At 62.2% G+C, this 54516-nt stretch carries 66 protein-coding genes and 2 pseudogenes (1 of these 68 only partly in view); 23 read left to right on the forward strand and 45 right to left on the reverse strand.

Annotated elements, in window-relative coordinates; translation table 11 throughout:
- Nucleotides 1–17 precede the first annotated feature (17 nt).
- The 12 genes from P1U75_RS09390 to P1U75_RS09445 all read right to left on the reverse strand — a co-directional run bounded on the left by P1U75_RS09390 (nt 18) and on the right by P1U75_RS09445 (nt 8335).
- On the reverse strand, nt 18–260 hold the full coding sequence (locus tag P1U75_RS09390; RefSeq protein WP_300242462.1) for a transposase: 243 nt from the start codon (nt 258–260) through the stop codon (nt 18–20).
- Nucleotides 261–777: 517 nt separating this feature from the next.
- Entirely contained in the window at nt 778–1701 is a 924-nt protein-coding gene (locus P1U75_RS09395) for a transglutaminase family protein (protein ID WP_300242465.1), read from the reverse strand.
- Nucleotides 1702–1962: 261 nt separating this feature from the next.
- Nucleotides 1963–2496 carry a hypothetical protein gene (locus P1U75_RS09400; RefSeq protein ID WP_300242467.1) on the reverse strand — a complete coding sequence of 178 codons (534 nt, stop codon included), beginning with the start codon at nt 2494–2496 and terminating at the stop codon, nt 1963–1965.
- A 75-nt stretch (nt 2497–2571) separates the two neighbouring features.
- The gene (locus P1U75_RS09405) at nt 2572–2700 is read right to left on the reverse strand and encodes a hypothetical protein (protein WP_300242469.1); all 129 of its coding nucleotides are present in this window, start codon (nt 2698–2700) and stop codon (nt 2572–2574) included.
- 132 nt (nt 2701–2832) lie between these two features.
- Entirely contained in the window at nt 2833–3666 is an 834-nt protein-coding gene (locus P1U75_RS09410) for a transglutaminase family protein (protein WP_366915010.1), read from the reverse strand.
- Nucleotides 3667–3743: 77 nt separating this feature from the next.
- Nucleotides 3744–4025, reverse strand: a complete 282-nt coding sequence (locus P1U75_RS09415; protein WP_300242471.1) for a hypothetical protein — start codon at nt 4023–4025, stop codon at nt 3744–3746.
- A 127-nt stretch (nt 4026–4152) separates the two neighbouring features.
- Nucleotides 4153–4389 carry a hypothetical protein gene (locus P1U75_RS09420; RefSeq protein WP_300242473.1) on the reverse strand — a complete coding sequence of 79 codons (237 nt, stop codon included), beginning with the start codon at nt 4387–4389 and terminating at the stop codon, nt 4153–4155.
- A 49-nt stretch (nt 4390–4438) separates the two neighbouring features.
- Nucleotides 4439–5560 carry an alanine/ornithine racemase family PLP-dependent enzyme gene (locus P1U75_RS09425; protein WP_300242475.1) on the reverse strand — a complete coding sequence of 374 codons (1122 nt, stop codon included), beginning with the start codon at nt 5558–5560 and terminating at the stop codon, nt 4439–4441.
- On the reverse strand, nt 5557–6756 hold the full coding sequence (locus tag P1U75_RS09430) for a DUF1611 domain-containing protein (RefSeq protein WP_300242477.1): 1200 nt from the start codon (nt 6754–6756) through the stop codon (nt 5557–5559). Before P1U75_RS09430 ends, P1U75_RS09425 begins: the two co-directional genes overlap by 4 nt.
- Nucleotides 6757–6841: 85 nt before the next feature.
- Nucleotides 6842–7681 (reverse strand): hypothetical protein, encoded by an 840-nt coding sequence (locus tag P1U75_RS09435; protein ID WP_300242479.1) that lies wholly within the window; start codon nt 7679–7681, stop codon nt 6842–6844.
- Entirely contained in the window at nt 7671–8024 is a 354-nt protein-coding gene (locus P1U75_RS09440; protein ID WP_300242481.1) for a hypothetical protein, read from the reverse strand. Before P1U75_RS09440 ends, P1U75_RS09435 begins: the two co-directional genes overlap by 11 nt.
- Nucleotides 8021–8335, reverse strand: a complete 315-nt coding sequence (locus P1U75_RS09445; RefSeq protein WP_300242483.1) for a hypothetical protein — start codon at nt 8333–8335, stop codon at nt 8021–8023. The genes P1U75_RS09440 and P1U75_RS09445 overlap by 4 nt, the downstream gene beginning before the upstream one ends.
- Before the next feature lie 271 nt (nt 8336–8606).
- Between P1U75_RS09445 and P1U75_RS09450 the strand changes: the two genes are divergently transcribed.
- The 3 genes from P1U75_RS09450 to P1U75_RS09460 all read left to right on the forward strand — a co-directional run bounded on the left by P1U75_RS09450 (nt 8607) and on the right by P1U75_RS09460 (nt 9845).
- Entirely contained in the window at nt 8607–9032 is a 426-nt protein-coding gene (locus tag P1U75_RS09450; protein WP_300242485.1) for a hypothetical protein, read from the forward strand.
- Nucleotides 9029–9442, forward strand: coding sequence for a hypothetical protein (locus tag P1U75_RS09455; protein ID WP_300072581.1), 414 nt, complete (start codon nt 9029–9031; stop codon nt 9440–9442). The genes P1U75_RS09450 and P1U75_RS09455 overlap by 4 nt, the downstream gene beginning before the upstream one ends.
- Before the next feature lie 214 nt (nt 9443–9656).
- Entirely contained in the window at nt 9657–9845 is a 189-nt protein-coding gene (locus P1U75_RS09460; protein ID WP_024809152.1) for a hypothetical protein, read from the forward strand.
- A gap of 58 nt (nt 9846–9903) precedes the next feature.
- On the opposite strand, the gene P1U75_RS09465 is transcribed toward P1U75_RS09460, so the two are convergent.
- The gene (locus tag P1U75_RS09465; RefSeq protein ID WP_300242489.1) at nt 9904–10638 is read right to left on the reverse strand and encodes a Crp/Fnr family transcriptional regulator; all 735 of its coding nucleotides are present in this window, start codon (nt 10636–10638) and stop codon (nt 9904–9906) included.
- A gap of 149 nt (nt 10639–10787) precedes the next feature.
- Between P1U75_RS09465 and P1U75_RS09470 the strand changes: the two genes are divergently transcribed.
- The 4 genes from P1U75_RS09470 (at nt 10788) to P1U75_RS09485 (ending at nt 13424) form a co-directional block, all read left to right on the forward strand.
- Nucleotides 10788–11024, forward strand: a complete 237-nt coding sequence (locus P1U75_RS09470; RefSeq protein WP_300242683.1) for a hypothetical protein — start codon at nt 10788–10790, stop codon at nt 11022–11024.
- 194 nt (nt 11025–11218) lie between these two features.
- Nucleotides 11219–11506 (forward strand): co-chaperone GroES, encoded by a 288-nt coding sequence (locus P1U75_RS09475; RefSeq protein WP_300242491.1) that lies wholly within the window; start codon nt 11219–11221, stop codon nt 11504–11506.
- Between the two features lie 44 nt (nt 11507–11550).
- Nucleotides 11551–13179, forward strand: a complete 1629-nt coding sequence (groL, locus tag P1U75_RS09480; RefSeq protein ID WP_300242493.1) for a chaperonin GroEL — start codon at nt 11551–11553, stop codon at nt 13177–13179.
- 110 nt (nt 13180–13289) lie between these two features.
- Nucleotides 13290–13424 (forward strand): hypothetical protein, encoded by a 135-nt coding sequence (locus P1U75_RS09485; RefSeq protein WP_300242495.1) that lies wholly within the window; start codon nt 13290–13292, stop codon nt 13422–13424.
- 162 nt (nt 13425–13586) lie between these two features.
- Here P1U75_RS09485 and P1U75_RS09490 read toward each other — a convergent pair whose 3' ends face one another.
- From P1U75_RS09490 to P1U75_RS09560, 14 genes are all read right to left on the reverse strand, one after another.
- Nucleotides 13587–13841: a hypothetical protein gene (locus tag P1U75_RS09490; RefSeq protein ID WP_300242498.1), complete on the reverse strand. Its 255-nt coding sequence runs from the start codon at nt 13839–13841 to the stop codon at nt 13587–13589.
- A gap of 162 nt (nt 13842–14003) precedes the next feature.
- Nucleotides 14004–14678, reverse strand: coding sequence for a D-Ala-D-Ala carboxypeptidase family metallohydrolase (locus P1U75_RS09500; protein WP_300242502.1), 675 nt, complete (start codon nt 14676–14678; stop codon nt 14004–14006).
- A gap of 73 nt (nt 14679–14751) precedes the next feature.
- Nucleotides 14752–15006 carry a DUF6127 family protein gene (locus P1U75_RS09505; RefSeq protein ID WP_300242504.1) on the reverse strand — a complete coding sequence of 85 codons (255 nt, stop codon included), beginning with the start codon at nt 15004–15006 and terminating at the stop codon, nt 14752–14754.
- Nucleotides 15007–15038: 32 nt separating this feature from the next.
- Complete coding sequence (locus P1U75_RS09510) at nt 15039–16034, reverse strand: FscB (protein ID WP_300242506.1); 996 nt, start codon at nt 16032–16034, stop codon at nt 15039–15041.
- A complete protein-coding gene (locus P1U75_RS09515; RefSeq protein WP_300242508.1) occupies nt 16031–19372 on the reverse strand; it encodes a phage tail protein in 3342 nt (1113 codons plus the stop codon). The genes P1U75_RS09510 and P1U75_RS09515 overlap by 4 nt, the downstream gene beginning before the upstream one ends.
- Before the next feature lie 3 nt (nt 19373–19375).
- On the reverse strand, nt 19376–19594 hold the full coding sequence (locus P1U75_RS09520; RefSeq protein WP_300242510.1) for a hypothetical protein: 219 nt from the start codon (nt 19592–19594) through the stop codon (nt 19376–19378).
- Nucleotides 19591–19839 carry a hypothetical protein gene (locus P1U75_RS09525; protein WP_300242513.1) on the reverse strand — a complete coding sequence of 83 codons (249 nt, stop codon included), beginning with the start codon at nt 19837–19839 and terminating at the stop codon, nt 19591–19593. The genes P1U75_RS09520 and P1U75_RS09525 overlap by 4 nt, the downstream gene beginning before the upstream one ends.
- Nucleotides 19840–19859: 20 nt before the next feature.
- Entirely contained in the window at nt 19860–20708 is an 849-nt protein-coding gene (locus tag P1U75_RS09530; RefSeq protein ID WP_300242515.1) for a DUF2163 domain-containing protein, read from the reverse strand.
- Nucleotides 20705–21790, reverse strand: a complete 1086-nt coding sequence (locus P1U75_RS09535) for a hypothetical protein (protein ID WP_300242517.1) — start codon at nt 21788–21790, stop codon at nt 20705–20707. The genes P1U75_RS09530 and P1U75_RS09535 overlap by 4 nt, the downstream gene beginning before the upstream one ends.
- Nucleotides 21791–21818: 28 nt before the next feature.
- The gene (locus tag P1U75_RS09540) at nt 21819–24302 is read right to left on the reverse strand and encodes a phage tail tape measure protein (RefSeq protein WP_300242519.1); all 2484 of its coding nucleotides are present in this window, start codon (nt 24300–24302) and stop codon (nt 21819–21821) included.
- Nucleotides 24295–24423, reverse strand: a complete 129-nt coding sequence (locus P1U75_RS09545) for a hypothetical protein (RefSeq protein ID WP_300242521.1) — start codon at nt 24421–24423, stop codon at nt 24295–24297. Before P1U75_RS09545 ends, P1U75_RS09540 begins: the two co-directional genes overlap by 8 nt.
- Nucleotides 24424–24521: 98 nt before the next feature.
- Nucleotides 24522–24959 carry a hypothetical protein gene (locus P1U75_RS09550; RefSeq protein WP_300242523.1) on the reverse strand — a complete coding sequence of 146 codons (438 nt, stop codon included), beginning with the start codon at nt 24957–24959 and terminating at the stop codon, nt 24522–24524.
- A complete protein-coding gene (locus tag P1U75_RS09555; RefSeq protein WP_300242525.1) occupies nt 24959–25897 on the reverse strand; it encodes a phage tail tube protein in 939 nt (312 codons plus the stop codon). Before P1U75_RS09555 ends, P1U75_RS09550 begins: the two co-directional genes overlap by 1 nt.
- A 24-nt stretch (nt 25898–25921) precedes the next feature.
- Nucleotides 25922–26341 (reverse strand): acyl-CoA transferase, encoded by a 420-nt coding sequence (locus tag P1U75_RS09560; RefSeq protein ID WP_300242527.1) that lies wholly within the window; start codon nt 26339–26341, stop codon nt 25922–25924.
- A 106-nt stretch (nt 26342–26447) separates the two neighbouring features.
- On the opposite strand from P1U75_RS09560, the gene P1U75_RS09565 reads away from it, so the two are divergent.
- Nucleotides 26448–27098: a DUF2971 domain-containing protein gene (locus tag P1U75_RS09565; protein ID WP_300242529.1), complete on the forward strand. Its 651-nt coding sequence runs from the start codon at nt 26448–26450 to the stop codon at nt 27096–27098.
- A gap of 13 nt (nt 27099–27111) precedes the next feature.
- Here the strand turns inward: P1U75_RS09565 and P1U75_RS09570 are convergent, their stop codons facing one another.
- Genes P1U75_RS09570 through P1U75_RS09600 form a run of 7 tightly spaced genes read right to left on the reverse strand, consistent with a single transcriptional unit; the run spans nt 27112 to nt 32304 of the window.
- A complete protein-coding gene (locus P1U75_RS09570; protein WP_300242531.1) occupies nt 27112–27747 on the reverse strand; it encodes a DUF6441 family protein in 636 nt (211 codons plus the stop codon).
- Nucleotides 27744–28055, reverse strand: a complete 312-nt coding sequence (locus tag P1U75_RS09575; protein ID WP_300242534.1) for a hypothetical protein — start codon at nt 28053–28055, stop codon at nt 27744–27746. The genes P1U75_RS09570 and P1U75_RS09575 overlap by 4 nt, the downstream gene beginning before the upstream one ends.
- A complete protein-coding gene (locus P1U75_RS09580) occupies nt 28055–29068 on the reverse strand; it encodes a major capsid protein (protein WP_300242536.1) in 1014 nt (337 codons plus the stop codon). Before P1U75_RS09580 ends, P1U75_RS09575 begins: the two co-directional genes overlap by 1 nt.
- Nucleotides 29069–29093: 25 nt before the next feature.
- Nucleotides 29094–29459 carry a head decoration protein gene (locus tag P1U75_RS09585; protein ID WP_300242538.1) on the reverse strand — a complete coding sequence of 122 codons (366 nt, stop codon included), beginning with the start codon at nt 29457–29459 and terminating at the stop codon, nt 29094–29096.
- 3 nt (nt 29460–29462) lie between these two features.
- On the reverse strand, nt 29463–30512 hold the full coding sequence (locus P1U75_RS09590; RefSeq protein ID WP_300242541.1) for a head maturation protease, ClpP-related: 1050 nt from the start codon (nt 30510–30512) through the stop codon (nt 29463–29465).
- 49 nt (nt 30513–30561) lie between these two features.
- Nucleotides 30562–32085 (reverse strand): phage portal protein, encoded by a 1524-nt coding sequence (locus tag P1U75_RS09595; protein WP_300242543.1) that lies wholly within the window; start codon nt 32083–32085, stop codon nt 30562–30564.
- A gap of 3 nt (nt 32086–32088) precedes the next feature.
- Nucleotides 32089–32304 carry a hypothetical protein gene (locus P1U75_RS09600; protein ID WP_300242546.1) on the reverse strand — a complete coding sequence of 72 codons (216 nt, stop codon included), beginning with the start codon at nt 32302–32304 and terminating at the stop codon, nt 32089–32091.
- 65 nt (nt 32305–32369) lie between these two features.
- Between P1U75_RS09600 and P1U75_RS09605 the strand changes: the two genes are divergently transcribed.
- The gene (locus P1U75_RS09605; protein ID WP_366915012.1) at nt 32370–33263 is read left to right on the forward strand and encodes a DUF1186 domain-containing protein; all 894 of its coding nucleotides are present in this window, start codon (nt 32370–32372) and stop codon (nt 33261–33263) included.
- A 38-nt stretch (nt 33264–33301) separates the two neighbouring features.
- On the opposite strand, the gene P1U75_RS09615 is transcribed toward P1U75_RS09605, so the two are convergent.
- Both P1U75_RS09615 and P1U75_RS09620 read right to left on the reverse strand, forming a co-directional pair.
- Nucleotides 33302–35302: a phage terminase large subunit family protein gene (locus P1U75_RS09615; protein ID WP_300242548.1), complete on the reverse strand. Its 2001-nt coding sequence runs from the start codon at nt 35300–35302 to the stop codon at nt 33302–33304.
- A complete protein-coding gene (locus tag P1U75_RS09620) occupies nt 35250–35810 on the reverse strand; it encodes a hypothetical protein (protein WP_300242551.1) in 561 nt (186 codons plus the stop codon). Before P1U75_RS09620 ends, P1U75_RS09615 begins: the two co-directional genes overlap by 53 nt.
- A gap of 111 nt (nt 35811–35921) precedes the next feature.
- On the opposite strand from P1U75_RS09620, the gene P1U75_RS09625 reads away from it, so the two are divergent.
- From P1U75_RS09625 to P1U75_RS09635, 3 genes are all read left to right on the forward strand, one after another.
- Complete coding sequence (locus tag P1U75_RS09625; RefSeq protein ID WP_300242554.1) at nt 35922–36191, forward strand: hypothetical protein; 270 nt, start codon at nt 35922–35924, stop codon at nt 36189–36191.
- A gap of 5 nt (nt 36192–36196) precedes the next feature.
- Nucleotides 36197–36415 carry a hypothetical protein gene (locus P1U75_RS09630; RefSeq protein WP_300242556.1) on the forward strand — a complete coding sequence of 73 codons (219 nt, stop codon included), beginning with the start codon at nt 36197–36199 and terminating at the stop codon, nt 36413–36415.
- 90 nt (nt 36416–36505) lie between these two features.
- Entirely contained in the window at nt 36506–36748 is a 243-nt protein-coding gene (locus tag P1U75_RS09635) for a DUF3489 domain-containing protein (protein WP_366915013.1), read from the forward strand.
- Nucleotides 36749–36819: 71 nt separating this feature from the next.
- On the opposite strand, the pseudogene P1U75_RS09640 reads toward P1U75_RS09635, so the two are convergent.
- From P1U75_RS09640 to P1U75_RS09680, 9 genes and pseudogenes are all read right to left on the reverse strand, one after another.
- Nucleotides 36820–37032: pseudogene (locus P1U75_RS09640) on the reverse strand (hypothetical protein); the annotation flags it as partial.
- Nucleotides 37029–37511 carry a hypothetical protein gene (locus tag P1U75_RS09645; protein WP_300242697.1) on the reverse strand — a complete coding sequence of 161 codons (483 nt, stop codon included), beginning with the start codon at nt 37509–37511 and terminating at the stop codon, nt 37029–37031. The gene P1U75_RS09645 and the pseudogene P1U75_RS09640, both read right to left, overlap by 4 nt.
- A gap of 202 nt (nt 37512–37713) precedes the next feature.
- A pseudogene (locus P1U75_RS20615) lies at nt 37714–38325 on the reverse strand (DNA cytosine methyltransferase); the annotation flags it as partial.
- Nucleotides 38222–39475 (reverse strand): site-specific DNA-methyltransferase, encoded by a 1254-nt coding sequence (locus P1U75_RS09655; RefSeq protein ID WP_300242685.1) that lies wholly within the window; start codon nt 39473–39475, stop codon nt 38222–38224. The gene P1U75_RS09655 and the pseudogene P1U75_RS20615, both read right to left, overlap by 104 nt.
- Before the next feature lie 345 nt (nt 39476–39820).
- The gene (locus P1U75_RS09660; protein WP_299627642.1) at nt 39821–40285 is read right to left on the reverse strand and encodes a DUF6362 family protein; all 465 of its coding nucleotides are present in this window, start codon (nt 40283–40285) and stop codon (nt 39821–39823) included.
- Nucleotides 40282–40752: a hypothetical protein gene (locus P1U75_RS09665; RefSeq protein ID WP_300242687.1), complete on the reverse strand. Its 471-nt coding sequence runs from the start codon at nt 40750–40752 to the stop codon at nt 40282–40284. Before P1U75_RS09665 ends, P1U75_RS09660 begins: the two co-directional genes overlap by 4 nt.
- 156 nt (nt 40753–40908) lie before the next feature.
- Complete coding sequence (locus tag P1U75_RS09670; protein ID WP_300242558.1) at nt 40909–43266, reverse strand: phage/plasmid primase, P4 family; 2358 nt, start codon at nt 43264–43266, stop codon at nt 40909–40911.
- Nucleotides 43263–44009, reverse strand: coding sequence for a PD-(D/E)XK nuclease family protein (locus P1U75_RS09675; protein WP_300242560.1), 747 nt, complete (start codon nt 44007–44009; stop codon nt 43263–43265). Before P1U75_RS09675 ends, P1U75_RS09670 begins: the two co-directional genes overlap by 4 nt.
- On the reverse strand, nt 44009–44215 hold the full coding sequence (locus P1U75_RS09680; protein WP_300242563.1) for a DUF6511 domain-containing protein: 207 nt from the start codon (nt 44213–44215) through the stop codon (nt 44009–44011). The genes P1U75_RS09675 and P1U75_RS09680 overlap by 1 nt, the downstream gene beginning before the upstream one ends.
- Before the next feature lie 231 nt (nt 44216–44446).
- Between P1U75_RS09680 and P1U75_RS09685 the strand changes: the two genes are divergently transcribed.
- From P1U75_RS09685 to P1U75_RS09735, 11 genes are all read left to right on the forward strand, one after another.
- Complete coding sequence (locus P1U75_RS09685) at nt 44447–45643, forward strand: hypothetical protein (RefSeq protein WP_300242565.1); 1197 nt, start codon at nt 44447–44449, stop codon at nt 45641–45643.
- Complete coding sequence (locus P1U75_RS09690; RefSeq protein ID WP_300242568.1) at nt 45606–46772, forward strand: hypothetical protein; 1167 nt, start codon at nt 45606–45608, stop codon at nt 46770–46772. Before P1U75_RS09685 ends, P1U75_RS09690 begins: the two co-directional genes overlap by 38 nt.
- A 159-nt stretch (nt 46773–46931) precedes the next feature.
- Nucleotides 46932–47537, forward strand: coding sequence for a sigma-70 family RNA polymerase sigma factor (locus tag P1U75_RS09695; RefSeq protein ID WP_300242571.1), 606 nt, complete (start codon nt 46932–46934; stop codon nt 47535–47537).
- Nucleotides 47538–47690: 153 nt separating this feature from the next.
- A complete protein-coding gene (locus P1U75_RS09700; protein WP_300242574.1) occupies nt 47691–47981 on the forward strand; it encodes a hypothetical protein in 291 nt (96 codons plus the stop codon).
- Nucleotides 47978–48874, forward strand: coding sequence for an ATP-binding protein (locus tag P1U75_RS09705; protein WP_300242576.1), 897 nt, complete (start codon nt 47978–47980; stop codon nt 48872–48874). Before P1U75_RS09700 ends, P1U75_RS09705 begins: the two co-directional genes overlap by 4 nt.
- Nucleotides 48875–48878: 4 nt before the next feature.
- Nucleotides 48879–49505 carry a hypothetical protein gene (locus P1U75_RS09710; protein WP_300242578.1) on the forward strand — a complete coding sequence of 209 codons (627 nt, stop codon included), beginning with the start codon at nt 48879–48881 and terminating at the stop codon, nt 49503–49505.
- Nucleotides 49506–49516: 11 nt separating this feature from the next.
- Complete coding sequence (locus P1U75_RS09715; protein WP_300242580.1) at nt 49517–51199, forward strand: DEAD/DEAH box helicase; 1683 nt, start codon at nt 49517–49519, stop codon at nt 51197–51199.
- Nucleotides 51200–51395: 196 nt separating this feature from the next.
- Complete coding sequence (locus P1U75_RS09720; protein WP_300242582.1) at nt 51396–51848, forward strand: DUF2924 domain-containing protein; 453 nt, start codon at nt 51396–51398, stop codon at nt 51846–51848.
- A complete protein-coding gene (locus P1U75_RS09725) occupies nt 51845–53155 on the forward strand; it encodes a recombinase family protein (protein WP_300242585.1) in 1311 nt (436 codons plus the stop codon). The genes P1U75_RS09720 and P1U75_RS09725 overlap by 4 nt, the downstream gene beginning before the upstream one ends.
- Nucleotides 53152–53550, forward strand: coding sequence for a hypothetical protein (locus P1U75_RS09730; protein ID WP_300242587.1), 399 nt, complete (start codon nt 53152–53154; stop codon nt 53548–53550). The genes P1U75_RS09725 and P1U75_RS09730 overlap by 4 nt, the downstream gene beginning before the upstream one ends.
- A 117-nt stretch (nt 53551–53667) precedes the next feature.
- Nucleotides 53668–54516 carry the 5' portion of a WYL domain-containing protein gene (locus P1U75_RS09735; RefSeq protein ID WP_299627616.1) on the forward strand. It continues 9 nt past the right edge of the window, so the window shows 849 of its 858 coding nt (coding positions 1–849); the start codon lies at nt 53668–53670; its stop codon lies off the right edge, out of view.

Consider the following 54516-nt stretch of genomic DNA (forward strand, 5'->3'; position numbering starts at 1 on the left):
GTCGGCCCTGGCGGGGCCTACGACGGGCCAATCATAGCAGAGACGAGACGCATAAGGTGTTCAGCCTTCTTTACCCAAAGAGCCACCAGGGACTTGTTCGCTCCGATCTCTTCCGCCGTTTCACGGATACCGGCCCCGTTATTGATCTTCTCGACGACCTGGTCCCTGCGTGCCTCCGGCCATTTGCGCCTGCCAGCCGACGAGACGGGGACAGTGAAACCCCACACCTTCGTCTCTTCCGGCATCATTCCATCCAACATCACCACCTCCTTTCAGTGTTGACAACAGTATCTCAAACCCCTTATTTTATTGAAACATCAGGTCTCCGCACCGCTTACGAAAGACCTGTTTCGCCAAGTCAACGCCGATGATCGAGACTTCCTTCATAGCCTATTCCTCCTGATCCTGCAGGGATCAATCTGACACAAGTGCCGTCAGGTGGGGCTACCCAACCATCATGAATGCCCATCCCGGTCGAGGAACTGGCCCAGAGCGTCTCGCCACCCAAGACCGCCTAGTCCCCTTAGTAACATTAGCGCCCTTCGATGTTAATCCGCAGTGCCGAACTGCGGACCATCTCAACTCAGGATTACCGTCCGGTAACGACGCGACTCCCTAAATGAGCGCCATCTCAGTTGCGTCATTTTGGAAATTCATTATATTTCAGGGGTTTATGGCGGAGGGGATGGGACCCCCGTCGAACCTTCTCCATAAGCTAAGCTATTGATATTAATTGGCTTAGTCTAGACTCTGCAAGCCAACCCCTGCTTAACGTCTTCAGGCAAGGGCGATGTCCGCCCTGCCGCTTTGGGCTAGAAACGAGTCGTTTGGGGACGAAGCATTCTCCACCCTCACCACTACTTCCATCGAAAGAAGATCGGAATTCGAACCGAGGAACGTGCCTGCCACCGGGGTGACCAGCGCGATGTTCCGGGCAACGGCAAGCGGCACCAGGTTTCCGGACCCGACGTTCCGGTTCGTTGGATCGAAGGCAATCCAACCGGCGCCGGGGATGAATATCTCGACCCAGGCATGTGTAGATCCTGAACCCGCCGACCCAACGAGGCTTGTTTCGGGGTCGGAGAGATAGCCCGAGACGATGCGGGCCCCCAGGCCAAGACGGCGGGCTGCCTCTGCAAGCAGGACGGCGAAATCGCGGCACGAGCCCCATCCCCTCTTGAGAGTCTCGTTGGGCGACTGGGTACCTTCGTCATCTCGGCTCTGATAGGAAATCTGCGTGAACACGCCATTGCTGATGTCCTTCAGCAAAGACAGCGTGTCGGTCGGGCGCGCCATGACAAAGCCGTCGATCCATCTGGCAAGGCGGCCATCGACATCGCCGTATTGCGGCACCGTCAACGCACCAAGGTCCGTCCATTCGTCGGCTGCGTAGACAAAGGGGTACTGGATGGCCGAGGTCGCGATGGCAAAGATCGGCCAGGCTGGCGCGGTCAGTTCCACGCTGGCGCGGCTCTCGATCACCAGATGATCTGTCGGACCATCAAAGACGGCGGTGGCGATAGCGTTGCCAGCCACATCATGCGCCCAGGTAACGGCTGCCGTCGGCGTAATGGACAGATCGTGCGAGAAAAGACGCAACTCACGCGTTTCGCGTGGACGCAGCATTAGCCTGTGCGGTCCGAGATAGACCGCCTGACGGTATCGGTAGGTCGTAGTGTGAAGGATGTCGAGGCAGGCCAAAATTTGGGGGTCCAGTATGGTTCGAGCAAGACGGCACGCAAGTCGATCCGGATCAGCGGCGGCGCGATGATCCGGAGCTATCGGGCACGGCGTTTCGCCAGGCGTTCAATCCCTTGCAGCGCCGACAGATCCGCTCTCCGAACCCTTCGCTCCAGAAATGGCTTTCGCACCGCAGGCATTGACGTTCCTGCGGAACATCGCGCCGGGCCCGAACGGTCGTAATGTATAGCCGTTCGCCTTCGGCCATGGCCTCGTCCGACATCAAGTCTGTCCCGCGACTTGGCGGCCTAGCGATCGCGGCAGTGTTTCCGATCTTGAAGGCATTCCTTCGTTTTCGGCGGCCTGGATTGACGCATCGCCCCGCGTTTTTTTGGTGGTCGTCGCCGACGTCGGCATATTCTGATCGGGATCAGGCGTCCCACGCTCAGAATAGAGATGTCGCAGATGCGCCTCGGAGACTCCGTCAGCCTTCATCACGAGGCGCACCGTTGGATCTGCCAGCATTTCCTCGACGAAAAAATCGGACAACGCCTTACCCGTCAGCTTGTCCCTCGCACGTGCGTGGTCCAGGTCGGCAAGGGAAACGGTCAGGGTCCGCGCAAGTCCAGGATGCGATGTCCGGGGATGAAGGTTCACCAGGACGGAGGCCTTCCAGGCTGCGGGATCCTCTTGATCCGGTGGCGAAACCAACTCCGTTTCGATCTCGTACTCTCCTGCCGGGAGCGTCTCGGCAAAGCCTGGAACGGTGAACGGCCGGACGAAAACCGCAACGGTCCTGCTTGTCAGATCTTCCATCGGCGTAATCCTCTCCCTTACTGTTTCTGTTGTTGGCGCGCTCCATGAGAATGGGGCGCGCATCCTGCGCAGGCCTCAAGATGTCTCTTGTTTCGCTGGCGCTTCCTTGCCGGCGGGCTTGGTCTCGTTCTCTTCGGAAGGGGTCTTTGCAGGCTTCAGCTTCAATGCGGCCGCAACCCTAGCGGTCAGGTCCTTGAAGGACATGTCATCAATCCTTTGATTGGCCGGAGCCAACTCCTCATCCATGATGGACCGGGATGTTTGACATCGGTACTTTACATATGGGGATTGGCGACGTGATTTACGATGGTGTATCGAAAAGGAGGCCAAGATCAATCAGGCCAATTCATCTGTCCAGACCTTGAATTCCGTTAACGTATTTTCACCGAATGTCTGGGTCAGCGGCACATCGGCGGCATCGCGCCCGCGCGCAATCAGAATTCTCGCAAACCTCGGCTTATTGTTCCGCGGGTCGAACATATGCCACTCACCAGAGAGAAATACCTCCATCCACGCGGCGAAGTCCCCCGGCGGATGCGGGAGAGGTTCACCGATGTCGCTCAGATATCCGGTGCAGTAGCGTGCCGGAATGTTCATGCAGCGACACAAAGCGATGGCGAGATGGGCAAAGTCGCGGCAGACTCCCTGTTGCTCGGCCATTGCCTGCGATGCGGTGCGCGTCGCTTTCGCCTGCATGTAGTCGAAGCGGACATGTCCGTGCACGAAATCGCAGATCGCCTGGACGCGGGACCAACCGGGTTCCGTGTTCTCGAAAAGTCGCCAGGCTTCCTCCGAGAGAAGATCGGTATCGCAATACCGGCTCCCCTGTAGAAACACGAGTGTCTCGAACGGCAGATCCTGAACCGCGTGCTGCTGCGCGTCGAGAAAGACGGGATCGGGCTGGCCGGTATCGCGGAAGATGCCGTCTGTCGACAGGGTGAAGTCGCCCTCCGGAGCCAGCATGCGCGTACACCAGTTGCCGAAGCCATCCCGGTAGCTTTCGAGCGGCACGCTGGGGGATGTCACGAGATAGTCCGCGCGCTCCAGGTCGCCGAAGCGCGAATAGTGGACGTTCAGCATCGCGATCATGGGCGTCGGCTGTGGAAAGCTGTAGCGCAGACGACACCCTATGCTGACCCGCATGCCAGACGCGCGGCCGCGCTTTGCCATGTCACGATCACCGTCCAAGACTGCACGCCCCGACGGAGAGCCGGAAGTCCCAATAGACTGCGTCCATTTTCAGGATTCTAGAAATCGTCAAGTTCTGGAACCTTCCCAAGCCTTACGAGGAAGCTCGGTTCGCCAACTTCTCCACTGGCGGGATCTTCCGTCACCATGTAGGCGTCCGCGCCTGCGCAATCTTCTGATTGAGCCTCTCGTTCGGCTCTGTTTTGTGCTTCTGAAGCTGTAGAATATTCAAGTTGCTTGGCAATTTTCAGGCCAGTCTGCCCGTTGCGCCCAGCTTTCATTTCAACATAAGTCTGGCAGATATAGTGGATTTTTTCTGGGGATCGCTCTGGGTTTGTCATGGATAGTTCCGTGTGATCGGCAGAGAGTGTTGGGAAGTTCTGGGAGCAGCCCTCGCCGATTTCCGCCAGATTGAAGTGTCCGTTGCCCGGCGGAGCACATCACGCAAACATAGCCGCCGAAGTTCAACTACCGGGTCGAAGCGGCTTTCGAGCGACGCAATTTAGACGCTGCTGAAGTTTTTGTTACAGGTGGCGTGTTTGCTTCTCTTTCAAGGCGGGCGTTGCGCAGTCGGGAATTCTTGGTGTCACGTTGTTCCGTTTGTTCGTCGACCATTTGTCTGACGACACGCGTCGTCTTATCCATCGCGGTTTCCGGTTTGGAGTCATACACTTTGAACAGATTGTTTTTTGTAAGTTTCGTCAATTTTCAGTTTCCTTTGTTGTTGAAGGTCGGCCAGACCAAGCGAGGTCTTTCACACCGACGCCAAGTGGTTGACCTTGCCTTGGGCACGCCGTGATGGGCGCATGGATTGATCGCCCAACAGTGTCACTTCGATGTCCGGCGCGGCCATGGCATGCATCAACGCATTGTAATTCATCTGGAATCTCACCTCGGAACCCACCTTTGGCAGGGTTCGGGGCGTTCCAATGACAAGATGATCACTGGTTGCACCGAGCAATGTGCTTCCAACAGGCATTGAGAGCCCCAGAATGTCGGTGTCCTGATGTCCCATCGCGAGGATCATGCTGGCGGAAGCTCTACTGGCTGTCACAATGCGAAGTCGTTCCCTAGTTGGATCGATGAGGGCGATAGGGAAAGGTGGAGGTTTTGCACCCGTTTCAATAACTTCGGCAACAAGCGTGAAGGCGTCCGTGTGCATCCCGTCGATCCGGTCTCCGGACACAGGTTCAACACCCAGAAGGATCGCTTCACCCAGACGGAGATCGTTGACACGACCCGTCACGTGTTCGCCAAGCGCCCAAGGTAAATTGGCTGAGCTACCACCAGACACGATCTTGAGGAACGGGCCGCACACCCCCTCGATCTCATTGGCGAGGTCGCAAAGAGCCGCCATTTCAGAGGCCGTGGGAGCGCCCCCGTTCAAACACGCAAAGTTTGCGCCAATACCTTTCAACGCAACCCCTGACATTTGCATGACTTGCTGCGCAATATCTGCCAGATTTTCCGGTAGTATTCCGTCGCGCTGATCGCCCATTTCGACCATCAGGACGACACCGTGAACTTTACCGGTGCGGATCGCGGCAGCGGCCAGTGCCGAAATGACCAAAGTCTCTGTGTTATAGCTCACTTCGCAGGACTGAACGACTTGATCGGCCTGGCTTAACATCGGCGTACGGATCAGAGTGATAGGGCCTGTCATGCCTGCCGCGCGTAGCCTTTGCACATTGCTGATACGTGCATCTGCAAGCCCAGCAGCCCCACCATCGAGCATGGCCTGAGCAATCTCTGGATGCCCACAGACTGCCTTGGTCACGCCTGTAACGCCGATCCCACGCAGGCCCAGACGCCCAGCAATTGTCTGTGTGTTGTCCCGTATTTTGCCCAGATCCACTTCGATGCGGGGGCAACTCATACTGCTGCCACGGCAGGCCCATCAGTCAATCCGGGGTACGCGGCTGTTACCATCGCAAGCAGATGTGCAGCCGGCCTGGCCAGTCCATCGGTAACGGACAACCCGAGTTTGTGGGATAGGGCCGCGATGGTTTCGGTGATTTCGACCTCTGTCATGCCTTCGTGATTGAGGGTGACACCGATGACCTTTGTATCGGCAAAGGCTTCGACCAAGGCGATCTCACTGGCGGCAGAAGGCATCGGCATATTGGGAAAGTCACAGCGGTGGGCACGTTTCGGCGCGTGCTGAAGGATGACAGCATCCGGCTGGCTCCCCCGAAGGATAAAGGCGGATGTGCAAAACGCGGGATGGCTCAAAGCACCCTGACCTTCGATCAAAATGACGTCGGGCTGTTCCGCTTCAGAAGCCGCAACAATCGCGCCTTCAAGCTCGCCACAGCAAAACTGGGGCGGTACGGCATCCATTGCGATACCGTATTTCGCGCCCTGCATCAGGCCGGTCTGGCCCGTGCCGACAAGGACCGTCTTGATGCCCCTGGCATTCAGGGTCTGGGCCAATACGGTCGCCGTTGTCCGCTTTCCAATGGCGCAATCGGTTCCCAGAACGGCAATCCGCAGCGCTTTAACACCGGCGACACTGCCATCAAACAGTCGCATGTCCTTGCTGGGTTTCGGCTTGCGGATGTCGCGGATTGTGACATTCCGCATCGATGCAGCGTTGGCTATTTCGCTGTCATCGCTCAGATATTCATGCAACCCACTCACGATGTTCATGCCTAGCTCGATCGCCTGCAGAACAACACCCCGATCCGCAATCGAGAGACGCCCTGTTGAGGGGGCCATCCCATAGATCAACGTATCGGGAAGGGCAGCTTCATGGGCAACTGCGGCGTCCAGATGGCCAAAGATCGGTATGTTGTTGCTGACATCATCCAGAACGGTCCCGCTGTCTTGTCCGCTACAGGTGCTGTCGATGACAGAAAGGATACGATACGCTTGCGAATGGCGCACAAGGCCATTTGCCGTCTTGCCGTCGATTTGCGCGAAATTCCCTTCGCAATAGACGACCGCCGTCGGTGAGGACGTGATCTGCCTGCCTGACGTCAAGCCTACGGGTTTGATCTGTTTCATTGGAGGTGCCTGCGGTCCCCTGATAGGGCGGCGGATGGTATCGACAGTTTCAGATTTGGTTTCCATTGTGGTTCTCTTTCACAGGTTGGCAGGGAGGGCAGAATTGCCCTCACATGTGCATTTTGACTGGGCGTGGCGCCGTGGCGCGCGCCTAGTTGTTAAGGACGCACAGCCCCTTTGATTTTTGGAAATTTTTGTTGCATTCCCAGCGGTTGCCCGACCTGTCCAGATGCGCATTCTCGGGAACGTTTATGAACTCGCATGTCTCGGCAGAGGCGGCGTATCCCCGATCACACTTCCACCCTGAGCCGTAGCCTGCGTCGTCGAAGTATGCATTTGCGGGGATCGCGACGGCTTCACACAGACCAGCCTGTTCAAAGAAGCCGCGCTCACATGTCCAAGGCTGACCGTATCTTGATCCATTCAGATAGGCGTTGGCTGGAACCGCGATGGCAGTACACCGGTCGCCCGTTGTTTCAAACCCGCGTTCGCACGTCCACGTGGAGCCATATGAGGCATCTGCCAAGTACGCATTTGCTGGCAGCACGATTTCCTGACATGTGTCATCGACCTTGATGTAGCCGCGTAAACACCGCCACCGTTCGCCTGAGGGGTCCAAGAACCCACCTTCGGGCACCTCTACTGCAACGCATGCAGCTTCATCGGTTCTGCGAAACCCATGCAGACATTCCCAACCGGATCCGTAGGACCGGTTCGTGTCATATGCGTTTTGCGGCACGACCACAGCGACGCAGGCATTCTCGTTCAGGCGGAATCCAATATCGCATTCCCATCCATCACCGTAACTTTTGGCACTGGCGTTCTCGGGCATTGGTTGCGAACTGGTTTGGGCAATCGCTGGCGTTAAAAGCAGTGTGACCGCCAAAATCGAACCAACAAATAGGGCAATGATCGTTGGTTTTTTTGCAGGGGCGCAGGCAGCGATTACATGTGGACCGTGAGGCTCTGTAAGTTTTGATTTACGATCCATCTAGTTCAAGCTCCGCAAGACACGCGCTTGCGAGATCCCGGCTCGGGGCATCAGTGCCCGGCATTGTGGCCCAGCCTGTTTCCATCATCGCAGTGCGCCGCTGAAAACTGGAAGCTTCTTGAAGTGTTGCCAGTATCGAGGCGCGTTCTGCATCGGCTTCTGAAAGGCCCAAACAGACCGGCACCATGGCCAAAGTGACTTGCTCTGCGGCAAAGTTATCAGCCATCTCCTGGGCACCGCCTGCAGTTGTCCAGCCGCCCCAGGTGAAGCCAAGAATAGAGACGGCAACCGCACCAACCAAGGCACCATAGACACCGGGTTTCGTCCATTCGGGAATATTCATGTTTCATCCTCCTGCGGGGAAAGCGCCGCATCGCTATGATCGTTCTTCTTGTTTGCGCCCTGGTCCCGGCTCAGCGCCTCTTTCAGATCACTGTCAGATGTTGCGCGTAACTCGGAGCGTCCCGCATGACGGCCCCTGCCGCGCACCGTCAGGTAGGTCGCCGTCCGACGGTAGGCCTCGAAGCTCAATCCCTGCAGAAGCTCTTCTTCGACGAGAACTTCGTAATCTCCAGCGGGCAGTTCGCCCGGGTATCCCGACAGGGTGAACGGGTTCGAAAACGTCACCGTCGATCTGGTCGACCGCATGTTCATCTCTGGTCTCCGCGAATTTGGCAGATTCGTCGCTCATGACTGTCGATGGCCCCTTGGAGTCCGGGCCCGACCTGTCGAACGCTTTCGCCTTTTGTAGCCCATGCTCGTTAGTCTGGCGCTGACACATGTTAGTCCCCGGCACCGCGACGGTTGCAACTGCCTGGGCACAATCGCCAGCACTGACCTGTGTAAGGGCGCCGGGACCGACCTGCGCGTATCCTTTGGGAAACAGGGGCGATCTGCGTTCCTGCAACCAAGGAATGGAACGACGATGGCCGACGCCAATGTACTCAACCCGCACCCACCCGAGTTTGATCGGTTTCTCTATGCGTCCGTCGGCGAGGATCGAAACGGATATGTCGTGACGGTCCTCTCCACGCTCGCGCGGCTCGGCCTCGATCCATGGAAAGAAACCGCTGAGTTGGTCGCGCTGGGGCGCGATGCCGCGCGATCACGGTTGGGAAAGCTGCTTGCTCGATTTCCGGATGTTCCCACGCTCGCAAGCGATCACGGCAGGGTCGCACGGGACCTGAGCCAGCTGCTCCCGGATGGCCCGGCGCCAGGTACCCTGAAGCGAGCTGCCTCGACGGTGGCCGTTGGTCGCCCGGGCAAAAGCGGCGCGATCTGGGCCGTGCTCGCGATCATCTTTGTGCTGTTTCAGATGTTTATGGTTGGCGGGTCGGGGTCTGGCGAATGACCGTTTCCACTCAGACATCAACGCCAATGGGTCATTCTGCGCACAAGACCGGGACGCTTTCGCCGCGCGAACAGGGCGTTCTCTGGGACATGGAGGAACACTTCTGGACCAGTGGCGCCGACAACGCGCGGGCGACGACAGCGAACAACGCCATCATGATCTTCCCTTATCCGCCCGGCATCCTCCAGGGTGACCAGATCTGGACCCATCTAAAGCAGAGCACCGGCTGGCGCTCCGTCGTCATGGCCGAACGTCGCGTCACGCGGTGTCATGACATTGCCATTCTCACCTACCGTGTCTCGGCGGAGAAAGCCGACGTACCGATCTACAAGGCACTCTGCGCCTCAACGTACCTCAACGATGACGACACCTGGCTGAGGATCTCCCACCAGCAGACCATGGTGGCCTGAGTGCCGCAGTGTCATTCGACCTGCCGCACGCGCCGGGACTAACCTGCGTCAGTGCGGAGGTGCGTTGATATCGACTAGGTGAGATGTGCCCGCCGAATATTTGGTAAGGCATTTTTTCCGAGTACCCGAGAAGCATGCGGGCGTGTCAGACCTCAAAAGGTCAGCATGTCGGCGTGCTTCTTATTTCTCGGAACGTCCAGAAAGGACAATCCCAATGACACCCGAACAGACCAAGACAGCCGACAAGATGAAGTCAGTGAAAGCCGCCTGGGACAAGGCACCCTCAGGCCCGAAGAAGGATTCGGCGCTGAAGCATTACCAGGCAGCTGAGAAGGCAAACACGGCGAAGAACGACGCCGAGACCAACAAGGAACTCGACGCGGCGACCCACGCCCTCGCCTGACCTTCGGCGTCTGACCTGATCACCGGGGCCGCCCGCCAAACAAGGGAGGGCGGTCCTCTTATTTCAGGAGCGGCCCGGTCTGATCCAGATAGGCCGGATCGAACTCGGCAAGTTCCACCAGCCCGCCATAGTCGTGAAACGTCACATGTCCGTCCCGAAAGGTCACCAGTCCACTTTCGCGAAGCTGCCGCAGGACGCGGTTCACGTGGACCGCGCTCAGCCCCAGGGTATCGGCGAGGTGGTACTGCGTCAGCGGGCATTCGAACCCTTCTTTGCTGCCCATGCCCACCAACGCCAGCCTTGACCCCAGCTCCAACAGGAAATGCGCCATGCGCGCGTCCGCATCACGCCGACCGATCCCGACGAGGTGCTCGACCACCATCGCCTCGTCCCTTGACGCCGCCCACAGAATTGCGGTCGCCAAGCGAGGGGTCTGCGCGAACGCATCAAGAAGATCGCTCGTCAGCACTTCGGCAGCCTCGATGTCCACGATAGGTTCGAAACTGTGGTCCGAGGTGCGCAAGAGAACGCTTCGCAACCCCAGAAAATCCCCCGGCACCTGGAAATCCACGATCTGGCGCGTCCCGTCGGCCTGTAGCTTGTAGGAACAGACCCAACCTGCAGAAAGAATATACGCGGCCTGAGACGACTGGCCCTGATGCACCATATCGCGCCCCGCGACGAAGGATCGACGACGCTGGTGCAGTCGTTCAAGGACGGCCAGCTCGACCTCCGACAGAGCGACGAAGGCCGAGAGCTTGCGCGTCAGAGGGCTGTGTTCAGCTGATGTCATGGGTCCTCCCGGCATGCTTCTACCCAAAAGCAAGACTCGGCCCGGACACTGCTCTGGATCAGTCCAGAATAACGCACTTCCTGCGATAAGTACGGATGCATCTGAACCTCGCCTTTCCCCGGTTCGCGATGCCAAGGAAGGAAACCCCGATGTCCACGGCGAGCGACCATGCAGGCCAGGCCGCCCTATCGATCTGCGAGGCGCTCCTGCTTGCCATGAATGATCGCGGGCTGCTGCCGGAACACGAGATCGTGGGGGTTCTTCGCGACGCGGCCGCGACACACGAGAACGCCGTCGGCACCGAACTCGAAACGGAGAGGCACCGCGCCGTCGCGGACTTGATCAACGCGATCATCGCTGGCGGCAACTCGGTTCGACGCTTGTGAAATCGAGCTTCAACGAACTGCAGGAGCAGTTATGGATATTCATTGATTGGTCGCAGAAAGATATTTTTGAGGCGCCATTGTAGAGCCCCTGCTGAGCCATCATTTCGATAACATTGGCACTCCGGTATGGCGAGTGCCAATGCCTATCCGAACATCGCCATGCTCCCTTGGACATATTAAGAAGGAGCACTCTGGTGCCGTTCACTCCACTCCACGACCGGGTTCTCGTCCGCCGTATCGAAGGCGACGCGAAGACCTCAGGTGGGCTCATCATCCCTGACACCGCAAAAGAGAAGCCGCAGGAGGGTGAGATCGTCGCGGTCGGCGCCGGCGCCAAGGACGAGGATGGCGAGCGCATCGCCATGGACGTCAAGGCTGGCGACCGGATCCTGTTCGGAAAATGGTCCGGGACGGAAATCAAACTCGATGGCGAAGACCTCATGATCATGAAGGAGAGCGACATTCTCGGCGTCATGGCCTGACCCCGACAGCGACGCCGAAATTTCACTCTCAGGAGCACCCAATCATGTCCGCCAAAGACGTCAGATTCAGTACAGACGCCCGCGACCGCATGCTGAAAGGCATCAACACGCTGGCCAACGCCGTGAAGATCACCCTTGGACCCAAGGGCCGGAACGTCATCCTCGATAAATCCTGGGGTGCGCCGCGCATCACCAAGGACGGTGTGACGGTCGCCAAGGAAATCGAGCTGTCCGACCATTTCGAAAACATGGGCGCGCAGATGGTCAAGGAGGTCGCGCAGCGCACCAATGACGAAGCTGGCGACGGAACCACTACCGCGACCGTGCTCGCCCACGCGATTGTCCGGGAGGGCATGAAGTCGGTCGCGGCCGGCATGAACCCGATGGATCTCAAGCGCGGGATCGACAAAGCCGTCGCATCGGTTGTGGCCGAGATCAAGACCATGTCCCGACCCGTCGGCGACAGCGACGAGATCGCGAAGGTCGGCGCCATTTCGGCGAATGGAGAAGTCGCGATCGGCCGTCAGATCGCAGATGCGATGGCCAAGGTCGGCAATGAAGGCGTGATCACCGTCGAGGAAAACAAGGGACTGGAGACCGAAACCGAAGTGGTCGAGGGCATGCAGTTCGACCGCGGCTATTTGAGCCCCTACTTCATCACGAACGCTCAGAAGATGGTCGTCGAACTGGAAGACTGCGTCATCCTTCTGCACGAGAAAAAGCTGACCTCGCTGGCCCCGATGGTGCCCTTGCTCGAAGCGGTCATGCAAGCGGACAAGCAGCTCTTGGTTGTCGCCGAAGATATCGATGGCGAAGCGCTCGCCATGCTTGTCGTGAACAAGCTCCGCGGCGGGCTGAGGGTCGCGGCCGTCAAGGCACCTGGCTTCGGGGATCGTCGCAAGGCGATGCTGGAAGACCTTGCAATTCTTACGGGCGGCCAGGTCATTTCAGAAGTACTCGGAATTAAGCTCGAGAACGTCACGTTGGACATGCTCGGCACGGCGAAAAAGGTCGCGATCACCAAGGATGACACGACGATCATCGACGGCGGCGGCGCCAAGGACGCCATCGCGGCGCGCGTCACCCAGATACGGGCGCAGATCGAGGACGCCATCTCGGACTACGACAAGGAGAAGCTGCAGGAACGGCTGGCCAAGCTTGCCGGCGGCATTGCCGTGATCCGGGTCGGCGGGGCAACCGAGATCGAGGTGAAGGAGCGCAAGGACCGCGTGGACGATGCGCTGAATGCTACCCGCGCTGCGGTTCAGGAAGGTGTCGTGCCCGGTGGCGGCGTGGCACTGGTTCACGCTGGCAAGGTGCTGGCGACGCTGAAAGGTGAGAACACTGATCAGGATGCCGGCATCAAGATCGTGCGCCGCGCGATCCAGGCACCGCTGCGCCAGATCGCCGAAAATGCCGGGGTCGACGGATCGGTTGTCGTCGGAAAGGTGATCGAGAACGACAGCCCGAGCTTCGGTTTCGACGCGCAGGCCGAGGAATACGGCGACATGCTGAAGGCAGGTGTCATTGATCCGACGAAGGTCGTCCGGATTGCACTCGAAAACGCAGCGTCGATTGCCGGGCTATTGATTACAACCGAAGCGATGGTCGCGCAAAAGCCTGAGAAAGCTGGTGCCCGCAGCGAAGTGTCCGACATGGGCGGAATGATGTAATCGCCCGCATCTCATTGGCAGGGCCCCTGGGGCGCCAAATCGCAAACTGACGAAGGCCAAGGACGAAAGAAAAGCATCAGAAACAGAAATCTGGATCAGGAGGATCTGACGTGTCAAAAGGTGACAAGAAGCGTGGAAACAGAGAAGCGAAGAAACCCAAGAAAGTGAAGGAAAAGGTCGTTGCGACAGCCGACTTCACGAAGGGCAGAGCCCTGAACAATATTGGCGAGCACAAGAAGAAATAGGTGTCGGTCCACGTGACTTTATATCACGAAAGATGGAGCCAGATGGCAGTGGGAGAAGCAGCGGCTTGCTGCATCAGGCAGCCTCTGGGCCGCAAAAGAAGCAACGGTGAAGAGTTGCCGAAGAAAATACGCAACACGCTTGTTTGATCGAGAAGTCGCGAGTTAGCGAATGCAATCCCGCGCCTGCTCTCGCATCACGGCGTAGTCGCTGAGCATCTCCACGATTGCTGATCCCTCGCGCAGCAGGACCAGCTCCTCTGCCGCCCGGACCTGAAACTCCCCGCTATATTCCACGACCGGTGGACATGCCGCCAAGCTGCGAGTTTCAAAATCCGCCTTCACGCAGCCGGTCAACCAACTGGCCCCGATCACGAGGACGGCGAGCCGCCGCCTCCAGCATCCTTCGCTGAACTTCATCAGCTTTCTCCCTAGCTTCAAGGCGTTCCGCCAGGCGACCAGCGCGCTCGCCGGAGCGGCGCAGGGTCAGCAAGAACAGAAGAATCGCAAAAACTGTGACGCCGTAGCGGAGCGCTGCGCGTGCCCATGCCGATCCAACGAGCGAAGCGAAAAGCTCACCGATCATCGCTGCCCCCGCTTCCAATCATCGAGGCGCGCGTAGATCGTGACCGCAATGCCCGCGACTGCCACGGCGATAAATACCCACCGGAGCGTGTCAAGATACGGCACGAGCGGCAGGATGGCGGATTGGGTCTCCGCGAGGACGCTTTGCGCGACCTCGACACCTGCCGCGCCCAGCGTCGCCACTCCGGCCGCCCCGCCGCCCTTCATGGTGCGACTGTCGGCCAGCACTTCGCGCGCGGGCGGCACGTCCTCGGCGAAAGCTGTCGCCCGGACCGGAAAGCGCTCTCCCCACTGGCGGGTGGGTCCGAGATCGACATGGATGAAACCCGAGCGCGGATAGAAGCCGAACCCAAGGAACCCGACTGCGCGTGCCGCCGCCTCGAACACGACCGGGTCATGGTTAGACATTGCGATATCGAAGGCCGCGCCATCCATGTGCTTGGACCGCGTCGCGCCGCCGACGGCGCGGTTGTGCTCCGGGCTACGATATGCGGACCGCACGATCAGCGGCTTGCCCAGCCGGTCGCGCAGCGCCTGCAGCTTGTCCAGCGCGGGTTCGTTGATCAGCAGCTTACCAGTGCCACGGCATGCGATTTCGGCGGGCGAGAAATTGGGCCAGCGCCAGGTGCCTCCCGGCACGTCACGCCAGTGATCGTAAAAGGTCGTGGTCATGGTGTCCTCCAGAAACAAAAAAACCCGCCACAAGGGCGGGTCCGGGTTGGCAGATGAACTGAGGCGAGCGCTTTTACGGACCGCCGCCGAAGATCTTGAGCTTCAGTGCAATTCCGGCGAGGAGCGCCAGCATCACGCCAGTAGTGATGAGATGGACGGCCGTCTGAACGGCCGTGCGCCGCACGAAGCGGATGCAGTCGAGCAGTGAGCGAAGATCGCGGATGTCGAGGACCGCGTCCTTGCCATCGATCCCGGCGTCGGCCAGCGCCCGTTTGGCCCCTGCTTCAGCAGCGCGCGTCAGCATGGTCTGGAATTCGATTTCGGACATGCGCATGTCGCCCTGATCGGCGCGAGGTGGCGTCATGACGAGACAATCCCGGCTTCTGTCGGCAGCGCGGCCGTGGTCCAGGCCGTGCTGTCGGCCGGGTTCACGTCCCAGGTCGAATAGACCGGACTGGCCAAATCGGGCGACGGCGTACCGGGCGACGCATCATAGTCGACCCCGCCGATCCGCAGGAACCCCGCTATACCGGTTGGCCCTGCCGTTCCGAGCTGGGCCAGCTGCTTCACATGCACGCCCGCGATGGCTGAAGCCCCGGCAGGCCCCGTTGGCCCCGCCAGCGAAAACGACAAGCGCTGACCGGCGATGTCACTTGCGGCGCGGGTGGCGATGTCGCCGTCCTTCACCGCATCGACCCCACCCGAAAAGGCGTCATAGGTCGCGACCAGATCGGGCGTGCGCCGCGCGAAACGCCGCCCGATGGTCGAGACGCCGTCGAGCACTGCGATGTGGGCGTAGTACCAGGTGGCGGGGTTGTAAAAGTCGAAGAGGTAGAGGTTGCGCCAGACGCAACGGACGGGCCGTCCCTTGGCGCCCGTGTTGGCGGCGGTCGCGCTGCTATGCATCACGCCGTCGACGTAGAACTCGACGGTGATGTTGGCACCCACGGCGATCTTCACATCGATCCAGTATGTCTGGTTCGTCGCCGCGACGAAGGAGGAAGCCCCATCGACATTCGTGTCACCCATGGCCATGGCGTGGTACTTCTCGTCGTCCCGCTCGGTCCGAACCTGGCCGACCTGCCGGTTCGCCGCGTCGTAGAACTCGAGGAAGATGCCATCCTGAGCGATGATGTGGGCATTGATCGACGGCGCCCGGAAGCGGAACCCGATCCAGACATCGCCCGTGGGTTCTGCCCATGTGGCCGAGAATGGCACGGACGAGCCGTTGTTGGCCGTGATCTTGACCGCGTTGACGTCGTATGCCGGATCGAACCCGGCGGCGTCAGCGCTGATGCGGCCCTCGATGCCCGCAAGGTCGGTGACCTGGTGTCCAAGATGGAGAATGTGGCTCATGGAAGTACCTCGATGTAGAGAGCGGCCTCGGCGGCCGTGAGGCGGGACTGACCGCCCCATTCGTTGAAGATATCGATGTCCGGGATGGTGAGGCGCGCGTCACTACCAAAGCCGATCCAGAGGACCGCCTCTGCGATGGTCAGCTGTACCGCCCCGCCGCGATCAAGGAAGATTACTGTCTCGGCAACGGTCAAGCGCGCGTCGGCCCCGATCTCGGTCCAGGCGGAGACCTCGGCGACCTTGATGCCGTCCGGCATGAACAGCCGGATCGACCGGGCTTGCCAGGCCTCGTAGCTTATGGTCCCGGTCGTGCGGCGAGCCTGCACCCAAACCTCGAAATGCTTGGTGCCTGTGGGCGCTGCGAGGATCGGGACATCCTCCTTGTTCAGCGTGACGCTGTTGGCGGCACCCACGTCGATCACGGCGGCCGGTGGCTCGATGGTTGCGTCGGTATCGGGATCGACCCAGCGGATCTCGACGGCGTAGGTAACGCCGGGTTCCGGCCCGATATCGCCTGCGTCATAGGCATCGAACACGCTACTGGTCTGGGTAAGCCTGTCGCGATGGGACCAGGTCAGAAGGACCGGCCCGAGGTTCAGGACGTTCGGATTCACGACCGACACACCGTTGCCCCGCAGATCACCGGGCGGAAGCGGTCGGATGGCGCGGCTGGCCAGCGTCACGGCATCTTCGGGTGCCTGTGCCAGCGGCAGCGTCCCGAAGCCGGTCTCGGGCAGCATCTTGATCGTGACCGTTTCTCCGGCCGCAAAGCCCGCCTCTGATGCATTTGCAAGCTGCTGCCAGCAGATGACTGGCGTGCCTGCGGTATGGGCTTGCGGGACAGTGTCGAGACAGCCGCGCCCGACAGTCAGCGCGGTAGCACTTACCCCATCGATCCGGACCAGCTCATCACCGATCACGGCCAGCGTGCCGATGGCCACGTCCCCGAGCCCGGTCCAGCTGCCGACGGTAAGCACGCGTTCGGCCGGATCGTTACTGACGTCTGACACAAGCAGCGCTGTCGGCACAAACTCGACCGCCTCTTCCAGCGTGTAGCCCGCCCCGCTGTCGCTCCAGACCTGCGCAGAGAGCGCATCGGCCGAGGGACGTTCCCCGGCCGCAACGATCGCACCCACTCCCGGATCCTCCTCGAGAAGCGCGTCGGCTTGTGCATGCCCCAACTCCTGGACCAGCAGCCAGTATGGTGCTTCGGCAACCCAGCGGCGGGTCAGCGGCTTGGGCGGCAGGATCAGGCTGCCGGGATCGCCGCTTTCGCCGCCGACAAGGGCAGTCTCGCCAAGCGCGAACACATCCTCGGCGACCCTGAGGCGCACGCCATTGGCGCGCCCGTCGCCATGGTCGATCTCGACGATGCGAACCACGACGCCCTCGAGCCCGCGCCGAGGATTTGACAACACGATCACGTCGCCCGGATCGAGCTCGGCGCCAACGCGGGAGACCGTGATCTCGCCCGACAGGATCGGTGCCGACAGCGCCCGTAGATCGCGTTCCGCGACCCGGACGGCAAGGGACTCGAAACGAATGCCCGGATAATCGACCGTCGCGCTCACGACCTGACCGAGGTCCTGGACGAGCGCGGTATCGGTCACGCTGACCGATCCGGTCTGGTCGGTGCGGGCGTCAGAAAACTTCGCCGTCACTGAGTTCACGAGATCAGCGGCCTCGCGACGGCCTAGCTCACCCCAGTCGACGACATTGGTCTCATCGAAGACCGGCAGCGTCTCAGGATCATAATCGGCGCGGATCAGGCGCAACTCCCAACGACCAGAGCGGCGGTCGACATAGAGATAGGCGTCGATGTGCTTCAGCACGTCGGCAAGGAAATCCTCGATGGTCGATTCCCGCTGCCAGAGCAGCGACAACCCGAAGCCTTCGGAAAAGAGCGCGTCCGCGGCGACAGCGAAGCTGGGGCCGATGTCGGCGAAGGTATGTCCAAGGCCCCAATCCCCGTTGGTCAGACACTCCCGGATGATGTGGGCCGGGTTCATGTCGGGGCCCTGCCCGAAGGCTGCGCGCAGCGAGGCCACCAGTGCATCGGGATCGCCGGGCGGCACGACCGGCACGCCATCAACGGGCGTGTTGTCGATCTGGGCGGTGGCGCTGGTATCGGAGAGCGCGATGTTGAAGGCGAAGACATCGACCTCCGAGATGCCGGAGAGCGTTGCAATGGCGGTCTGGAGGGTCGAGGCCGGGCTCGGTTCGCCGTCGGTGACGAAAATCAGGATGCGGCGTTTACCGCCCGATCCATTGAAAAACGCCCCAGCTTGGCTGACGGCGACGCCGAAATCCGTGCCGCCGCTCACCGAGCTCGAGAGCGCATCGACCCAGTCCTGGAGCTCGCCGTAGGCCGTGGCATCGGCGTCGCGCCGCAGGATCGAGCCGGATACGGTGGAGTTCCAGGTGACGATCTGGACGTCGTTCGGCTCCAGGGCGTTCTCGCCGATCTCTTCGACCAGACGTGAGACGGCAGCGATTTGCGCCGCCATGCGCGATCCCGACATCGAGCCCGAAGCGTCCATGGCAATGTAGATCGCGGCATCCCCGATCCGCACTTCCGGTACGATCTGCGCTTTTTCAGGATACCATTGCGGGCCGCCGTCCTCGGCCTGCAGTATCCGCGTCAGGCGCACCGACCACGGCTTAAGGTAGGGATTAAGGCCGAGAAACACCTGCCGCAGCACAAGCGAGCAGATGCCGCGATAGCCGGGCACATCGGCCCCGGCATTGGCGGCGAGATAGTCGTTCTGTGCCTGGCTCGGCGCGCCCATCAGCACGTCGATGTCGCCGACGATCCCGCCTTCGCGCTTCTCGCCGCCGAAGAGATCGGGCTTGTTGATCCGGATGCGTCCGCCCGCAGCCCCACCGTTCAGGCTGGGCACGCTGGCTGCATCCGACACCGCCACCGATTGGGCCGTGAAGGCCGTTGCCGCAGGCTCGACGAGCCAGGTGGTGATGCCGCTGCCCGCATCATAGCTCACGGCCTGCACGGTTACGGTGCGGGTCCCGTTATCCGTCAGAAGCTGCAGGTCATAGCTTTGACCAAGCCGGATGCCGGTGAGCATGCCCGGGAACCGGACCTCGGCCACGCTGTCGCCCTCTGCCGCCGCAGTGGCGGACATGGCGGTGACCGTGCCGTAGCTCGTCAACGCGCCGACACCGGTTCCTTGCGACGTGCTCTGACCCGTTCCAATCGACCAGGCCGTGCGGTCATCGACCCTGATCTCGCGGATCGCATCCACGGGCCCATGACAGAGCGCCAGATGCGCCCCGAGCGAATAGCGGTACCCGACGGTTTGGCTCTTTGAACGACCACCCATGGCTCAGGTCTCGCTTGCCGTGCGCGTGGTCCGCTTCTCGGCCTCTGCGATCACACGGAATGCCAGCGCGTCACCGGTGGCAGCCAGCACGTCGGCAGGCAGCCCGTCTGCGAGGAAGGCCTGCCAGTCGAGGCCATGGCGCCGAAACCACGGCCGCGCGCCCTGAAAGCAGAGCCGGGAGGCGCGCAGGTCCTGCACGGTGACGATCAGATCTTCGCTCATTTCTTGCCGCCCTTCTTGCGGATCGGATCGACCTTGAGATCCCCGGCCCAGACGACATTCGGGCCACGCAGCAGCATCGTGCCGAAGACCACAGGGATCGGACGGCCTTCCTCGGCCGTCGGCAGGTCGAAATCATCGAGCCCGGCCGCCTTCGGGGCCTCGGTCTTCGGCTTGGGCGACAGCGCATAGGAGATCGCCGTCAGCACCAGGCTGGCGACGATCTGGACGACGAAATTCCAGACCATGATGGGTTCTCAACTGAGGGTCAGACGATGCTGGTGCCGCCAAACGGATTGCGCCCGGGGATGTCGGGAAAACCGCCAAAGTTCAGCAGGTTGCCGAACTTGGCCTTGCAGGTGTCGCGCCGCAGATCACAGCCGGGGGCGATCTCGACGAGCGCCAGGGCTTCGGGATCATCAATGGCCGCCTCCAGATCGGGCATCCGGCCGGAAAGCGTCAGTGCATCTCCGACATGCCCAGCGATGAACCCCAGAAGGCCCGCGTGGCGCAGCACACCGCCCCGGAACCAGCCGTTTGGCAGCAACGCGACCTCGGGGACGGTGATCGTGAGGCCCTGATGCGCGCTGGCTATGCCCCCGACGAAAAAACTCTCGATGTCGAGACGGCAGCCCCGGGAATAAAGTGCGTGGCGACAGAGCCGCTGGTATTTGGCGCGGACGCCCTCGCGGCGCATGGATGTGAACAGGGATTCATAGCGCAGGGTGATACGCCGCCCCTCGACCCGGGCCGAGACGACCCGGCCCTTCCAGTGTGCAACCACCTCCGTTGGCACCTGTTCGTGCCCCCGGAAGATGGTGAGTGTCGTGAGCGCCCGGCCGCGGGGCCCGAGATAACGGCGCGCGAAGGGATCGGAGAGCGGAAAGGTGACGCTGAGGTCGACCCGGCGGGGATCACTGCTCTGAACGACGGAGCCGTGACTGACCGCTGAAGGGTCCCAGATCAGATCCTCGGTCTCGTCGGCGATGGCCCCAGCAGGCGAGGTCCAGGCGCTGGCTCTGCTGGTGAACCGCCACACCTGATCACCCTCGGCAAAGAGATACAGGAAATACGGCCGCCCTTCGGCGGTCGAGGTCTCGGCAAGATCATAGGTCATCCGGGTATCTCGATCAGGCTAGCCGCGAACTCGGAGCGATTGCCGAAGTGTTCCAGTTCGATCCGATCCGTATCTAGCCGTACCTGGGTGAGCAGGTGGATGGGCGTTGAGACGGGAATGCTTTTGCCCGGCGCCGCAATGGTCAGCCGGATCCCGAGCGCGTCATAGACGGCGTTGGTGATCTCGCGGAACACTGGGCCGGAGGCGAGATCGAACATCACATGCCGTCCGATCCAGCCGCCGGTATCGGCGGTTGCCGTGACGACCACGGAGGTGGCCGAGGGCGTGACCGAAGCCTGCAGGGCCAGTTCCCAGCCCCAGGTCGGAAGCCAGAAGGCACGTTGGCGGCCGCGCAGGCTGCGTAGCCAACGGCGGCGCATCCAGCGGGCCGCACCCCGGTCAAGGAGTGTGATCGTTGACCGCCGCTGGACATGGGTCAGCACAGGTTCGATCAAGATGGGACCGAAGCCGTTGTCGATGTATTCAACGGTCTGCCCAATTGTCTCCCCCAGCGGCTGGCGGAGCACGGCCGGATCGGTCAGCACATCCAGACCCAGATGGGTCGCGTAGCTGCTGGCAGACAGGTCGGTCCCAGTTTGTAGGGTGAAGGTCGCCGTGACCGTGCCTAGCCCCTGGCGCCGCCTGTTGATCTCGAGGGGTCGCGTCAGGATCCCGACGCCCAGCGGCGCCACAATCGGATGCACAAGGCTCACGCCCGCAGGCGCGGCCAACTCCAGCCGGTCCGGCAGGACCGCACTGACTTCGACAAGATATGCCGCACCTCCGTCAGCTGCGATGACGGCCTTTCCCGGCGCTTCGAACGCTCCCTCGCCGGTATCGACGAATACAGTGAGGTCGGCAACATCCACGGCCGAGGCCGCCGGGCGCGCCATATGCCAGAGCGGCACCGTCCACTTATCGACCAACCCGGCCCGGACAAACTCGGCGGCACGTGCGAGGTCAACGGCATTGAGGAGATGCGAGACCGTCAGGATCGACCGCGGCACGCTGCGCAGCGCGATCCGCTGTTCCGCTGCCTCGGTGATCAGGGTGTCGGTGCTCCATTCCAGCACTTCGGTCACCGGTTGGCGCACAGCGAAGGGCCAGAGCCTAAGCATCGAGGCCTCCCCGGTTGCGCCGGATCACGTTGACGATCAGCCGCTCGCCCGCAGGCGTTGCCAGATAATCGCCGACAATAGAGGGATCGAGCACGTTGACAATGCGGGTCGCGGACTGCGCACCCTGACCCTCGCCACTCGACTCAACGCCCAACCGACCGCCCCGACCACGCCGGAGCGGCAGGATGGCCTCTGGGCCTGCCTCCCCCATTAGACCGATCCCGCGCGCAAAGGGAAACACCGTCGGGCGCGAAACGACGCCACCGTTGGCAAATGCTGTGATTTCGCCAGCCTGCCCAAAGGCACCGCCGCGCGCGAAGGTGCCGCCCATGCCGAAAAGTCCGCCGAGGGCGCTAGAGAGCCAGCCAAAGAGACCGCCGCCGCCACCGCCCGACCCGGACAGAGCCCGGAACAGTGCGTCCTCGATCGGCTTGAAGGCGTTATCAATCAGACGGTTGGCCAGGTTCTGCGCGATCCCCGATATTGCGCTCGCGAAGGTCTGCCAGCTCAGTTCGCCCGACTTCAGCGCCTCCTTGATCGGCCCGGTAATATCGTCGGCCAAACCCCGCGCGATTTCTTGCGTACGCTCAACCGCCGCGCGCGCAGCGTCCCAGGACTGACGCGCGACATCAGCAGCGCTCTGCAGCGCACCTCCCGCACGACCGGCCGCAGCCGCTGTTTCATCGAGCGTGGCTGCCGGGCCACCGGTTTCATCTTCGGCCAAAGCAGCGTCGAAGCGATCCGCAGCTGCCGTGGCTCCATCCAGCGCCGTCTCGGCCTCGGTTCCTGTAGTACGCATCGCAGTGCGCAAAGCCTCCATCGCTTCGAGCGGCTGCAGGGCGCCATCGGCGAGCGTCGCGGCAGTCTGTCTCCAGGCCTCGGCTGAGGCGGCGGCATCACTGGCTGCTCCTGTAAGTCCCAGATCCGGCACCGCCAGCGGGTTGTCCGCAAACGCACCGGCAAAAGCATCTTGCGCTGCGTTGGCCGCTTGGGTCGCAGCGCCTGCAAAGCGATTCTCAAGCTGTCCAAGATCGAGATCGGCAATCAGGCCGATCCGCCGCTCAACGCCGAGCGCTTCGAGACCGGCGTTCACGCCGTCGATGAAGCCGTTGATCCTGGAGACGACGCCGTTCAGCATCGCCTCGACGCCTTCGATCAGGCTGTTCGCCGCCTGAAACGCGAGATCACCGATGGCGGCGGGCAGCAGCGCCCAGACGGCTTTGATCGCCTCAAATGCCCCCTCAAAACTGTTCACGGCCGCATTGGCAAAACCGACGACGCCCTCGAGCGCGCCCTGCATCGCGGCAGCCGACGCTGCGTGCACGTCCGCAAAAGCCGCCATCGCAGAGGCTGCAAAGCTGCCAGCGCCCATCTTGATCCGTTCCCACACCTCGCTCACAAGGCTGCCCAACAGCGCCATGGCATTTCCGAACCCACCAGCGCCAGAGACAAGCTGGCCGAATTGGTAAATCAACTCACCCGCGCCGACGATGAGCGCCCCGATCCCGGTGCGGATCAATGCGCCGCGCATCACAACCAGTGCCGTCGCAAGGCCGCGTACGGAAATCGCCGCAGCCGCCATTCCGGCCACCCAGCGCCCCGCCAGGAGAGCCGCAAAGGTCGCGGCGTAGGTGGTCAGACGGCCGATATTGTCGAATAGACCCCGGATCGCAACCCCCAGCGGTCCGGTTCGACTGGCTACGGACGCCATGGCATTTGCGACCGCTTCGAGCGCGGGGGCTGCGGCAACCGCTAACTGGTTCGACAGCCCGCGCCAGACGAGGCCGAGACGCGAGATCGCATCATTGGTGCGTTCGATCTGGTCGGCATCCTGCTCTGACACGACCACACCGAAGGCCAGAACATCCTCGGTCGCTTGACGCAGCGTCGCGGTGTCGATACGCGACATGGCGATCGAGCCTTCTTCGCCAAAGAGCTGACCCGCGACGGCCGCGCGCTCAGCGACCGGGACAAACTCCTCGATGGCCGCGTTGATCGCCCCCACCCGCTGATCCAACGGCAGGGCGATCAGTTCACTGGCCGATAGCCCCAGCCGGTCCAGCGCATCGGCAGCGGGACCAGTCCCGGCGGCCGCCTGGCTCAGCCGCCGCGTCAGATCCTTGGTCGCCTGTTCGATGCCGGATATGGAGACACCGGCCAGCTCGCCCGCACGCTCCAGCGTCTGGATCGACGCGACGGTGGTGCCGAGCGATTGCGCGAGCTTGGCCTGCGCATCCACCGTTTGAAGCCCCGAGCGGACCATAGCGACGCCAGCAGCAGCGGCTGCGACGACTGCAGCGGCAGCGGCAATCCGGACCCGCCGCGAGAAAGCCGCAAGCCTGGTGTTGGCCGCTTCCATCTCTCGACTGAGCCGTCCGAACCCGCGCGCGCCAGCCTCGCCGACACCTTCCAGCTCGGCGCGCACCTGTCGGCCGCCCACCGCAGCAAGGCGGACAGAAACGCGCTTCTCAGCCATTGGAATGATCCATCTGTTCGTTCAGTTTTGCCACCATCACCGCCTCAACGGCGGGCAGCAGTTCGGCCATGGCCAAGGGCGGAATGCCAAGTGCGTCACCAAGGGCGAGCACCGCCGACATGTCCCAGCCGACAACCGCGCCGGGCAGCACACGCAGCTGACCGCCGAGACGACCGACCAGGTCCCAGACCTGCCAGCCTTCAAAGGTGGTGGGTCGGTTCAGCCGCGCCGGGCAGGTTTCGCACGTCGCTTCGCACGCGTCGCAGTATCTCTCGCCCCCGCCGAAGGACCATTCGGCAAGGGCGCAGAGCCGTTTTTTTCCTGGTCCAGGAGCAGGCCTTTGGAAACATAGGTCAACTGGAAGGCCTCAAAAATTGGCCAGATGTCGAGAAGCGCGTCGACGGCCTCGGGACTGGAGTCGATCGCGTTGCCGTCTGCATCGCCGATGCCCTCCCAGGAGAGAACTGCCCGCCGTGCCAGCGCCTTGGCGAAGGCTACAGCGCGTTCCTCGTCAGACGCCTCCTCAGGGACCGCCTCCACTGCGGCATCGCTGCGCGTTGCAACCATCAGCGCCGTGGTTAGTGGACGCAGCTGCACCCGGACGCCCGGCGCGAGGTCGTGCCAGCGGGGTGCATTCGTCAGATCGAGCGTCAGCATCAGTAAATCTCCACATCATTCACGAGGGTGGCGGTGCACATCCGGCCGACGGTGCTGTCGCGGGCGGCCTGCCAATCGAAGGTCGCCTGCACGCCCTGCGGCCCGGAAATCTCGATCCGGGGGCGCGGCAGGTAGACGGCGTGCACGGTGAAGGTGAAGCTCTCGCCGGAAGGCAGTACATAGGCGAACTCGAGCTCGCAGGGATTGCCATTAATCGCCTGTGTCACCAGCGTCTGGTCGGCGAAGCGCACCTCAATGGAGCCAGTCAGCGCGGCAATAGACGGGTCTGCCCCATCGATGCGGCCGTCCGAACGGATGGTTTCGATGCGGTCGAGGTTGTTGGCATAGGTGATGTCGGCCGAGACAACATTGCCGAGCGCCGATCCGTTGCGCGTGATCGCCCCGTTGAAATGGCCGAAGCGCTGCAATTCGAGAGCGGCAGGCGTGCCCGCACCGGTGGTCGTTCCGACCGTCTCACCCTGCGCGACCAGCCGCGCGGTCGCGGTCAAAAGGCCAGATCGCTGCATTTGCCAGTTGATCTGGTCGAGTACGCAGCCGGAATACATCGCAAAACGCGGGATCTCGGGCATGCCGGTCTCGATCGACATGCTGGGCAGCGTCCACGCGCCCGACTGAAACTCGTGCGTCCAGGGACCGGTGCCGGTCGTAGTCGGGTCGCCAAAGGCCGCCTTCAGCCAGAACCCGAAGGCCTCAGCGTCGAGCGGCACGACGACATCGCCGTCCGCCGTCACCGCATCCTTGATGGGCGCCAGCGGATCGCGGCCGTAACCCAAAAGTTCCGAATTGAGCAGCGGCTGCTCCGCGCCGAGCGAAGTGCTGGCGAAGGGCATTTTCGTAAAACCGCCCACGGGGGGCGTTCCATAGGTCGTCTCAAACGCAAGCGCCATCTGCGCCCGTGCCCCTTGGGCTCGTGCCATGTTCTTCTCCTTGGATTGTCGGGATCAGGCCAGCGGGTCGGCCGTTGAATAGTGCAGCACCACCGAAACGACGGCCGCCTTCAAGCTGGCCGCGCCCTCGACCGGCAAATCGACCGGTCGCGGCGCTTCCCCTTCGACCCAGTCGCAGAGGCCGCCCAGCGTGCGGTCGGCGGCGATGGCCGTGCCGATGCTGGCGCTCAGCGTGGCGAAGGCGGCGTCACGGGCGGTGCCTTGAACGACCGCTTCGATCTCGGCACGGTGCTGGTAGTGATAGCGCAGCGGCGACAGCGTGACCTCGGGCTCGCCCGGTTCGCCGTCGCGCAGGATCAGCAGGCCATCGGCTGGAACGCGTTCAGGCAGCACCTCGCCGCGCAGGGCGGTGGCGGGCAACGTCGAGAGCCGCGCGTGCAGCGCGGTGAGGATGGTTTCGCGATGGGTGGGCATTGTTTTTATCCAAGAGCAGAACCGCTGGGGATCTGCTTTACCTGAAAGTCTATCCAGCGCCTAATGCCTAAGATCGCACGGAGATTTCAGAGAGGTGTCTAAGGCAATGACAAACATGACTTTTCGACGTTATACAAATTTGGCTGCAGCCATTCATCTATTAAAGAAGCGCAAGATTACGCTGCTTGATCCCTCAACTTGGGATGACAGGAATGACGCGTTCTTTATGTCAGAATACAAGCAGCGCACGAGTTCAGCCTCGGTATTGGCGCTCTGCTTCGCTGAAAGCCATGAGACCTATCACCACTGGAGGGTCTTTTCGCACGGCTCAGATGGTGTGTGCATCGAATTCGACAAGGAGCAAATCCTTAAGGCATTCGACCGTGATCAAAGCATCCGGCACGGAACCATGAATTATACGCTTTTGAAGCAGGCGAAAAAGATGGCCGATATTGATGTCGAGCAGCTTCCTTTTCTCAAAAGGTGGCCCTACGGCGATGAGGCCGAGTATCGCGTCGTTTGCGTCGACCGCGATGTTTCAAAGCCCTTTCATGACGTTCCCATTAGCTTGAATCATATCAGACGCATAACTTTGAGCCCTTGGTTGGCAACCGCACTCTCGGATTCTGTGAAGTCGATCCTGAAGTCGATTGATGGTTGTTCGAAGATAAAGATTTACCGGTCGACCCTGATCGACAATCCTGACTGGAAGAAACTGGCTGGCAGGGCTACGCCAGTGTTACCCGACAACCCGTGATAGTTGCGTACAACTAGCGATTTGCGAAGTCCTCCACCCATTTCGCCACGATCAGCCCCGGAACGCGGTCCAACGCTCGGTCCGCATCCCGCGCGAGATTGAGCCGCTTCGGCAGCTTGACCTGCGGCACCAGAAGGAAGATCGGCGCGGTGACCTTTCCGCGCCCAGTCTTTGATCGGGAGACCACCGCCTGACCCTTGGTGTTCAGCCGACTTTCTGCCACCAGCAGGCTTGGACCCGTCCGGCGATAGACGAACCGCAGGCGCAGGCCACGTCGACGCTCCCATTCGCCGGGGGTGATCCGCCCGCCGCGCGTGGACTTGCCCGCAGCGGGCAATGGGATCGCCAGCCAGAACCCATCCTTCGATCGGATCAGCGGCCCAGTGTCATGCGCTCCAATGATGACCGGGGCCTTGGACCAGACCAGCGCAGCGGCATCCAGGCTCTCGCCCGACCTCGGGAAGTTCTGGTTACGGATCGAGTTGGCAAGCTGTCGCCCTAGTCCCGCGCCAGTAATCTGCGTGCGCCAAGCAGTCTTCAGCCCGGTCCCGGCCTCGCGCATTGCGGCCGTCACCGCGCGTTCGCCCGCCGCGACCTCTGCCGCCATCATGGCCACAATGTCCGGATCGATGTCGAGCTTGAGCTTCACGCGGGCCTCAGATCAACGGTCCAGACCAACCGTTCCCGGTCGCGCACAGGCTCGCCCTGAAAGAGGAAGGCGTCGCCATCGATTTCCAAGCGGTCACCCGGGCGCGGGGCCGGAACCTCAGCCACACGCAGATCGATCCGGGTCGTTTCCGACCAAAGCCGTGCGTCACCGAAGTCGGTAATCGCATCAGCCTGACGGGAGACGATGCGCACCAGCGTGGGCGCGCCGCCATCGGAGGTGTAGACCGCCTCTCGCCCGATGTTCGGGTCGGCGAACAACAAGTCGACGGCGGCGTCGAAGACAGACATCAAGTTCGCCGGGCGCTGCGCAGAACCTGCGGGCGGGTGCAGATCGGCAGCGGGTTGCTCTCGATCTCAAGCCGCACCCATTCGTCGCGATCCCGGTCAGGGATGGTGCGCGCATAAAGCGGCAAACCGAGCGTGTTGACCGTCTCGAACGTATCGGCGGGTGCGTGGTAGATCTCGAACAACCCCTCCACCCCTTCGGGGTAGAAGAAGGCCTTGTCGGTCGGCACACCAAAGCCCGCCCCACCTCGGTAGCGACGGAATGTAATACCGCCAAAGCTGACCTCGTCAGCAACCCGGCCGCGAAGATCAGCAGCGGCGGCCGTGTTGAGATAGGTCTCGCGCACCTCCTTATGGGCGATAAGATCAGCAAAGAAAGCTGAGCCACATTCGGCACGGACCTGCACGGCCCCGGCCGCGAGCCCGCCCATGCTGTCCTCGACATCCTCGATCAGCGCCTGGCAGCGTTTGCGCAGCGCGCCGGAACCCGGTGTCGCATTGTCGAGATCAAAGTCGATCTCGGTGGCGGGCGTGATGGCGAACTCGGTGAAGTAGTTGATCACCGTGGCGCTGTCCTTGGGATCCTTCACGATCCCCTGGATTCCGTTTAGCAGGTGATATTCGAACGTCGCCTCCGCATCTTGGCGCAAACGGGCAAGCTTGCGGGCGACCTCGCTTTGCACCTGCTGGGTCGCACTTTCCGAGCCGAAATCACGGATGCCCTGGATTTCCGAAGCCCAGAGCACGTCCTGCTTCTTGAACTGGCGGCACACGAAGGCGCGCATGTCGCGACGCTCTGGCACCTGCTGCTCGGCCGCCGAGCCGCGTTCGGAGAACGGGATCAGCGACAGCGTGCCGTCCCGGCTCTCGATCACGACGGTGCGCGAGCGCACGCCGCGCGGCGAGAACAGGCTGGCACCCGACAGGATCGCGGGCTTGAAGGGGATGTTTTCCAGTGCACGGGTAAGCTCGATGATGGTGAAGGCATCGCCTTCGAAGATATCCATGGTGGTCATGGGAATGCCTCCTTTGAGGGTTTGATCAGCGGACGAGGATGCCGACCGCCAGCAGCGCTGCATGGGCGGCGGTGATCTCGCCCTCGCTGGGGGTGCCGACAAAAACGAGATCGTGGCGATTGACGACGGCGGGGCCGCGGACCAGCGCGACGGCGGGCACGTCCCCGCCCGCGGCGTCGGCCTTGCCCCAGAGCACCGCCACGGCGGTTTCAGTACCGTCGACGGCGGCGGGATCATGGGCCGCGTATTTGCCCGAAGCCGTGATCTTGCCCAGCACGGTGCCCGGATTGAGCGTACCGGACGCGACGGTGACGGTTTCGCGGGTGTAGTCGCGGAAGGCTTCCCAAACGAGGAAGCCTCCGGGATGCGTGGTCTCCGTGAGCGTGGTCAATAGTTATCCTTTCAGTTTGAAGGTACGGGCGACGATCTCGCCCCATGGGCGGGCCGTCGTGCTGCGGCCCGGTTGTGCGTGATGGGCCGTGATTTCGGGTTCGGCCTCGGACCTCAAAGCCAGAAGGGCCATGCGGACGTCGTCGAGACTGGCGTCCTGTTCGAGGAACCGCCCCGCCATCTGCGGCTGGCCTGCGAGGCGGCAAAGATCGACGACAGCGCGGGCATGGGTGATCGCCTCGGCGCGGATCGCGACGGGATCGGGTGGTGCGACACCCGGAGCCGGGGCCGGATCCGAAGGGCTGGGCATGTCGTCGGTGAAACCATGCCCTTCCGGCTCGACAGGCGCATCGTCGCTGCCCGCCTCTCCAGTGCCGTCGGCAGGTTCGACATCGCCGTCCACGACACTGTCGATTTCTTGGTGCATGTTGATGCCTGTCTCTGGATTACCTTCGGCCGGAACGCCCTCTGCCTCGGTCGGAACACCCTCCTGGCCAGTAGCTTCCACTGCCTCGACAAGGTCGGGCGGCGCGTTGCGGAATCGACCGATGTCGAAGCGTGCGGCCATCCTCACCGGGTCCGCCAATCGATCCGCGAAGCCCGCCGCCACCGCATCACCTGCATCGAACCAGGTCTCAGCGGCCATCAGCGCTTTAATCTCGTCATCGGATTTGCCGGATTTGGCGGCATATCCCCGGACGAGGCTGCCCGCGATCTTGTCGAGCGCCTCGGCCATTGCGCGCATGTCGCCCGCCGTGCCCATTGCCAACCCCGACGGGTCGTGGATCATCAGGAACGCATTTTCCGGCATGACAATCTCGTCGCCCGCCATCGCGATATAGGACGCGGCCGAGGCGGCAATACCGTCGATCCAGACCGTGACCGTGCCCGCGTGCCGCTTCAGCGCATTGTAGATCGCCACGGCATCGAAGACTGACCCGCCCGGGCTGTTCAGCCGCAGATCGACCGGCGTCCCGTCGGGCAGTGCGCCGAGTTCGGCAAGGAACCCCTTCGCCGAGACCCCATAGGCACCGATCTCGTCATAGATCGCCACTTCCGCACCTGTTCCCAGGGCGCGGATCGCATACCAGCTTGTCATATTGTCACTCCTGTTCGGTGGCGGGATCGGTGGAAGCGGATCCGTCGCCTGTGTCGTCGCCTGTGCCATCTCCAGGATCAGGCCGCGCGGCGGGCGTTGCTCGCGCGCCCTGTGTCTCGCCGGGGCTCGCGCGGTAGCTCAACCCCAGATCGGCAACGCGTTTGGCATCTGCCGCATTTTCGCGGTCCACTTCCTCGACGTCATAGCCGGTGGCCTCGACCACCTTCCGGCGCGAGGTGATGCCCGCTTCCATGGCCAGCACTTGCGCCTGGATGTCCTTCAGCGGGTCGACCCAATCCCAGCGTGGCGGGATCCATTGCACCGGCCGCGCGACGGCGGGATTGCCGATATCCAGCGCCCCCGACAACACGGCCGTCTCAAGCCAGCGCCGCCAGATCGGCCGACACAGCTGGTGCGCCATCACCCCATGCTGCAGCTGGCCGATGCGTCGCCGGAACTCGACCAGCTCTGCCCGCAAGCTCGAATAGTTCGCCTGGCGCACATCCCCGGTTACAAGGTGGTACGGCAGCCCCAGCGAGGCTGATACCGACAAGAGCGTCCGGTATTGAAACGCCTCATAGCCGCCACCCACATCGGCCGGGCTCGAGAACTTCACATCCTCGCCCGGCAGCAGAACCTGCATCGTGCCCGGCTCCAGGCTGGCGATGGCCGCCCCATCGAGATCGGCTTCGGACTCGCCCATCATCGGGTCTTCCGGCGCGGTCTTGGTGATGAACCCCGCAAACATCGCCGCCGTCTTCTTCCGGTCGAGCTCGGCGTCGTCGTACTGGTCCAGCAGAAACAGCCGCACCATGGCCGGTGCTACATGCGGCAAGCCCCGGATCTGGCCCGCATCGATGGGTCGGTAGACGTGCAGTACGTCGGCGGCTGGCACGCGGACCGTTTCCGGGATTACCGCGCCCTGATCGGTGCTGTCGCCCGGATGGCGACGGCGGAAGTGATAGGCCACGCGGCGGCCGACGGCGTCAAACTCGATGCCGCAGCGGATACGATTGCCATTTGCCGCGGTCTCGGTCTTCTCGAACGGCAGCATCTCCGACTGCAGCAGCTGCAGTTGCAGCGGTACGAGAAGGCTGTCCTCGGCGCGGCGGGGGCGCAGACGCACGAAGCACTCGCCCGCGACGAACATTTCCCGCGCGACCATGGCCTGCAGGCCGTAGAAATCGGTCAGCCCGTCGGCATCCGCCTCATCCGTCCATGCGAGCCACAACCGCTGAACGCTGTCACGCAAGGCCGCATCCGCGATCAGCGACGATGGCTTGATCCCATCGCCGACCAGGTTTGACGCAAATGCCTCGCAGGCATTGGCAGCATAGCCGTTCGTGACGACCAGTTCCCGCGACCGCGCCAGCAAACGAGGGCCACCCGAGGCGACCAGCGAATTGATGTTCTCTAGCGGCGGGTTCCAGCCCCGCAAGCGCCGCTTGGCCATAGCGCCCTCCAGACGCGCGGACACGGCAGCGGGGCCGCCGGGATCCCGGCGGCGAAAGTGATCGAACAGCCCCATGGATCAAAGACCCTTCGTCGTCGTGACACGCACCTGCCGAACGATCCGTCGTCCCTCTGCAGCCGCAATCTCGCGGTCAAGCGCCTCGATGGCCCGGTCGATTTCCACGACGCTGCGATAGTCCACCGTCTTTCCGTCGTAGCTGATGCGCGCCACGCCAGAGGAACGCTGAACAGCCAGGGTCTCGCGGCGGGCACGGAGTTCCGTCAATGTCGGCATCTGAATTGACCTGACTTGGGAATATGTTTCATTGAGCCAACCGAATCCCGAGTGAGGGCAAAACCATGACCCCGACCGAAATCATGCGCGATCTCGCGCGCGACGACATTTTTCCGAAAACCGCCATGGCCGAAGCAGGCACCCGGCGCGAAGAAATGGCGCCAGTCTTCATCGATCTCGTAACCCGCCTCGCACATCAGCGTATCCCGGCGATGAAAGACGCTGATCTGATGGCTTTTATTCCGATCTTCCACATGCTGGGCGAATGGCAGGATCCTCGTGCCTATCGCCCTTTGGTTCAGATGCTCCGTCGTCCAACCAAGGTCATCGACCATCTCCTCGGGGACGCTGTCACCGAAACGAGCTTTCGCGTCATCGCCGGAACATTCGACGGTGACCTGCAGCCCGTGTTCGACGCGATCGAGGACAGGAAGGCTGACGAATTCGCGCGGTCATCGCTGATGAGCGCCCTCGTCTTGATCGCGCAACTGCACCCCGCTCAAAGCCACATGATCGAGGATTACTTCCGGACCTTTCGCCAGCGCTGCCCCAAGGCACCCACGGACGTCCTGACCGGCTGGATGGACGCCATTGCCGCCCTCGGGCTCGAGGACATGTCCGAGCCCGTGCGCGAGGCTTTCGACCAGGGCCTGATCCCGAAAGAGTATTGCGACTTCGGGCATTTCCTTGAGGATCTGGAGGCCACCCTCAACGAAGGTGTTTCCCCCGCAAACCGTCGTTACCAGAAAGCCCTGATCACCAATGCCATCGATGAGTTGTCGAAATGGCACTGTTATACCGATGCGTTTCTCATCCAGCAGAAGACCCGCAAAGTTGACAACGCCTTGCGCGTGGCCCCCTGGACAGAGGCCCTCACAAAGACACCTGACAAACTTGGCCGCAACGATCCCTGTCCCTGCGGCAGCGGCAAGAAGTTCAAGAAATGCTGCCTGCACTGAACCGGCCCGGCCAACATGACCCTGCGTTTCCAGCCCCTTCACCTCATGTAACTTGAGCGCACGGTTCGCCGCTGCGGTCCCGCGCGCCGAGAAGTGGGCGTGGTGTTTCCCGCCCCGTCCTCAGCCATGTCCTCCGCCGTGATCCCGACCTGTGCTTCCAGATCAGTCCACCGCGCATCGGACCAACGGTCAGCACCCAATATCCAAGCGGCTGCGCGGGCATAGACCCGACAATCCAGAGCTTCATTGCGTTCGCGCAGCTTCTGCCATTCGAGTCGGGCGAAGCCGCGTTTGGTGCGCACCGTGACCAGTTGTTCGGCCGTGAATTGCTTCAACCACTCGCCGTCCGCCCAGTTTGGCAGATGGATGGTTCCGGGCGGGCAAAGATGCCCAGCCTCGATTTCCTCCCGCGTCGGGCGGTCCTGGCGCAAATAGCGATAGGTCTCGGTCTTGAAGGTCGAGGTGGCGACCGTCCAAAGCCGCGCCCCGCGCCGCAGCCGTTTGCCTGCGATGGTCGCGTCCACATACGTCGGGCCAGTGACCGGGCTCGAGCGGTTGAAGCCTTCAACGCCTTTGACCGGTGCCACCTGCGCGAAGCCGACCTGTCGCGACCAGGCATAAACAGCACTTGTCTCGTAGCCGGTATCGATCGCCAGCCGTGCCAAGGTCATCGGCTGACTGGAGGCATGCTCCCAGGTCTGACCAAGCAAATTGGCCAGCTGCTGCCAGCACGCCGGGTCGCCGGGCCCGCCCTCAATGACCCGGTGATCGATCAGCCAGCTCTCCAGCCCGCGGCCCCAGGCCCAGACATCGACCTCGATGCGATCCTTTTGAACGTCGGCCCCGGCTGTCAGGAACAAGCCGCGCTCCGGAACAGTCCCTCCGTCCCAGGTCTCGCGCTGGTCCGCCAAGCGCTGCCAGTCGGGCGCTTCACCGGTTTCGACCCACGTCTCGCCGAGGATCGTGTTGCGAAACGCCTTGATCGCCTCGTCCGACCCTTGGGCCGCGTCCCATGCCCGCACGATCCGCTCCCAGCTCAGCCAACCGATCGGCGAATAGAGCGCCGAGAGGTGATAGCCGACGGTGCCAGGATCGGCGGCCGTCGCAGTCGCGCGCCATTCGCCAGCGTTCAGCATCGCCGTCTTGTGGTGTTCCGCGATGGTCGTTTCGCAGCCCTCGCAATGATATTCCGCCGTTTCCGGACGACCCTTCTGCCAGCGCAGTCGCTCGAACTTCAGCCACTGTTCCTGACCGCAATGCGGGCACGGCACGAAGAACCGCCGCTGGTCGCTGGCATCATATTCGCGCTCAATCCTGCTCAGTCCCCGGATTGTCGGGGTGGAGACCAGGAAGACCTTGCGGCGATGGGCGAATGTCAGCGACCGCGCTTCGGCCAGCGTGACGGGATCGCCTTCATCGTCGGCGGATGCTGGATAGGCATCAACCTCATCGAGAAAGATGTAGCGCGCCGGGGTCGAGCGCAGCCCAACGGCCGAGTTAGCCCCGGTCATGATCAGGATGCCGCCCGCGAATTCCTTCGACAGCATGGTGTTGCCCGCGTCGCGCGAACGGGCGGGTTTGACCCGTTCCCGCAGTTGCGGGCTCTCGTCGATCAGCAGGTCGATCCGCTGCCTTGAGTTTCGTTTCGCCAATTCCACCGTCGGCTGGACCGCGAGCATTGGCCCCGGCGCCTGGTGGATGGCGAAGCCGATCCAGTTGTTGCCTGCCTCGGTCGCGCCGACCTGCGCCGCCTTCATGAAGACGATCCGCTGCGTTGGATCGCCGGGCGACAGCCGGTCCATGATTTCGCCCATGTAGGGCGTGCGCGCCGTTCGATACCGACCCGGCTCAGCCGAGGCGCGGCCGGAAAGCATCCGGTGTCGATCCGCCCATTCCGACACGGTCAGGTCCGCATCCGGCGTGAGGCCCGCACCCCAGGCGCGCAGGATCTCTGCCGCGCCGTCGAAATCCAGCATATCGTCTGCATCACCGGAGATCGGGTTTGACCTCGGCAAGATCGTCGAGCTGGGTACGGACATGTTTCTCCAGAACCTTCTGCATCGCGGCGGTCTCGACGCCCAGATCAGCCGCCATCAGCGCGGCGGCACGGGCGGGCCAGTTGACCCAGACATCGCGTTCCTGCCGCGCCAGTCGGAAGACCAGCGACAGCGCACGGGCCCGATCGATTACCTCGCCCTTCAGCTTTTGCAGCCGGAGGCGGCGTTCCTGTGCCTTCAGCACTTCGTTCGCCGTCTTGGCCTGCAGGAACGTGGTGCCGCTGCCGATTTGTGGCGCCGCTAATCCCTGTTCACGGAGCGTTTCGCCAACTGCGGACACTGCCGCCTCCGGGACAGGTTTGAGTTTTGGCTGCGGCGCTTTTCGGGTCTTCGACGGATCGGTCGCCTCGGCGCGCAGGGCATCGCTTGCAACTGCGTCAATGCTGCCATCGCCGTACACAACCAGCCGTCCCGTCGCCTTGGCCTTCTGGATCGCCCCGCGTGAGAGACCGACGCGGGCGGCATACTGGCGCTCGCTTAGACCCTCCATTGCGTGCTCCGATTATCATTCAAAATCATGTGCTTATGTAGTTGATAAGCCTCCGCACCAGAGCGAACGTGGTCTCAAGAAAAAGATGCAACTCACCACGGAGCCGCGACGATGACCCGCCTGAACCCGATCACCACACCCCTCCACCAACTGCGCGCCGAAAAGGCGCGCCGTAACAAGGAAGCAGCGCTGAGCGCCTTCATCGGCAAGAAGGCCGAGATCGACGAGATGCTGGCGCGCTTGTCGAGCCTGAGCGAAGAGCATTTCAACGCCCACCCCGACGAGATTAACTGGGGCCATGTCGGCACCCTTGAGCACTACGCCAGCCTCCTGAAGCGCATCACCGACAGCGCCTTCAGCGAAGGCGAGCACGCGGAGTAAGCACCATGGAAACCAGCACCATCCGATTGCCGATCCGCAAGCTGCCCGATCATTTCGACCGAAGCCGTATCACCACGGTCCTCGACGAAATCGAAAGCGCCCTGATGGACGACGGCGGCGTTTACGTCCGCGCTTATGCCGACAGCATGACGATTACCATCGAGGTGCCGACTAGCCAGCTGATCGATGCGGCAAACTGCCTGAAAGACCTCGACCTGATCTGAACCGCGCGGACGCGCAGACCTGCCCCGCATGCGCGGGGCTCGTCCCGGTAGAAGGGTCGCATTCCGCGCCCCCGATGACCGGAGACAACCATGGCCAAGAATTCCACTCCCACAACAGCCGATGCTGCACCGCGCCAGACCAAGCAGCAGATCATGATCGATCTCCTGCGGCGGCCCGAAGGCGCGGGCATCGAAGAGATCACCGCCGCAACCGGATGGCAGTCGCACACGGTGCGCGGCGCAATGTCCGGCGCGCTCAAGAAAAAGCTGGGGCTCGATATCACCTCAGAAAAGATAGAGGAACGCGGACGCGTCTATCGGATCGAGCGCTGATTTCGATCCGGCGCACCGCTGAAGTCCCGACTATAAGGAAGCCGTCGCCCTGTAAGCGGCGGCTTCGTCGCTCTGACCCGGATTGTCTCAAACAGCCTCCTCAGCACATAGGACCGAACGATACTGACAACGGTAAACACCACGCCCATCTTCAGATTCTGCGCCAGCGTCGTGTGCAGCCCGAAGATCGGGAAGATCAGGATTTGTGTAGCGACGGCGACGCCGTAGCCGACGATCACATTGGCGACGGACTCGACCAGCGACATGACGCGCGACTGCTTCATGCCACCACCTCATCCATCGGCCAGCAGTTGAGCTGCAAGAGTTCGGAGCGCATGCGCGGCAACCAATGGGACCACGCCGTTGCCACAGAGGCGAAGCCGGTCCACCCGGTGGGCCAGCCCATCAGCGCCTCGACGAACAGCGGGTTCAAGGTTCGGCGCGGCTCGGAGGTATCGCTCCCAGCCATCGGTGTCACCAGGACCTGGCGGCCAAGCAGGCCGTTCACCGGCGTATTGGCAAGGCTCGTCGCCCCATCCTTGTGATCGCGTGCCGTCGGCGTCATCCACATCTGGCTGGCGCTGGTCAGGTCGGCCGATTTGCGATTGCCCGCGCTCGGCTTGTTGCCGTCCGTCGCCATCGGCGTGGGCCAATCCCGGGCCATACCGTCCAGACCCTTCTCGTGTTTCCGGGCACCGCCCCGGCTGCGGAAGCTGTCGGTCTGCGGTGTCGGCCACATCGCCGCGCTCGTTGCCAGGTTCATCCCGTGCTTGCCCGCTTCCTGCGAGGGCGTCGGCTTCGTCTGCCGGTTCTCGTTGGCGCTCGCCCTGGGCGTCGGCCACAGCCGCAACAACTCGGTCCGGTTGCCGCCACTCGACCGGGTCCCGGAGCAGGCGCGCGGGGTCGGCCAGTTCGTCACCTTCGCGGATGGCGAGGATGAACAGGCGCTCGCGCTTGTGGGGCGCACCGACTTCCGCCGCCGTGAAGAGGCCTGCCGCAACGCGGTAGCCCATGCCGACCAGTCCTCCGGCGACTTCGGGGAAGCCGAGGCGGAGATGATGGGCGACATTCTCGAGGAAGACGAAGGGTGGCTCGCACTCGCCGATGATGCGGGCGACATGCGGCCAGAGGTGGCGCGGATCCTCGGTGCCGAGGCGCTTGCCTGCAACCGAGAACGGCTGGCACGGATAGCCCGCAGTGACGATGTCCACCGCGCCGCGCCACGGGCGGCCGTCGAAGCTGGCAACGTCGTCCCAGACAGGCGCTGGATCCAGGGCCGCCTCTTCCATCCGTGCCACGAGAATGGCCGCGGCGTAGGTTTCCCGTTCGACATGGCCCACAGTTCGATATCCGGGCATGGCGATGGTGAGCCCGAGGTCGAGCCCGCCTGCGCCGGAGCAGAGCGAGAGGCCGAACAGGTCTCCGGCTCCGGAAGCGCGTCCGGAGGAAGGTAAAGCCAGGTCATGCATCGCCTCAGCGCGGGTTGGTCGCCAGATCGGCGAAGGTCTGGCCGGTCCCGTCCAGGACTGCCTCCTGGCCGGTGAACTGTTGCCACCGCTCCACCGCAACATCGACATAGTCCGGATTGAGTTCGATCCCGTAGCAGACCCGGCCCGTCGTCTCGGCCGCGATCAGTGTGGTGCCGGATCCCATGAAGGGCTCGTAGACGGCCTGTCCGGGGCTGGAATTGTTCAGAATCGGGCGACGCATGCATTCGACGGGTTTTTGCGTCCCGTGCACAGTTTCAGCATCCTGATCCTTGTTTGCGATCTGCCAGAGCGTTGTCTGCTTGCGGTCGCCAGCCCAGTGGCCCTTGCCGGTTTTCTTCACGGCGTAGAGGCAGGGCTCATGCTGCCAGTGGTAATCGCCACGGCTCAGCACCAAGCGATCCTTGGCCCAGATGATCTGGGAGCGGATGTTGAAGCCGGAGGCCTCAAGGCTTTCGGCGACCGTGGTCGCGTGCAGTGCCCCATGCCAGACATAGGCGACGTCGCCGGGGAAAAACGCCCAGGCCTCGCGCCAGTCGGCGCGGTCATCGTTCAGCACCTTACCAGTGCGCTTGGTCGCGGCTGCACCTGCTTTGTTTCGCCAGCCGGGATCGTATTCGACGCCATAGGGCGGATCGGTCACCATCAGGAGCGGTTTCACATCACCGAGCAGCTGCTCGACATCGGTGGCAACGGTCGCATCACCGCAGAGCAGCCGATGTTTGCCCAGCACCCATAAATCGCCGGGACGGCTAATCGGGGATTCAGGGGCTTCTGGAACATCGTCCTCGCCCTGGCGGGAGGCGCTTTCAAGGTCGACCTCACCAGCCAGCAGCGCCTCGAGTTCAGCGTCGTCGAAACCGATGAGCGACAGATCATAGTCCTCGGCCAGCAGGTCGTTCAGTTCGGCCGACAACAGCGCATCGTCCCAGGTCCCGAGTTCGGTGAGTTTGTTGTCCGCGATGCGATAGGCCCGGCGTTGTGCTTCGGTCAGGTGCCCCAGCACGATCACCGGCGCGTCGGTCAGTCCGAGTTGCGTCGCGGCTAGCACTCGGCCATGGCCCGCGATCAACTCGCCGTCGTCCGCGACCAGGCACGGAACGGTCCAGCCGAACTCGGCCATGCGGGCCGCGATCTTCGCGACCTGGTCCGCGCCATGCGCCTTCGCGTTCTTCGCGTAGGGCTGGAGCTTGGCCAGCGGCCACATCTCGATCCGCTCGGGGGCGAAGCTCAGCGTCATGGTCGGGTGGTTTCCGATGTGATGGTGGATGCTGGCCGGATTCCGGACACCGGATGCCGCGCTGGACTCCATGCGGGGTCCAGCGGCGTCCGGGGTATCCGGCCCGAAGGCCAGCATTCATTGGGGTTTGCGCGGGTGTCGGGTGGTCAGGCTTCCGGGTGGCTTCCCAAAAATCCGGCCCTGTCGCTGGCGAAGTCCCGCGCTTCGCCCCCCCGTATACGTTTGTGGCCCAGAAGGACCCGCGAACGCGCTTAGCTACGGCGTCGCGCACCTCGCGATCTTACCAGTCACATACCGGCGGGACGGCAAAAGTGTCTGGAAGAAAATTCAATCGCCGCCGATGGGTCAAAGCGCCGGGTCGTCAGCGCGTGCGAGGTCGATGACCTGCTGCATGGAGAGCCGCGGATTGATCCGGCGGTTGTTCAGGCGATGGGAGATCAGGCAAAGCCCATAGACCCAGTGGTGATGGGCTGACGCGCGCTGCAGACCGACCATTCGGCAGATCTCTCGCCAACGATATCCATAGGCCCGCAGCCAGACGATCTTGCCGTCTTGCGGCTCGAGCCCCGCGGTCCAGGTCAGCGTCTCTTCCATTCTGCTGATGGATTGCGGCGATGGAAGCACGCGCATCTTCCTGGGCTCTTGCCCGACCTTGTCCGCGAAACTGTGAACGATCTCCGGCCAGGTACTGAAGTACCCTAGCATACGTGGCTCCGGCAGCCGTTTGAGCACGAAGGCCGCCTCCGACAACCGGGCTTCCACCAGTCCCGCGGTCCAGACCACGTTGTGCGAATTCGAATGTGCGTTCATTGCGGTCCGCCCTTCGTGTCGAGAGCCCAGAGAAGGAGCGCAAGGGCGTCGGCCTCGTTGTCATCCTCTGGAGAAAAGCCACGCTGCCGGATCGCTTCGATCATGGCAGCCTTGTTCGCATTGCCTTTGCCGGTGGCAAAACGCTTGATGGTGCCCACGGGCACGCCCTCGTAAGGGATGCCGCGCAACTCCGCCCATGCGGTGAGCGTGGCCATGAGCCCGCCATAGACGTGGCTTGCATCGGTGCCAGCGTGTCGGCGGACCTCCTCGAACCAGATTGCGGAAATAGGGCCTGAAAGCCTGTCGAGTTCAGTCATCCAGTTGGTGAAGCGCAAGTACCGCATGCCGCCACCATCGAAACGGCGTGGCCGAAAACAGGCGGTCCCGCTGACGATCAGCCCGTCCGCGCCGCGCAATGCCCAGCCTGTCGCCGTGCCGAGATCGAGGGCGAGCACGGGATGGGGCAGCGCATCTTCAGCCCGCGATCTCAGGTCGCCGGCGGGTGTGACGGGTGTGACGGGTTGTTTGGTAACTCCGTTACGGACGCGCGTATGCGCGCGCGTGACGGTTATATGGGTATGACCCGTCACATCCGTCGCGGTCTCTGATTTCATTGACATTTTTCAACTCCGATCAAATAGGTCATCATCGCTGTCGCAAACCCTGATCCCCTGGAATCCACGCGCGCTTCGCGTGTTGCGTTTCTCGAACCCACGGGCGCCGAGATTCTCAGAGAAGCGCTTCATCGACCCGGCGTATTCGCCATTGGCCTCGGCCCAGGACTTCCAACTGGCAAAGAGCGCGCTCGAACCAGTCCAGTGCGATAGGCCGGTCTGGCATCGTTCCTCGATCCAGCGTCCGAGTGCGTCCTCGGCCTCGAAATAGTCTTCGGTCGCCGCCATCACGGCTTCGGGCGGGCGCAACCCGGTCTCCTGCCATTCGAGGCATCCGCGCAGCGCCCAAGCGAGGATGCCGTCCCGCTCGGCCAGCAGACGGTCAGGCAGGCGGCGGTCACGCTTGGCGGGCGGGATCGTCACCGTGAAGGGAATCATGTGAAGCCGTCGGCGCATGGCCTCGTCGACATTGCGGATCGAAGGCTTGTGGTTGCCGACGATCAACAGCTTGAATTGCGGAATGAACTCGAAGAAATCCTGACGCATGAAGCGGGCGGTGATCTTGTCGCCGCCCGTCAGGGCCTTGAGCTTGCTCTCCGCCCAACGGCTGCCCTGTTCGGTCTCGATTGACGTCACGATCCGCGCGCCGCGCAGACCCGCCATGTCGGTGGGATGGCGGTCGCCGTGAGTTGCCATGAACATGTCCATCGCGGCGACGGTGGCGTAGTCGCCCATGATTTCCGTCAGGGTGTTGGCGAAGACCGACTTGCCGTTCGCGCCGGTGCCGTAGAGGAAAAAGAGCGCATGCTCGGTCGTCACGCCGGTCAGACAGTATCCGGCCATTCGGCGCAGATAGGCCTGCAACTCCTTGTCTCCGCCGGTCACGGTGTCGAGGAATGCCTCCCAGGTCGGGCACGCATCTTTTGTCGATGCCTCCGCAATCTTTGTCATGAAGAGTTCCGGGTCGTGCAGGGCGCAAGCGCCCGTCCGGAGATCGATCACGCCATTGGGGGTATTCAACAGCCAGGGATCACGGTCCCAAATCTCGGTGGTACAGGCATGACGGCGGTCGCTGCGGGCAAGGCGTTCCACCGCAGAGACGGTCGATGCGGTCGACAGCTTGGTACGCACGCGCGCTGAAGGTGCTCGAACCGCCGCGTTCCGACACACCTGCCTTGCGAGATCGAAGGCCTGCAACGTCTCTTCGCGTCGCCAGACACTGCCGGTCCATGTGAGCCATTGGCCCCAGCCGGCGACATATCGCCATTGCTCTGAATGGGCTGATGCGAATTGCGCCGCCAGCGCGTCTTCGGTGAAACGGACCGGTATGGGTCCGTCGCCATCGTCTCCGCCACCCGCTTGGTCCGCATCCATGTCGGCATCGTCGATGTCGCCATTGCGGCTCTGGTCGCGCTTCCACAGGCGTTCGGATTCGGCGCGCAGGCGATCCTCCGTCCATGGCGGGTCAATACGCGCGAGATTGTACGCCTTGATCTCGTCCCACGACTCTGCTGGCGTGACATGGCCTTCGCGGCAGCGCCGGATCCAGTACCCGATGACCCGTGACAGCGCATCGAAACGGGTTGTCCCGTCAACGCCTCCCTCGCGGACGGGTTTGCCAAAGAGCTCTGGTACCGTTCCCCGCAAGGGCGTCGCGCCATTGAAGTCGAGCGGATCTGGCTGCGCCCCCTCCATCGGAGGCATGGCGATGACCGCCTCGATCAGATCGGCGAGGTCGTGGTCAACGGTGGCATGGGCGAGGATTTCTACAAGGCGGCGCTGTCCGGCTTTGGCATGTACGGAACCGGCGACCCGGATTGGCTGATGGGCGGAGCGAAAAGCCGGGTCACCGCCGACCTTGGCGGCAATCATTTGCCGGGCTCGGCACACCCGGGCAATGTCTTCCTCTTCCGCTGGTTCGGTGAGCCGCCAATAGAGGTGCAACTTGCGGATACCATCGGCCGTCACCCCACCTGATGCCACCACCAGAGTGGCCTTGCCGAGGTGGCGTTCAAGGTGCGCACGCTTGGCGTCGATATCACCATGATCGAGATCGACGAGCACAACCTGTGTCTGAACAATGTGCTCGGCCCGCGCATCGACCGGTGTTGCAACGGTGCCCGGTACCACAAAGAGAGCCATGCCAGCCGAGGCCGCCCAATCCGCCTGCTGCGCTAGACGCCCTGCGAGATCATCTTCCGTAGGCAGGAACGGCGTATGCGGCGGCGCGTCAGCGCTGCCTTTCTCCGCAAGCGCGCGAATTGGAGCGAGATGATCGCAATATCCGAAGACGACATCGGTATAGGTCGCGATCATGGCAGGGTCAGGCGCAACCGCGGCCACGGGGTCCACGCTGCTATCGCTCATTCCCAGCACCTCGCCTTCCAGTCGCAGAAACGGCATTGGAAATGCTCGGGATCTTCCGTGTGCCGAGGCAGTTGTTCGCCGGCATCACAGGCGCGCAGAATTCGAACGGCCTTGTCGCTTGCGGCCTGGGCGCGCTCGGCGTCGAAGGGGACCAGTTCGTGCCATATCTCGCAGGTGTCCTTGTTGATCGCGGTGAACAACGCGGACGCTTCCGTCAGCCCCAAATAGGCCTGGTAGAGCGCAATTTGGGCCGCATAGACGGGCTTGGCTTTGACAACGCCCCGTTTCGCAATCTCGCGCCAGTTCTTTGCGTTTGCGGACTTGCACTCCCACAACGCCGGCACCGCCATGCCGTTCGGCGCCTCGACGACGACGCCATCGGCATGTCCCTGAAGGCGTCCGCCCGCGACTTCGAAACCGAACTGCTCGCCATGGCGATTGCGGGTCCTGAGATCGAACCCCGCCTTGCGAAGCCAGTCGATTGCCAAGTCTTCGAAAACATGCCCGAGCGCAAAAATCCGCAGGGTCTGACCCGAGAACCCGGAGCCCTCGTCCTTCGGCACCTTTAGGTACTCGTATTGCAGCCGACGCTGACAGGCATCGCCGAGTCGGCTGCCGCCCAGATAGTCCCGAGTCGGCCGCGTGGCCTGCTCTGCAACAAGGGCATGATCAATCAGTACGTTAACGCCATCGGCAAAGGTTGGTTTTTTCTCACGGTGATTGAAGTCGAGGAGCGCTGTCATCAGAAGGGCACCTCTGGGTCTGGTCTTGGGGCCGTCGCCAACATCCCTTCCTGAAAACCGTCAACAGCGGCTTCGGCGAGCTTGGCGGCCTGATCGGCAGAAAGGTCGTTGAAACGTGTCGACCAGCCGATCTCAGCCATCAGTTCGCCCATGAACCTCAGGGCGACCTTCAAGGCTTCCTGTTCGCGCTCATCGGGATCAATCACCGCGCACCTCCACGAGGGGTACCTGCGACCGGCAAAAAGCGAACGGTACCGCGCCGAGCGCGATCAGAGATGTCGATCATGGGGGAAGCTCCAGCTGCCACTGTCACATACCGGCAAGCCGCTTTGGCTGTCGGTTGCGGGCCATCGCAAGAATCCACACATCACGATCTTGTGCGTCGTTAAGACGCTACCTACTTTATCTGGTTGACGAGATTTGGAGAAAAGAGGCCGATGCCAGCATTTAACCCCAGGATTTTCACGAACCCCGACCGCCTTAAGCACATTTCACCGAAATATTTGCTGGCATTCTTCAACAAGTGGCGGAGCTACATTTCCGCACGTGGCCTTGAGCTTCCCGATGACGCGGCCGATGGTTTTCCTTTCGATGATCTGTCGCAGATCCTGATGCGCCCCGATGACAGCGTTCCTCCGGAAATGGTGGATGCGCTCTACTATGTTCATGAAACAGCGTCCAAGGAGTCAGCCGAGGAACTGATTGAAACAGCGCAGAATGCCGGCCTGACCATTGAGCCTGGCGAAGAACCGTCGGATGCCGACGTGGCACTGCAAATTTGGCTTCAGCGCCCCGATATACTCCGCCGCCAACACGCAGAAGTCGTTGCCTTCAAACGCTCTCGTTTCATGTATTTTGGTGGCAAGTCAGGAAAGCCGCGTCCTGCGATCGACCCCACGCCGGAACAGGTCAGCGCGATGCAAGGCAAGATGGATGAATGGTTCGACAAAAAGCGACGAGGCAAGGGAAGTCGGATCTTCGCGTTCCCACGGGGAACGAAGACGTGGTTTCTGATTAGGCACGGAGAACCCATGCGCCGGGAAGGTCGGCATCAGGATGATGGCGGCTCTGGCATTGCATATTACCGCCCCCAGAAACATGACGTTGTGATCTTCGATGGCGAGACCGACGAGATGGCCGTCAATGCAGGCACCAAGGGGGAACGTGAACTGTACCTCGGAACGTTTGGCGAGATCATCTTCGGGGATGATGAATACTTCGACAGATCAGATCGCTTCACCCTGTTGCCATTGCTGGACAAGGGCCCGAACGCATTGGTGAACGAAACGGTTCCCGAAATCAGCAAGGTTCGCTTGATTGAGATCGAGCGCTTCTGGGGAGGCAAGGCAAAGGAAAAGGAAATCCGGAAGGCAACAGATCTTTTTGTTGCTTGGGAAGATTGCTGGAAGGAACGCCTGAACATGGGTTCGATAGATCGAGCTGTCTTCAAGGTGAAGTTCGCCGGCGATGGAAAAGAGCGGACGGTGGCGATCTTACCGCCTAGCCTGGCACGCTACGACCGCGACGATGACAGTGATCGTATCGACCGTTGGCTTAAGGATCAGGGATTCTGCAAACTCAATCCGGAAAGTGACGATGATGACGACGACGGCGCTGTTTTGGAAGACGATTGAGGATATTCCCGGACTGGCAACGGACACCCGGGACTGGAGGCGGCGCCTCGGCGAAACCTGGAAACATGCCCGGCCATATCTAACGGAAACTCCACGGTTCGCCGAGCAGGTGAATTGTCCAATGCCGGGCGGCGAGCACTGCCCGAGGCGGGTTGTCAAACAGGATGATGGATCCATCCGAGCGGTGTGCGGTGACCGCGAGCGTCTGTGCAAATCGCTTGACCTGCAACCTAAGCATATCCGCATCCGTGAACTCGATACGGATAGGCTGCGATCCGATATCGCCAAGGCATTCGGGATCAACCCTGTCGCTCGGCAGCAACGCGGGATGATCGAGCATCTGGGCGATTACCTGGTGCGAGCGGGCGTGGGTTTTCCGGTGTTTTTTTCGCTTGCCGGTCGGCGAAACCCTATCGGCACTTCTGACATATTCGGCCTCGACCGCCGTGGACTTCCGTTCGTTCTCATGGTTCCCGCGCTACGAGACGTTGAACCAAGTGTTGTTGCAGCGATTCACGGTATGGACGGACGAGTGCTTGCATTCGATGAGTGCATGCAATTCGCACGGCCTCCCGGACAGGGCTTCGATGCATCGATGCTGCCGTCCGAGATATTCGCTCCGGAGATCGCGACACTGGCCGACGCCGAAGACGATCCGGTCCAACCCGTCTTGGACCTGCCGGTCGGGGCGACGTGGGCCAAACTGAAATTCGCGTTTATTTCCGAAGAGGTCATCAACGTCAGTTACGGCAAGCAAGCGCCGGTGAGGATCGAGCCGGACCTCCTTGGCATGAAGAACCAGCGAAATGGCAAGGCAACACGTCAATGGCGGCTACTTCTGGTCTGTGCCGTTCTCGACGGCGCCCTGCCTCGCTCATTTCCTGTCCAGACCATCAGGGGCCAGCCACTTTCTGCCGGGTCGATCAAAGCTCTCGATGATGTCAAACGGGGTTATGATCGCCAACGCCAACACCTGTTTGCTGCCTTGAAGTCACGTTTCGGCATCACGGATCTCCCCCCCTTCAAGAGAACTGTGGACTGCTACGAGGCAGAGTTCGTCGTAGATGCGAGCGGCCTTCGGCAGGGCGTTGCGGATCAGCGCGACCGAAATTTCGTCGAGCCGCGCTGAAAAAATCTGAAAAAAATCGCATCGCAAAACCGCTGAAGACTCTGGGTCTTCGGCGGTTTTTCTTTGTGTCGAAGCCACTCCCACCGCCGTCCCAGCGAAATTTCGCCGGAGCCGGGTACTCGGGCCGCGTGCCCGTCCACCTGGACGAAGGCGAAAACCATGGAGCAGCTTCAACAGCTTACCAACCCCAATACACGTATTTCCCGCAATATCCGCTTCCGCGCAGCCCGTCTGGCGCGTTCTGGCGCGGTGCCGGGTCTCGACGCAGACGACATCGAGCAGGAATTGCGTCTCGACCTGATCAGGCGGGCCAGCCGCTTTGATCCAGCGAAATCTTCCTTCGACACATTCGCGGACCGGATCATCACGAACCGGATCGCGACGCTGGCAAGCAGCACAAAGGCCATGCGCGCCGAGCGTGAGATGCAATCTATCCATTCGCCCGCCGGTGATGTTGATGGAGGGTTGGCCCTTTCCGACATTTTGCCGGAAGCGGCGGCGTTGGATCCTGTCGACGAGTTTTCGCTGAAACACGGGCCGGGCTTGAAAGGGGATGTGGGCAAGCTGCTCGCCGCACTGTGCCCAACAACCCGGCAGGTCGCAATCGCGGTCACCCACCTCAGCATCTCCGAAACGGCGCGCGCACTCGGGCTGCACCGGAGCACAGTCTACGAGCGTCTCGGCGTGATCCGCAAAACTGCCAGGGAACTGGGACTCGACGGGTATTTCGAAGCCGTCCCGACAGTTGCGGCGGCCCGCCGGTAAGTAACGGCAAGCACCCAATCAAATTCATGCCGGGCCTTCGGGCGAATGCAAAACCCTCAGGGAAACACCCCGACCGCGAGCTCCAAGGCGGCGTCGGGCCCGGCAGTTGTCACCTCGCGACGATCCTTGGGCAAGACGGAAAGGAGCATCGATATGTTCACCAACCCCCTGAAAAAACTGCGGCAGTCCACCTGGCTGAGCGCCATACCCGACACAGTCGCGGTGCCCGCCATCGGCGATCGCCCGGCGCGCACGGTCGCCATTGAGCGTGCCACGATCGACGACATCGCGTTCGCGTTGTTGCCGCTGAATCGGGAGCGCTCTGCACTCACTCAGACCATCGTTGCGCTGGAAGAAATCGCGTCGATGGCGCGCAAGCAGGGCGCGGCTGGTACGGACATTGCCGTCTCGGCTGCCGCCCGCGAATTGGAGGCACGCAAATGAGCGCGCCTTTCCAACCCGCCCCGTTGAAGATCATCACCGCCGACGAACGCCTGAAAGAAGCACGCGGCATCAAGGGCGTCCTCACCGGCATTTCCGGGATCGGCAAAACCAGCCAGCTTTGGACGCTGGATCCGGAAAGGACCCTGTTCCTGAACCTCGAAGCAGGCGAACTGGCGGTACAGGGCTGGCCCGGAGACGAGGTCCGTATCAGGGACTGGGAACGGGCCCGCGATCTTGCCTGCTGGATAGGCGGCCCTAACCCTGCGATGCGCGAGGATCAGCCCTATAGCCAGGGCGATTATGACCGCGTACGCGCCGCCTTCGGTGATCCCGCCGTACTGGACAAGTACGACACCGTGTTCGTCGACAGCATCTCGGTCGCCTCCCGTATCTGCATGCAATGGTGCAAAGGCCAGCCTCAGGCGCAGTCGGATCGCAGCGGCAAGCTCGATTTGCGTGGCGCCTACGGGTTGCTAGGCCAGGAAATGATCGGCTGGCTCACGCACCTGCAGCACACGCCGCGCAAGAACATCTGGCTGGTCGGCCTCCTCGACCGGAAGATCGACGACTTCGGCAAACCGTTTTTCGCGATGCAGATCGAAGGCTCGAAGACGGGCCTCGAACTGCCCGGCATTGTCGACGAGGTCATTTCGCTCGCCGAGATCCGCCCCCAGGAGGGCGAGCCTTACCGGGCGTTCGTCTGCACCACCATCAACGATTTCGGCTTTCCCGCGAAAGACCGCAGCGGCCGGCTCTCAATGATCGAGCAGGCGCATCTCGGACGCCTCATGGCGAAGATCCGTGATGGCGCGGGGACGACCGCCAAATCCGGCCTCGACTTCGATCTGCCGCAAGCGGCGGCCCAGCCGAATTCCCCGACGAAAGGAGCATAAACCCATGGCAGACAACATGGATTTCAACGGCGCCGACAGCCAGGACGCCGCATTCGACCTCATCCCCGCCAACACCTTGGTCAAGGTCGGCCTGACGATCCGCCCAGGGGGTGCGGGTCCAGAGGGCTGGCTCACCCAAAGCCGCACGAGTGCGGCGCTTTATCTCAACACCGAAGCTGTCGTCCTCGATGGCCAGTATGCGCGCCGGCGGATCTACACCCGTATCGGTTTCAAGGGAAAAAGCGTCAACGAACGCGGTGAGGATACCTACGCCAACCGTGGCCGCGCCCTGATCCGAGGCATTCTGGAATCCGCGCGTGGCATCAAGGCCAGCGATCAATCGGAAGCTGCGCGGGCCGCGCGTATGATCCGCAGCCTCGGAGACCTGAGCGGCATCGACTTCGTGGCCAAGATTGGGGTCGAAAAGGACCGCGACAATCCCGACGACGCCGGGCGCAACGTGATCAAGGCCGCCATTGGTCCGGACAATGGGCAATATCTGACCGTGATGGGTTCCGCGCCGATGCCGACAACCGCAGCGTCTGTGCCGCCAGTCAACTCTGGCGCTGTAGCGGAACAGCCTGGCTCGTCCGCGCCTGCCTCGGGCGGCGCACCGTTCTGGGCACGCTGAGGGAGACCATCATGATCCCTCGTGACTATCAGCGGGCAGCCGTCGACGCTGCCCATGACCGCACGGCCTCGCACGGCAATACCATGCTCGTGCTGCCGACCGGAGCCGGGAAGACGGCCATCGCCGGGTTCTTTGTCGGTGAACAGGCCGAACGGGACCGCGACGCCAAGATGCTAGTGCTTCAACATACGGATGAGCTCATCGAGCAAAACCGCTCCGCCATCGGCGGCATCTCCGGGCTGGGCACCTCGGTTGTCAAGGCAGAGCAGGATTGCTGGGATGGCCGTGTCGTCTTCGGCAGTGTGCAGACGCTTGCCCGGGAAAACCGGCGCAAGCCCATGCCGGAACTGAGCCACATCGTGATCGACGAGTGCCACCGTGCAGCCGCCGGAAGCTACCAGGCAATCCTTGATCACGCGCGGGACATCAGCCCTGGAGTGAAATTACTCGGGCTTTCGGCCACGCCGGGGCGCGGCGATGGCCGGTCCTTGCGCAAGACCTTCAGCAATGTCGGATACCATCTGCGCATCGGCACGCTCATTGCGCGCGGCCTGCTTGTCCCGCCCCGGACCTTCACCATCGATCTCGGGATCGACGACGAGCTCTCCGGCATCAACAGCACCGCCGGTGATTTCGACATGCGACAGGCCGACAAGGTCCTCAATCGCTCGGTGCTCAACGAGACCGTGGTTGAGCATTGGAAGGACAAGGCAGCCGATCGGCGCAGCATCTTCTTCTGCTCGACGGTCGATCACGCCGAAGCGGTGGCGGACGCATTTCGTGCGGAAGGGGTCATTGCCGAGCCGATAACCGGCGACATGCCAGCCAAGGCCCGCGCCGATCTCATCGCCCGGTTCGACCGCGGCGAGGTCCAGGTGCTCACGAATTGCATGGTCCTGACCGAGGGTTTCGACAGTCAGCCTGTGGGCTGCATCGGCATCCTGCGCCCCATGCTTCACAAGGGGACGTTCATCCAGGCCGTCGGCCGCGGACTGCGCCGGGTCGACCCCGAGCGCTTCCCCGGCATCGTCAAAACGGATTGCGTCGTGCTGGACTTCGCGGGTGCCGCGCTCCGCCACGGCTCTCTTGAGCAGGACATCGCCCTCGATGAGGATGAAACGCCGCCTGGCGAGCAACCCTGGAAGACCTGTCCATCCTGTGACGCGGAACTCCCGCTTGGCGCATCCGTTTGCGATTTCTGTGGGCATGTCTTCACGCGCGACATTGGCGAAAAGCGACTGCTGACCACGTTCGAGATGACCGAAGTCGATCTTCTGGATCGCTCGCCATTTTCCTGGTGCGATCTCCATGGCGACGGCCAGGCGCTCATGGCCAGCGGTTTTCAGGGGTGGGCCGGAGTATTCCATGACGGCGAATTGTGGCACGCGCTCGGTCACCCCAAGAGCAAGCCGATCCGCACGCTGGCTGTAGGGACGCGTGTGCAGGCGCTTGCTGCGGCCGACGACTTCCTGCGGGCCACGGAAACGTCCAGCGCCTCAGCCAAGAGCAAGCGTTGGCTCAATGACCCGGCCAGTATGCGGCAGATCGAACTGCTGCAACGCGCGGGTTTCGAAGCCAGCGGTATGGATTTCGGGCTCTCGAAATATGCGGCCAACTGCCAGCTCAACTTCCGCTGGAACCGGTCCGCCATCCGAGCCGCTGTCCTGCGCGATCTGAAGCGAAGCGCCGCATGAAACGGCCTAACCCCTTGCCTCCAGACCACATGTCGCCCGCTGAACGCCGCGCCGAGCTATGCGGCCTGCTGGCTCTTGGGCTGGTACGGTTGCAGATGCGTGATCGGGCGGAAGTATCTGACAAAATTGGAGAAAGTAGCCTACACTATCCGACCGACGAATGGCGTCATGCAACTCCAACTCACCGGAGAAATGCATGACCAAACAAGATCCCATTCCCGCCCGCCTCGCCGCGCTCAAGACCACGTCGACACCAGACCTGAAGCAGCAATGGCGCGACCTGTTCGACAGCGAACCGCCGCCGTTCAACCGGCGCTACCTCGAGTCCCGCCTGGCCTACCGCATCCAGGAACTGGCCTATGGCGGGCTGAAGCCCGAAACGGTGAAAAGGCTGGAGGCGCTTGGCGAGCAACTCGATGGCGGAGATCGGAGGAAGAGCCGCATCCGCGCTGACCTGACGCCCATCGTCGGGACGCGGTTGATCCGCGAATGGCAGGGCATTGAGCATGTCGTCACCGTCACCGCCGACGGCTTTGACTGGCAGGGTCGCCCTTACAAATCGCTCTCCGCGATTGCCCGCGCAATCACCGGAACGCGTTGGAACGGCTGGGTGTTCTTTGGCCTGAAAAACCATCGGAGGGGCGTATGACCAAACCGATTGTCCGGAAACTGCGCTGCGCGATCTACACGCGCAAATCCTCCGAGGAAGGGCTGGAGCAGGAATTCAACTCGCTCCACGCCCAAAGAGAGGCCTGCGAGGCGTACATCGCCAGCCAGCGATCCGAGGGTTGGGTGCTGGTCCGCGATCAATATGACGACGGTGGGATCTCCGGCGGCACGCTCGAACGCCCCGGGTTGCAACAGCTGATGGCGGACATTGAGGACGGCCTCGTCGACGTGGTCGTTGTCTACAAGATCGACCGCCTCAGTCGCTCGCTGGCCGATTTCGCCAAGCTGGTGGAAGTCTTCGACCGCAATGACGTGACCTTCGTGTCGGTGACGCAGTCGTTCAACACGACCACATCGATGGGCAGACTGACGCTGAACATCCTGCTCAGCTTCGCCCAGTTCGAACGCGAGGTGACCGCCGAACGCATCCGCGACAAGGTCGCGGCCAGCCGCAAGAAGGGCATGTGGATGGGCGGCGTGCCGCCCTACGGCTACCGCGTCGAGAACCGGAAGCTGGTGATCGACGATGATCGCGCCGCGCATGTCCGCTGGATCTTCGCCACGTTCCTCGCGATCGGATCGGGAACAGAACTGGCCCGCGAGGTCGCCAAACGCGGCATCCGCACGCCGCGCGGCAACCGGGTCGACAAGAAGTACCTGTACCGAATGCTGAATAACCGCGCCTATATCGGCGAGGCGGTCCACAAGGGCGACAGCTATCCCGGCGAGCATGACGCCATCATCGACAGGAGTGTCTGGGACAAGGTCCACGCCATTCTGACCGAAAGCCCCCGCAAGCGCGCCGCGCGCACTCGCGCCGACACGCCCGCGCTGCTGAAAGGGTTGCTCTTCGGCCCAGATGGTGCGGCGTTCTCGCCGACACACACACGCAAGGGCGGCAAGCTTTACCGGTACTATGTCAGTCAGACAGTTCTGAAGCACGGCGCTGGATCGTGTCCCGTGGGCCGTGTCTCAGCGGGCGAGATAGAAGTCGCCGTCGTCGACCAACTGCGCGTCGTTTTCCGCCAGCCCGAGATCGTTGCAGGGACATGGAAGGCGGCGCGCGCACAGGAGGGCGAGATCACCGAGGCCGATGCCCGTGACGCGCTGATCCGTCTTGATCCACTCTGGGACGAGCTCTTCCCCGCCGAGCAGGCGCGCATTGTCACGCTGCTGGTCGAGCGCGTGGACATCAGCACGGCGGGCCTGAACGTCAGGCTCCGCATGGACGGCCTCCGTGACCTTGCGCGCGAGATGTTTGAAGGCGGTGTTGAGGCAGCGGCATGACCCGCGGAGGGCCAATCCCTGAAACGGTCACACTCCACGTCCCGTTCCGCGTCGTTAAGCGCGGTGGGCGAAAGGAAATGCAGCTGCCCGAGGGCGTCCAGCAATCGCGGCGGACCGACAACACGCTGGTCAAGGCGCTTGCCCGTGCGTTCCGTTGGAAGAGGTTGCTGGAGTCGGGCGAGTTTGCAACCATCGCCGAACTATCCGAGCGCGAGGGGATCGCTCCCTCCTACATGACGCGCGTCCTGCGACTTACGCTGCTCCCGCCCGACATCGTAGAGGCGATCTTGGACGGGAAGCAAGGGCTGGAGGTGACACTGGCGCGCGCGCTCGAGCCGTTTCCTATGGCGTGGGAGGAGCAGCGCCAGCACTTCCAGACAGTTACTGACCATTGAACTCCATCCGAAAAGTCCGCGCGAGGGGTTGATTGGCTATATGCGTATAGTTTATATACCCATCATCAAACGATTCTGGTGGACGATCTCGCTCCACCTGCTCAACGAGGACGTGATATGCGCTGGGGTGTCGAAAAACGATTGGAGTTCATTGAATTCCGCCTCTTTTGGGAGGGCGGCATCAATCGTGCCGATATCGTAGACCAGTTCGGCGTATCCGTGCCCCAAGCCTCCAAGGACCTGACACTCTACGAGGATAAGGCGCCGGGAAATCTGATCTACGACAAGAGCGCCAAGCGTTACAAAGCGGCAGACGATTTCAAGCCAGTATTCATGCAGCCCAATGCATCCGCGTACCTCGCTCATCTGCGCGAGACTAACGGAGGAGCGTCTGGTGTGACCGACGCCTGGCTTGCATCGGCGCCGGAGCATGATGCCCTGCCTATTCCGAACCGGCGCGTGGAGCCCGAAGTCCTTCGCGATGTACTCAAAACCGCAAGAGAAGGGCATTCCATCGAGGTCTTCTACCAGTCCATGAGCGCCAAGAAGCCCACCCCTGAGTGGAGGCGGATTTCTCCCCACGCCCTCGGCAATGACGGACTGCGGTGGCATGTTCGTGCCTTCTGTCACATCGACCACAAGTTCAAAGACTTCATCCTCTCGCGATGCGTGAAGACCCGAAAGCATGCGCTATCTGGCGCGTCTGCGAATGACGACAAGCTCTGGCATGATCGCTTCGCGGTGGCGCTCGCGCCGAATCCAGCCCTGAGCGAGAGCCAGCGGTCGATAATCGAGCAAGACTATGAAATGACGAACGGGCGCTCCGAAGTCATGGTACGGAAGGCGCTGCTCTACTACTTCTTGAAGCGTCTCCGTCTGGATGTCGCAGACAAGCTGGACAACCCCCACGAGGTCCCGGTCGTGGTCGCCAACCGAGCTGCCTTTGACGCCGCTCTTGCGGAGGCG

The sequence above is a fragment of the Antarcticimicrobium sp. genome (genome assembly GCF_029212575.1).
GTDB lineage: Bacteria > Pseudomonadota > Alphaproteobacteria > Rhodobacterales > Rhodobacteraceae > Antarcticimicrobium.

Excerpts from the sequence above, each read along its gene's own strand:
- P1U75_RS09390 (WP_300242462.1), bottom strand. The coding sequence starts at position 260 with ATGTTGGATGGAATGATGCCGGAAGAGACGAAGGTGTGGGGTTTCACT.
- P1U75_RS09400 (WP_300242467.1), bottom strand. The coding sequence starts at position 2,496 with ATGGAAGATCTGACAAGCAGGACCGTTGCGGTTTTCGTCCGGCCGTTC.
- P1U75_RS09405 (WP_300242469.1), bottom strand. The coding sequence starts at position 2,700 with ATGTCCTTCAAGGACCTGACCGCTAGGGTTGCGGCCGCATTGAAGCTG.
- P1U75_RS09410 (WP_366915010.1), bottom strand. The coding sequence starts at position 3,666 with ATGGCAAAGCGCGGCCGCGCGTCTGGCATGCGGGTCAGCATAGGGTGT.
- P1U75_RS09415 (WP_300242471.1), bottom strand. The coding sequence starts at position 4,025 with ATGACAAACCCAGAGCGATCCCCAGAAAAAATCCACTATATCTGCCAG.
- P1U75_RS09425 (WP_300242475.1), bottom strand. The coding sequence starts at position 5,560 with ATGAGTTGCCCCCGCATCGAAGTGGATCTGGGCAAAATACGGGACAAC.
- P1U75_RS09430 (WP_300242477.1), bottom strand. The coding sequence starts at position 6,756 with ATGGAAACCAAATCTGAAACTGTCGATACCATCCGCCGCCCTATCAGG.
- P1U75_RS09435 (WP_300242479.1), bottom strand. The coding sequence starts at position 7,681 with ATGGATCGTAAATCAAAACTTACAGAGCCTCACGGTCCACATGTAATC.
- P1U75_RS09440 (WP_300242481.1), bottom strand. The coding sequence starts at position 8,024 with ATGAATATTCCCGAATGGACGAAACCCGGTGTCTATGGTGCCTTGGTT.
- P1U75_RS09445 (WP_300242483.1), bottom strand. The coding sequence starts at position 8,335 with ATGAACATGCGGTCGACCAGATCGACGGTGACGTTTTCGAACCCGTTC.
- P1U75_RS09450 (WP_300242485.1), top strand. The coding sequence starts at position 8,607 with ATGGCCGACGCCAATGTACTCAACCCGCACCCACCCGAGTTTGATCGG.
- P1U75_RS09455 (WP_300072581.1), top strand. The coding sequence starts at position 9,029 with ATGACCGTTTCCACTCAGACATCAACGCCAATGGGTCATTCTGCGCAC.
- P1U75_RS09460 (WP_024809152.1), top strand. The coding sequence starts at position 9,657 with ATGACACCCGAACAGACCAAGACAGCCGACAAGATGAAGTCAGTGAAA.
- P1U75_RS09465 (WP_300242489.1), bottom strand. The coding sequence starts at position 10,638 with ATGACATCAGCTGAACACAGCCCTCTGACGCGCAAGCTCTCGGCCTTC.
- P1U75_RS09470 (WP_300242683.1), top strand. The coding sequence starts at position 10,788 with ATGTCCACGGCGAGCGACCATGCAGGCCAGGCCGCCCTATCGATCTGC.
- groL (WP_300242493.1), top strand. The coding sequence starts at position 11,551 with ATGTCCGCCAAAGACGTCAGATTCAGTACAGACGCCCGCGACCGCATG.
- P1U75_RS09490 (WP_300242498.1), bottom strand. The coding sequence starts at position 13,841 with ATGAAGTTCAGCGAAGGATGCTGGAGGCGGCGGCTCGCCGTCCTCGTG.
- P1U75_RS09500 (WP_300242502.1), bottom strand. The coding sequence starts at position 14,678 with ATGACCACGACCTTTTACGATCACTGGCGTGACGTGCCGGGAGGCACC.
- P1U75_RS09505 (WP_300242504.1), bottom strand. The coding sequence starts at position 15,006 with ATGTCCGAAATCGAATTCCAGACCATGCTGACGCGCGCTGCTGAAGCA.
- P1U75_RS09510 (WP_300242506.1), bottom strand. The coding sequence starts at position 16,034 with ATGAGCCACATTCTCCATCTTGGACACCAGGTCACCGACCTTGCGGGC.
- P1U75_RS09515 (WP_300242508.1), bottom strand. The coding sequence starts at position 19,372 with ATGGGTGGTCGTTCAAAGAGCCAAACCGTCGGGTACCGCTATTCGCTC.
- P1U75_RS09520 (WP_300242510.1), bottom strand. The coding sequence starts at position 19,594 with ATGAGCGAAGATCTGATCGTCACCGTGCAGGACCTGCGCGCCTCCCGG.
- P1U75_RS09525 (WP_300242513.1), bottom strand. The coding sequence starts at position 19,839 with ATGGTCTGGAATTTCGTCGTCCAGATCGTCGCCAGCCTGGTGCTGACG.
- P1U75_RS09530 (WP_300242515.1), bottom strand. The coding sequence starts at position 20,708 with ATGACCTATGATCTTGCCGAGACCTCGACCGCCGAAGGGCGGCCGTAT.
- P1U75_RS09540 (WP_300242519.1), bottom strand. The coding sequence starts at position 24,302 with ATGGCTGAGAAGCGCGTTTCTGTCCGCCTTGCTGCGGTGGGCGGCCGA.
- P1U75_RS09545 (WP_300242521.1), bottom strand. The coding sequence starts at position 24,423 with ATGTCGGCGGTGCTCGCCCTTGGTGACGCACTTGGCATTCCGCCCTTG.
- P1U75_RS09550 (WP_300242523.1), bottom strand. The coding sequence starts at position 24,959 with ATGCTGACGCTCGATCTGACGAATGCACCCCGCTGGCACGACCTCGCG.
- P1U75_RS09555 (WP_300242525.1), bottom strand. The coding sequence starts at position 25,897 with ATGGCACGAGCCCAAGGGGCACGGGCGCAGATGGCGCTTGCGTTTGAG.
- P1U75_RS09560 (WP_300242527.1), bottom strand. The coding sequence starts at position 26,341 with ATGCCCACCCATCGCGAAACCATCCTCACCGCGCTGCACGCGCGGCTC.
- P1U75_RS09565 (WP_300242529.1), top strand. The coding sequence starts at position 26,448 with ATGACAAACATGACTTTTCGACGTTATACAAATTTGGCTGCAGCCATT.
- P1U75_RS09575 (WP_300242534.1), bottom strand. The coding sequence starts at position 28,055 with ATGTCTGTCTTCGACGCCGCCGTCGACTTGTTGTTCGCCGACCCGAAC.
- P1U75_RS09580 (WP_300242536.1), bottom strand. The coding sequence starts at position 29,068 with ATGACCACCATGGATATCTTCGAAGGCGATGCCTTCACCATCATCGAG.
- P1U75_RS09595 (WP_300242543.1), bottom strand. The coding sequence starts at position 32,085 with ATGGGGCTGTTCGATCACTTTCGCCGCCGGGATCCCGGCGGCCCCGCT.
- P1U75_RS09600 (WP_300242546.1), bottom strand. The coding sequence starts at position 32,304 with ATGCCGACATTGACGGAACTCCGTGCCCGCCGCGAGACCCTGGCTGTT.
- P1U75_RS09605 (WP_366915012.1), top strand. The coding sequence starts at position 32,370 with ATGACCCCGACCGAAATCATGCGCGATCTCGCGCGCGACGACATTTTT.
- P1U75_RS09615 (WP_300242548.1), bottom strand. The coding sequence starts at position 35,302 with ATGTCCGTACCCAGCTCGACGATCTTGCCGAGGTCAAACCCGATCTCC.
- P1U75_RS09620 (WP_300242551.1), bottom strand. The coding sequence starts at position 35,810 with ATGGAGGGTCTAAGCGAGCGCCAGTATGCCGCCCGCGTCGGTCTCTCA.
- P1U75_RS09625 (WP_300242554.1), top strand. The coding sequence starts at position 35,922 with ATGACCCGCCTGAACCCGATCACCACACCCCTCCACCAACTGCGCGCC.
- P1U75_RS09630 (WP_300242556.1), top strand. The coding sequence starts at position 36,197 with ATGGAAACCAGCACCATCCGATTGCCGATCCGCAAGCTGCCCGATCAT.
- P1U75_RS09635 (WP_366915013.1), top strand. The coding sequence starts at position 36,506 with ATGGCCAAGAATTCCACTCCCACAACAGCCGATGCTGCACCGCGCCAG.
- P1U75_RS09645 (WP_300242697.1), bottom strand. The coding sequence starts at position 37,511 with ATGAACCTGGCAACGAGCGCGGCGATGTGGCCGACACCGCAGACCGAC.
- P1U75_RS09655 (WP_300242685.1), bottom strand. The coding sequence starts at position 39,475 with ATGACGCTGAGCTTCGCCCCCGAGCGGATCGAGATGTGGCCGCTGGCC.
- P1U75_RS09660 (WP_299627642.1), bottom strand. The coding sequence starts at position 40,285 with ATGAACGCACATTCGAATTCGCACAACGTGGTCTGGACCGCGGGACTG.
- P1U75_RS09670 (WP_300242558.1), bottom strand. The coding sequence starts at position 43,266 with ATGAGCGATAGCAGCGTGGACCCCGTGGCCGCGGTTGCGCCTGACCCT.
- P1U75_RS09675 (WP_300242560.1), bottom strand. The coding sequence starts at position 44,009 with ATGACAGCGCTCCTCGACTTCAATCACCGTGAGAAAAAACCAACCTTT.
- P1U75_RS09685 (WP_300242565.1), top strand. The coding sequence starts at position 44,447 with ATGCCAGCATTTAACCCCAGGATTTTCACGAACCCCGACCGCCTTAAG.
- P1U75_RS09690 (WP_300242568.1), top strand. The coding sequence starts at position 45,606 with ATGATGACGACGACGGCGCTGTTTTGGAAGACGATTGAGGATATTCCC.
- P1U75_RS09695 (WP_300242571.1), top strand. The coding sequence starts at position 46,932 with ATGGAGCAGCTTCAACAGCTTACCAACCCCAATACACGTATTTCCCGC.
- P1U75_RS09700 (WP_300242574.1), top strand. The coding sequence starts at position 47,691 with ATGTTCACCAACCCCCTGAAAAAACTGCGGCAGTCCACCTGGCTGAGC.
- P1U75_RS09705 (WP_300242576.1), top strand. The coding sequence starts at position 47,978 with ATGAGCGCGCCTTTCCAACCCGCCCCGTTGAAGATCATCACCGCCGAC.
- P1U75_RS09710 (WP_300242578.1), top strand. The coding sequence starts at position 48,879 with ATGGCAGACAACATGGATTTCAACGGCGCCGACAGCCAGGACGCCGCA.
- P1U75_RS09715 (WP_300242580.1), top strand. The coding sequence starts at position 49,517 with ATGATCCCTCGTGACTATCAGCGGGCAGCCGTCGACGCTGCCCATGAC.
- P1U75_RS09720 (WP_300242582.1), top strand. The coding sequence starts at position 51,396 with ATGACCAAACAAGATCCCATTCCCGCCCGCCTCGCCGCGCTCAAGACC.
- P1U75_RS09725 (WP_300242585.1), top strand. The coding sequence starts at position 51,845 with ATGACCAAACCGATTGTCCGGAAACTGCGCTGCGCGATCTACACGCGC.
- P1U75_RS09730 (WP_300242587.1), top strand. The coding sequence starts at position 53,152 with ATGACCCGCGGAGGGCCAATCCCTGAAACGGTCACACTCCACGTCCCG.